Origin of the sequence: Microbispora sp. NBRC 16548 (assembly GCF_030268985.1) — a bacterium.
GTDB classification, from domain to species: Bacteria; Actinomycetota; Actinomycetes; order Streptosporangiales; family Streptosporangiaceae; genus Microbispora; species Microbispora catharanthi.
Genome location: NZ_BSSF01000003.1, coordinates 567,320 through 624,113 on the forward strand (window position 1 = coordinate 567,320; position 56,794 = coordinate 624,113).

Annotated in this window: 51 protein-coding genes (2 of these 51 cut by a window edge); 25 read left to right on the forward strand and 26 right to left on the reverse strand. The window is 73.1% G+C overall.

Annotated features, from left to right (window positions below):
• Window positions 1–665, forward strand: the 3' portion of a protein-coding gene (locus QSK36_RS10460) for an NAD-dependent epimerase/dehydratase family protein (protein ID WP_285782220.1). The gene continues 349 nt to the left of window position 1, outside the view; only the last 665 of its 1,014 coding nucleotides appear in the window; its start codon lies beyond the left edge, outside the window; it ends in the stop codon at window positions 663–665.
• A 12-nt stretch (window positions 666–677) separates the two neighbouring features.
• Here the strand turns inward: QSK36_RS10460 and QSK36_RS10465 are convergent, their stop codons facing one another.
• Entirely contained in the window at window positions 678–1,943 is a 1,266-nt protein-coding gene (locus QSK36_RS10465) for a hypothetical protein (protein ID WP_285782221.1), read from the reverse strand.
• A gap of 104 nt (window positions 1,944–2,047) precedes the next feature.
• On the opposite strand from QSK36_RS10465, the gene QSK36_RS10470 reads away from it, so the two are divergent.
• The 4 genes from QSK36_RS10470 (at window position 2,048) to QSK36_RS10485 (ending at window position 5,676) form a co-directional block, all read left to right on the forward strand.
• Entirely contained in the window at window positions 2,048–2,692 is a 645-nt protein-coding gene (locus QSK36_RS10470; RefSeq protein ID WP_285782222.1) for a glycosyltransferase family 2 protein, read from the forward strand.
• Window positions 2,689–3,351 carry a TIGR04282 family arsenosugar biosynthesis glycosyltransferase gene (locus QSK36_RS10475; RefSeq protein ID WP_285782223.1) on the forward strand — a complete coding sequence of 221 codons (663 nt, stop codon included), beginning with the start codon at window positions 2,689–2,691 and terminating at the stop codon, window positions 3,349–3,351. Before QSK36_RS10470 ends, QSK36_RS10475 begins: the two co-directional genes overlap by 4 nt.
• Window positions 3,348–3,968 (forward strand): methyltransferase domain-containing protein, encoded by a 621-nt coding sequence (locus tag QSK36_RS10480; RefSeq protein WP_285782224.1) that lies wholly within the window; start codon window positions 3,348–3,350, stop codon window positions 3,966–3,968. Before QSK36_RS10475 ends, QSK36_RS10480 begins: the two co-directional genes overlap by 4 nt.
• A gap of 154 nt (window positions 3,969–4,122) precedes the next feature.
• A complete protein-coding gene (locus QSK36_RS10485) occupies window positions 4,123–5,676 on the forward strand; it encodes a DUF2079 domain-containing protein (RefSeq protein ID WP_285782225.1) in 1,554 nt (517 codons plus the stop codon).
• A gap of 9 nt (window positions 5,677–5,685) precedes the next feature.
• Here the strand turns inward: QSK36_RS10485 and QSK36_RS10490 are convergent, their stop codons facing one another.
• The gene (locus QSK36_RS10490; protein ID WP_285782226.1) at window positions 5,686–6,429 is read right to left on the reverse strand and encodes an AraC family transcriptional regulator; all 744 of its coding nucleotides are present in this window, start codon (window positions 6,427–6,429) and stop codon (window positions 5,686–5,688) included.
• A 75-nt stretch (window positions 6,430–6,504) separates the two neighbouring features.
• On the opposite strand from QSK36_RS10490, the gene QSK36_RS10495 reads away from it, so the two are divergent.
• Window positions 6,505–7,662, forward strand: coding sequence for an MFS transporter (locus QSK36_RS10495; RefSeq protein WP_285782227.1), 1,158 nt, complete (start codon window positions 6,505–6,507; stop codon window positions 7,660–7,662).
• A gap of 38 nt (window positions 7,663–7,700) precedes the next feature.
• On the opposite strand, the gene QSK36_RS10500 is transcribed toward QSK36_RS10495, so the two are convergent.
• Window positions 7,701–8,705, reverse strand: a complete 1,005-nt coding sequence (locus QSK36_RS10500) for a UbiA family prenyltransferase (RefSeq protein WP_285782228.1) — start codon at window positions 8,703–8,705, stop codon at window positions 7,701–7,703.
• Between the two features lie 118 nt (window positions 8,706–8,823).
• On the opposite strand from QSK36_RS10500, the gene QSK36_RS10505 reads away from it, so the two are divergent.
• From QSK36_RS10505 to QSK36_RS10545, 9 genes are all read left to right on the forward strand, one after another.
• Window positions 8,824–9,891 (forward strand): type III polyketide synthase, encoded by a 1,068-nt coding sequence (locus QSK36_RS10505; RefSeq protein ID WP_183537408.1) that lies wholly within the window; start codon window positions 8,824–8,826, stop codon window positions 9,889–9,891.
• A 12-nt stretch (window positions 9,892–9,903) separates the two neighbouring features.
• Entirely contained in the window at window positions 9,904–10,479 is a 576-nt protein-coding gene (locus QSK36_RS10510) for an isoprenylcysteine carboxyl methyltransferase family protein (RefSeq protein WP_285782229.1), read from the forward strand.
• On the forward strand, window positions 10,476–11,570 hold the full coding sequence (locus tag QSK36_RS10515; RefSeq protein ID WP_285782230.1) for an NAD(P)/FAD-dependent oxidoreductase: 1,095 nt from the start codon (window positions 10,476–10,478) through the stop codon (window positions 11,568–11,570). The genes QSK36_RS10510 and QSK36_RS10515 overlap by 4 nt, the downstream gene beginning before the upstream one ends.
• Before the next feature lie 323 nt (window positions 11,571–11,893).
• On the forward strand, window positions 11,894–12,616 hold the full coding sequence (locus QSK36_RS10520; RefSeq protein ID WP_285782231.1) for a sensor histidine kinase: 723 nt from the start codon (window positions 11,894–11,896) through the stop codon (window positions 12,614–12,616).
• 376 nt (window positions 12,617–12,992) lie between these two features.
• Complete coding sequence (lanKC, locus tag QSK36_RS10525; protein ID WP_285782232.1) at window positions 12,993–15,620, forward strand: class III lanthionine synthetase LanKC; 2,628 nt, start codon at window positions 12,993–12,995, stop codon at window positions 15,618–15,620.
• Between the two features lie 7 nt (window positions 15,621–15,627).
• The gene (locus QSK36_RS10530) at window positions 15,628–15,756 is read left to right on the forward strand and encodes a SapB/AmfS family lanthipeptide (RefSeq protein WP_139573084.1); all 129 of its coding nucleotides are present in this window, start codon (window positions 15,628–15,630) and stop codon (window positions 15,754–15,756) included.
• A gap of 70 nt (window positions 15,757–15,826) precedes the next feature.
• Window positions 15,827–15,958, forward strand: a complete 132-nt coding sequence (locus tag QSK36_RS10535) for a SapB/AmfS family lanthipeptide (RefSeq protein WP_183537405.1) — start codon at window positions 15,827–15,829, stop codon at window positions 15,956–15,958.
• Window positions 15,959–16,084: 126 nt separating this feature from the next.
• Window positions 16,085–17,836, forward strand: coding sequence for an ABC transporter ATP-binding protein (locus tag QSK36_RS10540; RefSeq protein WP_285782233.1), 1,752 nt, complete (start codon window positions 16,085–16,087; stop codon window positions 17,834–17,836).
• Window positions 17,833–19,641: an ATP-binding cassette domain-containing protein gene (locus QSK36_RS10545; RefSeq protein ID WP_285782234.1), complete on the forward strand. Its 1,809-nt coding sequence runs from the start codon at window positions 17,833–17,835 to the stop codon at window positions 19,639–19,641. The genes QSK36_RS10540 and QSK36_RS10545 overlap by 4 nt, the downstream gene beginning before the upstream one ends.
• Here QSK36_RS10545 and QSK36_RS10550 read toward each other — a convergent pair.
• The 4 genes from QSK36_RS10550 to QSK36_RS10565 all read right to left on the reverse strand — a co-directional run bounded on the left by QSK36_RS10550 (window position 19,543) and on the right by QSK36_RS10565 (window position 24,326).
• On the reverse strand, window positions 19,543–20,199 hold the full coding sequence (locus QSK36_RS10550) for a response regulator transcription factor (RefSeq protein ID WP_142559420.1): 657 nt from the start codon (window positions 20,197–20,199) through the stop codon (window positions 19,543–19,545). The genes QSK36_RS10545 and QSK36_RS10550 overlap by 99 nt on opposite strands.
• Window positions 20,200–20,389: 190 nt before the next feature.
• Window positions 20,390–21,310, reverse strand: coding sequence for a hypothetical protein (locus QSK36_RS10555; protein ID WP_285782235.1), 921 nt, complete (start codon window positions 21,308–21,310; stop codon window positions 20,390–20,392).
• Between the two features lie 170 nt (window positions 21,311–21,480).
• Window positions 21,481–22,377 carry a hypothetical protein gene (locus tag QSK36_RS10560; RefSeq protein ID WP_285782236.1) on the reverse strand — a complete coding sequence of 299 codons (897 nt, stop codon included), beginning with the start codon at window positions 22,375–22,377 and terminating at the stop codon, window positions 21,481–21,483.
• Between the two features lie 107 nt (window positions 22,378–22,484).
• The gene (locus tag QSK36_RS10565) at window positions 22,485–24,326 is read right to left on the reverse strand and encodes an AMP-dependent synthetase/ligase (protein WP_183537399.1); all 1,842 of its coding nucleotides are present in this window, start codon (window positions 24,324–24,326) and stop codon (window positions 22,485–22,487) included.
• A gap of 371 nt (window positions 24,327–24,697) precedes the next feature.
• On the opposite strand from QSK36_RS10565, the gene QSK36_RS10570 reads away from it, so the two are divergent.
• Entirely contained in the window at window positions 24,698–26,203 is a 1,506-nt protein-coding gene (locus QSK36_RS10570; RefSeq protein WP_285782237.1) for a peptide MFS transporter, read from the forward strand.
• A gap of 57 nt (window positions 26,204–26,260) precedes the next feature.
• Here QSK36_RS10570 and yczR read toward each other — a convergent pair whose 3' ends face one another.
• Complete coding sequence (gene yczR, locus QSK36_RS10575; protein ID WP_285782238.1) at window positions 26,261–27,706, reverse strand: MocR-like transcription factor YczR; 1,446 nt, start codon at window positions 27,704–27,706, stop codon at window positions 26,261–26,263.
• A 64-nt stretch (window positions 27,707–27,770) separates the two neighbouring features.
• On the opposite strand from yczR, the gene yczE reads away from it, so the two are divergent.
• The 3 genes from yczE to QSK36_RS10590 are packed head-to-tail and all read left to right on the forward strand — an operon-like array spanning window position 27,771 to window position 32,061.
• Window positions 27,771–28,409 carry a membrane protein YczE gene (yczE, locus tag QSK36_RS10580; protein ID WP_183537396.1) on the forward strand — a complete coding sequence of 213 codons (639 nt, stop codon included), beginning with the start codon at window positions 27,771–27,773 and terminating at the stop codon, window positions 28,407–28,409.
• Between the two features lie 31 nt (window positions 28,410–28,440).
• Complete coding sequence (locus QSK36_RS10585; protein ID WP_285782239.1) at window positions 28,441–30,237, forward strand: glycoside hydrolase family 15 protein; 1,797 nt, start codon at window positions 28,441–28,443, stop codon at window positions 30,235–30,237.
• Between the two features lie 51 nt (window positions 30,238–30,288).
• Window positions 30,289–32,061 carry a glycoside hydrolase family 15 protein gene (locus tag QSK36_RS10590; RefSeq protein WP_285782240.1) on the forward strand — a complete coding sequence of 591 codons (1,773 nt, stop codon included), beginning with the start codon at window positions 30,289–30,291 and terminating at the stop codon, window positions 32,059–32,061.
• Between the two features lie 71 nt (window positions 32,062–32,132).
• Here QSK36_RS10590 and QSK36_RS10595 read toward each other — a convergent pair whose 3' ends face one another.
• Both QSK36_RS10595 and QSK36_RS10600 read right to left on the reverse strand, forming a co-directional pair.
• Entirely contained in the window at window positions 32,133–33,038 is a 906-nt protein-coding gene (locus tag QSK36_RS10595) for a hypothetical protein (protein ID WP_285782241.1), read from the reverse strand.
• A gap of 43 nt (window positions 33,039–33,081) precedes the next feature.
• Complete coding sequence (locus QSK36_RS10600) at window positions 33,082–34,044, reverse strand: S66 peptidase family protein (protein WP_285782242.1); 963 nt, start codon at window positions 34,042–34,044, stop codon at window positions 33,082–33,084.
• Between the two features lie 31 nt (window positions 34,045–34,075).
• Between QSK36_RS10600 and QSK36_RS10605 the strand changes: the two genes are divergently transcribed.
• Window positions 34,076–34,954, forward strand: coding sequence for a sulfotransferase family protein (locus QSK36_RS10605; protein WP_285782243.1), 879 nt, complete (start codon window positions 34,076–34,078; stop codon window positions 34,952–34,954).
• A gap of 26 nt (window positions 34,955–34,980) precedes the next feature.
• On the opposite strand, the gene QSK36_RS10610 is transcribed toward QSK36_RS10605, so the two are convergent.
• From QSK36_RS10610 to QSK36_RS10630, 5 genes are all read right to left on the reverse strand, one after another.
• Window positions 34,981–36,867 carry an ABC transporter ATP-binding protein gene (locus tag QSK36_RS10610; protein ID WP_139573102.1) on the reverse strand — a complete coding sequence of 629 codons (1,887 nt, stop codon included), beginning with the start codon at window positions 36,865–36,867 and terminating at the stop codon, window positions 34,981–34,983.
• A gap of 76 nt (window positions 36,868–36,943) precedes the next feature.
• Window positions 36,944–37,801 carry an enoyl-CoA hydratase/isomerase family protein gene (locus tag QSK36_RS10615; protein ID WP_285782244.1) on the reverse strand — a complete coding sequence of 286 codons (858 nt, stop codon included), beginning with the start codon at window positions 37,799–37,801 and terminating at the stop codon, window positions 36,944–36,946.
• A 194-nt stretch (window positions 37,802–37,995) separates the two neighbouring features.
• Window positions 37,996–38,211, reverse strand: coding sequence for a helix-turn-helix domain-containing protein (locus tag QSK36_RS10620; protein WP_030507271.1), 216 nt, complete (start codon window positions 38,209–38,211; stop codon window positions 37,996–37,998).
• Window positions 38,212–38,326: 115 nt separating this feature from the next.
• Window positions 38,327–39,925 (reverse strand): ABC-F family ATP-binding cassette domain-containing protein, encoded by a 1,599-nt coding sequence (locus QSK36_RS10625; protein ID WP_285782245.1) that lies wholly within the window; start codon window positions 39,923–39,925, stop codon window positions 38,327–38,329.
• A gap of 145 nt (window positions 39,926–40,070) precedes the next feature.
• The gene (locus tag QSK36_RS10630; RefSeq protein ID WP_285782246.1) at window positions 40,071–40,766 is read right to left on the reverse strand and encodes an acVLRF1 family peptidyl-tRNA hydrolase; all 696 of its coding nucleotides are present in this window, start codon (window positions 40,764–40,766) and stop codon (window positions 40,071–40,073) included.
• A 117-nt stretch (window positions 40,767–40,883) separates the two neighbouring features.
• Between QSK36_RS10630 and QSK36_RS10635 the strand changes: the two genes are divergently transcribed.
• Together QSK36_RS10635 and QSK36_RS10640 are read left to right on the forward strand one after the other, a co-directional pair.
• Window positions 40,884–42,227, forward strand: coding sequence for an EAL domain-containing protein (locus tag QSK36_RS10635; RefSeq protein ID WP_285782247.1), 1,344 nt, complete (start codon window positions 40,884–40,886; stop codon window positions 42,225–42,227).
• 167 nt (window positions 42,228–42,394) lie between these two features.
• Complete coding sequence (locus tag QSK36_RS10640; protein ID WP_285782248.1) at window positions 42,395–43,387, forward strand: aldo/keto reductase; 993 nt, start codon at window positions 42,395–42,397, stop codon at window positions 43,385–43,387.
• A 24-nt stretch (window positions 43,388–43,411) separates the two neighbouring features.
• Here QSK36_RS10640 and QSK36_RS10645 read toward each other — a convergent pair whose 3' ends face one another.
• From QSK36_RS10645 to QSK36_RS10680, 8 genes are all read right to left on the reverse strand, one after another.
• A complete protein-coding gene (locus tag QSK36_RS10645) occupies window positions 43,412–44,017 on the reverse strand; it encodes a response regulator transcription factor (protein WP_285782249.1) in 606 nt (201 codons plus the stop codon).
• Entirely contained in the window at window positions 44,014–45,183 is a 1,170-nt protein-coding gene (locus QSK36_RS10650) for a sensor histidine kinase (protein ID WP_285782250.1), read from the reverse strand. Before QSK36_RS10650 ends, QSK36_RS10645 begins: the two co-directional genes overlap by 4 nt.
• Before the next feature lie 56 nt (window positions 45,184–45,239).
• A complete protein-coding gene (locus QSK36_RS10655; protein ID WP_182902069.1) occupies window positions 45,240–45,977 on the reverse strand; it encodes an ABC transporter permease in 738 nt (245 codons plus the stop codon).
• Between the two features lie 2 nt (window positions 45,978–45,979).
• Window positions 45,980–46,864 (reverse strand): ABC transporter ATP-binding protein, encoded by an 885-nt coding sequence (locus QSK36_RS10660; protein WP_183537387.1) that lies wholly within the window; start codon window positions 46,862–46,864, stop codon window positions 45,980–45,982.
• Window positions 46,865–46,984: 120 nt separating this feature from the next.
• On the reverse strand, window positions 46,985–47,551 hold the full coding sequence (locus QSK36_RS10665; RefSeq protein ID WP_285782251.1) for a hypothetical protein: 567 nt from the start codon (window positions 47,549–47,551) through the stop codon (window positions 46,985–46,987).
• Window positions 47,552–47,606: 55 nt separating this feature from the next.
• Window positions 47,607–48,452, reverse strand: a complete 846-nt coding sequence (gene hisG / locus QSK36_RS10670) for an ATP phosphoribosyltransferase (protein ID WP_183537383.1) — start codon at window positions 48,450–48,452, stop codon at window positions 47,607–47,609.
• Window positions 48,453–48,513: 61 nt separating this feature from the next.
• The gene (locus QSK36_RS10675) at window positions 48,514–48,777 is read right to left on the reverse strand and encodes a phosphoribosyl-ATP diphosphatase (protein ID WP_030507281.1); all 264 of its coding nucleotides are present in this window, start codon (window positions 48,775–48,777) and stop codon (window positions 48,514–48,516) included.
• Between the two features lie 128 nt (window positions 48,778–48,905).
• The gene (locus tag QSK36_RS10680) at window positions 48,906–49,871 is read right to left on the reverse strand and encodes an acetylxylan esterase (RefSeq protein ID WP_183537380.1); all 966 of its coding nucleotides are present in this window, start codon (window positions 49,869–49,871) and stop codon (window positions 48,906–48,908) included.
• A gap of 331 nt (window positions 49,872–50,202) precedes the next feature.
• On the opposite strand from QSK36_RS10680, the gene QSK36_RS10685 reads away from it, so the two are divergent.
• The 3 genes from QSK36_RS10685 to QSK36_RS10695 all read left to right on the forward strand — a co-directional run bounded on the left by QSK36_RS10685 (window position 50,203) and on the right by QSK36_RS10695 (window position 53,472).
• Window positions 50,203–51,459 (forward strand): extracellular solute-binding protein, encoded by a 1,257-nt coding sequence (locus QSK36_RS10685; RefSeq protein ID WP_183537378.1) that lies wholly within the window; start codon window positions 50,203–50,205, stop codon window positions 51,457–51,459.
• Between the two features lie 139 nt (window positions 51,460–51,598).
• Entirely contained in the window at window positions 51,599–52,513 is a 915-nt protein-coding gene (locus QSK36_RS10690; RefSeq protein ID WP_182902075.1) for a carbohydrate ABC transporter permease, read from the forward strand.
• Window positions 52,513–53,472 (forward strand): carbohydrate ABC transporter permease, encoded by a 960-nt coding sequence (locus tag QSK36_RS10695; protein WP_285782252.1) that lies wholly within the window; start codon window positions 52,513–52,515, stop codon window positions 53,470–53,472. Before QSK36_RS10690 ends, QSK36_RS10695 begins: the two co-directional genes overlap by 1 nt.
• Here QSK36_RS10695 and QSK36_RS10700 read toward each other — a convergent pair.
• The 3 genes from QSK36_RS10700 to QSK36_RS10710 form a co-directional block, all read right to left on the reverse strand.
• Window positions 53,435–55,258, reverse strand: coding sequence for an alpha/beta fold hydrolase (locus QSK36_RS10700; protein ID WP_285782253.1), 1,824 nt, complete (start codon window positions 55,256–55,258; stop codon window positions 53,435–53,437). The genes QSK36_RS10695 and QSK36_RS10700 overlap by 38 nt on opposite strands.
• Window positions 55,255–55,470 carry a hypothetical protein gene (locus QSK36_RS10705; RefSeq protein WP_285782254.1) on the reverse strand — a complete coding sequence of 72 codons (216 nt, stop codon included), beginning with the start codon at window positions 55,468–55,470 and terminating at the stop codon, window positions 55,255–55,257. Before QSK36_RS10705 ends, QSK36_RS10700 begins: the two co-directional genes overlap by 4 nt.
• 334 nt (window positions 55,471–55,804) lie before the next feature.
• Window positions 55,805–56,794, reverse strand: partial view of a DEAD/DEAH box helicase gene (locus tag QSK36_RS10710; RefSeq protein ID WP_285782316.1) — the 3' portion only. It continues 573 nt past the right edge of the window; only the last 990 of its 1,563 coding nucleotides appear in the window; its start codon lies off the right edge, out of view — the gene reads right to left on this strand; its stop codon occupies window positions 55,805–55,807.

The following is a 56,794-nucleotide window of genomic DNA, read 5'->3' on the forward strand; positions in this document are numbered from 1 at the left end:
GCGCGGAGCACGGCCGCCTGCGCCCCGGCCCCCGGGACGAGAAGGACCTGGCCGCGGGGCGGTTCGAGCCGGCGTGCCCGCGCTGCGGGCGGGCGCTGACGCCGGGGACCGTGGACGAGGACGTCCCGGCCGATCCGCGCAACGCGTACGCCACGAGCAAGCTCGCCCAGGAGCACCTGGCGGCCGGCTGGGCGCGCGAGACCGGCGGCGCGGCGGTCGCCCTGCGCTACCACAACGTGTACGGCCCCGGCATGCCGCGCGACACCCCCTACTCGGGGGTGGCCGCGATCTTCAGGTCCGCGCTGGAGGCCGGGCGGGCGCCGCTGGTGTTCGAGGACGGCGGCCAGCGCAGGGACTTCGTCCACGTCGGTGACGTCGCGGCGGCCAACCTCGCCGCGCTTCACGCGCTGGAGTCCGCCCCGCCCGGGCGGCTTCGCGCGTACAACGTGGCCAGCGGCGAGCCCCGCACGATCGCCGACCTGGCGGGCGCGCTCAGCGCGGCCCGGGGCGGACCGGCCCCCCAGGTCACCGGCCGCTACCGGCTCGGCGACGTGCGGCACATCGTGGCCTCCCCGGACCGCGCCGCCGCCGGCCTCGGCTTCCGGGCCCGGGTCCGCTTCGCCGACGGCATGCGCGAGTTCGCCCACGCGCCGCTGGCCGGCTGACCTACGGCTCACCTACCAGGGCGACCGGACGAACCCCTGCAGCAGCAGGCCCGCCACCGCCTGCACGGCGAGCAGACGGCTGTCTCCCGCGCGCCCGGCTCCCGTACGCCCGGCCGCCGCGACGACCCACAGGGCGTACGGCAGCCAGATCCGCTCCACCTCGCCCCGGGTGACGCCGCTGACGTCGAGGGCGAGCACCGCGGCCAGCGCCGCCACGGGCAGGATCCGCTCCCCGGCCCGCCCCGGCACCACCAGTCCTACGGCGGCGGCCGGGCCGGTCACCAGGGCGAGCACGGCCAGGTCGGCGACCAGGAAGTACAGGTAAGGCCGGGCCGCGCCGGGGTCGGCCGCCCACTCGGCGTGGGTGGCGAGCACTCCGGCGGGCCACCAGAACCCCCCGGCGGCGAACAGGGCGCTCACCCCCGCCATCCCGGCCAGGCAGGCGGCCACGGTCGTCCGCGGCACCTCCGCCGTGACCGCCGCCACGAGGGGGACGACCAGGTAGGGCACCAGACCGTAGCTGAGGTAGGGCAGCGCGCCCAGGGCCAGCCCCGCGCCGAGACCGAGCGCCACCCGGCCCGCCCGGCTCCGCGCGCCGAGCACCAGCAGCGCCGTCCCCCACGCCCCCACACCCGCGAAGAACGCGTCCATGGTCGTCGCGATCCACACCGCCGCCGGGCACAGGGCGAGGTACGGCAGCGCCCGCCTGGCCGCCTCCTCCCCCGCGACGCGCCACACCGCCAGCCCGATCGCGACCGTGGCCGAGCATCCCGTCACGACCACGAGGACGGCGGCCCAGAACGGTCCCGGCAGCCCGGCGGCCGCCAGCGCCCACAGCACCAGCACCGGCAGCGGCGGATGGCCGCGCACGTGCGTGGGATAGGCCGGCAGGTCACGGGTGAACCCGGCGAGCCAGCCGAGGGGGTCGTCGCCGACGGCCCCGAGCCCGGCCAGGTATTCCTGCGGATGGGTGAACGGCCACGCCAGCCCCTCCCCCGACACGGCCAGCAGGACCGTCCACGCGAGCGACGCGCCGAAGGCCGCCGCCAGCGCCGCGCGCATCGGCAGGTGCGCGGTCAGCCGGGGCAGCGCGGGGACCGCGACCACGGCGAAGGCCGCGGCCGGAAGCAGCGCGAGCGTGGGCAGGCGCGCCAGCGCGTGCAGCGGCGGGAGGTGGTCGATGCGCAGCACCCCTCGGGCGTGCAGCAGACCGCCCACCGCGAACGCGACCGCCACCAGCGCCGCCCAGGCCGCCAGTGCCCGTCGTCGTGTGATCACGGGCCACACGCTAGGCGCGCCGGAGCCGCCGTCCCCGCCTCGTGGACCGCCCCGTAGTCACTTCGTAAGAACTCGGCGGCCCCTGCGGCCCTAGCTTCTGCGACATGCAGATCGATGTGGTGCTTCCCTGCCTCGACGAGGCGGCGGCGCTGCCCTGGGTGCTCGGCCGGATGCCGGACGGCTGCCGCGCCATCGTGGTGGACAACGGGTCCACCGACGGGTCGGCCGAGGTCGCCGCCCGGCACGGCGCGCTCGTGGTGACCGAGCCCAGGCCGGGCTTCGGCGCCGCCTGCCACGCGGGCCTGACGGCCGCGACCGCCCCCGTCGTGTGCTTCATGGACGCCGACGCCTCCCTCGACCCGAGGCAGGTGCCGTACGTCGCGGAGGGGGTGGTGAGCGGCGCGGCCGATCTGGTGCTGGGCCGCCGCAGGCCCGTCAGCGGATCGGCGTGGCCCGCGCACGCCCGGCTGGGCAACCGGGTGCTCGCCTGGCGGCTGCGCCGCCGCACCGGCGCCCCGCTGCACGACCTCGGCCCGATGCGCGCGGCCCGGCGTACGGCGCTGCTGGCCCTGGGCCTGCGGGACCGGCGGTTCGGCTACCCGCTGGAGATGGTGCTGCGGGCGAGCGAGGCGGGCTGGCGCATCGGCGAGGTCGAGGTCGACTACCTGCCGCGAGTGGGCCATTCGAAGGTGACGGGCACCGTACGCGGCACCGTGCGGACCGTCCGCGACATGTGGCGGGCGGCGTGACACCGGCCACGAGCGGGAACGCGACGCAGATCGTCGTCATCGCCAAGGCGCCCGTCCCGGGGGCGGTCAAGACGCGGCTCACGCCGCCCTACACCGCGCGGGAGGCCGCCGCGCTCGCGGAGGCGGCGCTGCGCGACACGCTGTCGGCCGTCGCCGCAGCCCCCGCCGCGCGCCGGGTGCTGGCCCTGCTCGGCGAGCCGGGGCCCTGGCTGCCCGCGGGGTACGACGTGGTCGCGCAGCGGGGCGACGACCTGGCCGCACGGCTGGCCGCCGCCTTCACCGACGCGTGGGCGGCCCTTCCCGTCCCGGTCGTGCTGATCGGCATGGACACCCCGCAGGTCACCCCCGCCCTGCTGGCCGAGGCCGGGCGGTTGCTGGGCGGGCACGAGATCGTGGTCGGCCCGGCCGCCGACGGCGGGTTCTGGCTGCTCGGGCAGCGCAGGCCCGATCCCGCCCTGCTGACCGGGCTGCCGATGTCCCGGCCCGACACCGGGGCGCTGCTGATGGAGCGGATCCGCGCCGCGGGCGTGCGGGCCGCCCTGCTGCCCGAGCTGACCGACGTGGACACCGCCGCCGACGCGCGCGCGGTGGCCGCGCGGGTGCCCTCCTCACGGTTCGCGGCGACGCTGGCGGCCCTCGGCGCGGACGCCCCCGCGTGATCGGCCCCCTCTACGCCGAGTCGCTGGACGGCGCACGGGTCGAGGTCGAGTCGGCCGACGGCGGGACGTGGCCGCTGGAGTCGTGGCGCTGGCTCCACGGCGCCGAGGGGGACGAGGCCATGCTCGCCCGCTGCGCCGACCCCACACTCGACGTCGGCTCGGGACCGGGGCGGCTGACCGTGGCGCTGACGAGGCGCGGGGTGCGGGCGCTCGGCATCGACGTCACCCCCCGGGCCGTCCGGCTCACCCGCCTGGCCGGCGGGCGGGCCCTGTGCCGTGACGTGTTCGGCCACGTGCCCGGCGCCGGCCGCTGGGGCACCGTGCTGCTGGCCGACGGCAACATCGGCATCGGCGGCGACCCCGACGCCCTGCTGCGGCGGGTCCGCGAGCTGCTCCGGCCCGGCGGCGAGGTCGTCGCCGAGCTCGATCCGCCCGGTGCCGCGACCCGCGCGGAACAGGTCCGGCTGCGCCGGGAGGGCAGGGTCACCGGGTGGTTCGCCTGGGCGCGGGTCAGCGTGTCCGACATCGGACCGCTCGCCGGGCGCACCGGCTTCCGCCCGGAGGAGGTGTGGACCGAGGCCGGCCGCTGGTTCTCCGTCCTGAGCCGGCCCCGGTGAGGCAGGCCGGAGTTTTGACCGCCGCTGACGGGAAACGGGGGCGACGGTACCGGTCCGTGCGGCGGCACCGCCGGTAGCCTGCGCGGGGAGCAGGCGGAAGCGGACGACACGGATGCCGGGGATCGCGCGGATTGCCGCAGGGATGGTCGCGTGGGTGCGGACACGGCCCTTGCGGGCGCGGCACGGAAACCTCATCGGCGGTGACCCCGCCCGCGGAAACCTCTCCGCCGGGAACCGTGCTGCCAAGACCCGTGCTGCCAAAAACCGGGCCGCCGAGAAGCTGGCCGGCAGGGACCTCGCATTCGTCTCGGTTCTCACCGTCGCGGCGGCGGCGCTCTACGCGTTCTACTCGTGCGTGACGCTCGCGCGGTTCCGGGCGGGCGCGTACGACCTGGTGATATTCGACCAGGCGATCCGCTCGTACGCGCGCTTCCAGTCACCGGTGTCGATGCTGAAGGGAGTGCACAACGGGTTCGGGCCGGGGTTCTGCGTGCTCGGCGACCACTGGTCGCCGGCGCTCGCGCTGCTGGCGCCGCTGTACTGGATCCACAACGGGCCCGCGACCCTGCTCGTCGCGCAGGCCGTGCTGCTCGCGCTGTCGATCCCGTTCGTATGGGCGTACGCCTTCCGCGCCTCCTCGGCGGTCACGGCCGGGCGGCGCGTCGCCTGTCCCGTCGCGGTCGCCTACGCCCTGTCGTGGCCGATCACCGAGGCCGTGGCCTTCGACTTTCACGAGGTGGCGTTCGCGCCGCTGCTCACGGCGGTCATGCTGGAGCGATACCAGGCCGGGCGCAGGCGGGCGGCGGTCCTCGCGGGGCTGGCGCTTCTGCTGGTCAAGGAGGACATGGGCCTGCTGCTGGCCGGGTTCGGGCTGTTCCTCCTCGCCCGCCGCCGCGATCGGAGGCTGGGCGCGCTGCTCGTCGTCGGTGGCATCGCCGCGACCCTGGTGGCGACGCGGGTCCTCATCCCGCACTTCGGCGGCAGGGCCGGCTACTACTGGGCGTACTGGACGCTGGGCCCGGACCTGCGCCGGGCCGTGGTGCACGCCGTGACGCGGCCCGGCGACGTCGTCGCGCTGCTCGCCGATCCGCCGCTGAAGCTGCGCACGCTCGTGCTGACGCTCGCTCCCGTGCTGTTCACCGCCGTGCTGTCCCCGCTGGGCATCGCTCTGCTGCCGCCGCTGCTGGAACGGATGCTCGCCAGCACCTACCCGAACTGGTGGACCCCGAGATACCACTACACGGCCTTCGTCGTCGCGGTCGTCTTCGCCGCCGGGATCGACGGGGCGCTGCGGGCGGCCGCCCGCTTTCCTGGACGGTCCGGAAGGCTCGTGCGCGGATGGGCGCTGCTCGTGCTCGCCACCGCGCTCGCGCTCGTGCCGTTCTTCTCGTTCGGGGCGCTGTTCACGCCCTCCTTCCACGCGGAGACGGCGCGGACGCGCGCGGCCGGGCGCGCCGTCGCGGCCGTGCCCGACGGCGTGCTGGTCGAGGCGGCCGGCTCCCTCGCCCCGGCCCTGTCGCCGCGTACGCGGACCCTGCTGTGGGACCGCACGCCGCGCGGGGCGCCGTGGGTCGCCGCCGACGTGGGGGCCAGGGACTTCCCGTTCGACTCGGTCCGCCAGCAGGTCGCCAGGGTCGAGACGCTGCTTCGGCAGGGCTACCGGGGGGTGTTCCGGGAGGCCGGCTACGTGGTGCTCACCCGGCCGTAGCCGGCCGCCTCACGAGCGTACGTACGCGTGCGGGGTAGTGCCGAAGGCGTGCTTGAACGCCTGGATGAACGCGCTGGGGCCGCTGTAGCCGCAGGCGGCGGCCGTCGAGGTCACCGATCGGCCGCCGGCCAGCAGGATGAGCGCGCGATGCAGCCGCAGCTGGGTGCGCCACTGCGGGAAGCTCATGCCGGTCTCCGCGCGGAACAGCCTGCTGAGCGTGCGTTCCGAGGCGCCCACCGCCGCGCCCAGCTCGGCGAGCGTCCGGCCGTCCGCCGGGTCCGCCTCCAGGATCGCGGCCACGTCGCGCAGCCGGGGGTCGGACGGCGCCGGCAGGCACAGCGGGAGCGCCTCGACCTTGCGGAGCTGGTCGAGCAGCACCCGTTCCAGGTTGGCCCGCTGCGTCGCGGTCGGCTCGTCGTCGCCGGTCAGGGCGACCACCACCTCCCGCAGCAGCGGCGTGATCGCCAGGACCGTGGGCCGGTCCAGCCGCAGCGGGTTGACCGGGGGGTCGAAGACCAGCGCCCGCATCTCCGTCGGCCCGTACGCCTCGTGCGCGTGCGCGACCCCTGCCGGTATCCACACGCCCCGATGCGGCGGCACCACCCAGTCTCCGATCGGGGTCGAGATCCGCAGCACCCCGCGGTGCGGGTGGATGAGCTGATGCGAGGCGTGGTCGTGCCAGTCGATGCGCTGGCGGTGGGCCAGCGGCACGCGGGACGGGCCGCCGCTCGCGGAATGGCGGGTTGGCGACATGACTCGGCAGAGTATCGCTAGTTCGCCGCCTCGGTCGTCCGGGATGCTCGACGGAGCCTCTCAAGGAGACGATCGGTGACAGAGACATCCGTGCAGGCGCCGGCGGCGCGGGCGACGTCCGCGTGGCGGCGCATGTGGTTATGGGCGGCCGCGCACGCCGTCGACGACCTCTACCAGGGACTGGTGCCGGCCTGCGTGCCCTACTTCGTGCTCGACCGGCACTACGGCTACGTGGCGGCCTCCGGGCTGACGCTGGCCGCGGCCCTGGGCAGTTCGATCCCGCAGCCGTTCATCGGCCTGGCGGTCGACCGTTTCCGCCTGGGCTGGCTGGCCGCCGCCGGTGTCGCGCTGGCCGGGCTCGGCCTCGGCCTGTCCGGGCTGATGGAGCCGTATCCCGCGGTCTGGGCCCTCGTCCTGCTGTCCGGGCTCGGCGTGGCCATGTTCCACCCGGCGGCGGGCAAGGGGGCCAGGGAGACGGCGGGAGACAGCGCCACGGCGATGAGCGTCTTCGCGGCGGGCGGCAGCGTCGGCTTCTTCCTCGCGCCGGTGCTGGCCACGCCCGCCCTTATCGCGATGGGCGTCGGCGCCACGGTCCTGTTCATCCCGCCGGCCCTGCTCGTCGCGTTCGCGCTGCTCAGGAACCGGCCATCGGCCCGGGCGGCCACGGCGGGCACGCGCGTCGGCACCGACAGGTGGGCACCGTTCATGGTCCTCACCGGCATCGAGGTCGTCAGGTCGGTGACGTTCTTCGGCGTGCTCACCTTCATCGAGCTGTTCTGGATCAGGCACCTGGACGCCGGGCGCGGCCTCGCGGGCGCGGCCCTGGCCTGCTTCCTGGTCGGCGGGGTCGCGGGCACGCTGATCGGGGGGCGCCTCGCCGACCGGATCGGGCTCGTGCGCACCGTGCAGATCGGCGGCCTGCTGGCCATACCCGCGCTCGCCGGGCTGCGCCTGCTGCCGGGGCCCTACCTGCCGCTGGTGTTCGCCGTACTGGCGGGCATCGCGATCAACATCCCGTTCGCCGTGCTGGTGAAGCTGGGCCAGGACTACCTGCCGAACCGGCCCGGCACCGCGGCCGGCGTCACGCTCGGGCTCGCCGTGAGCGTCGGCGGGCTCGCCGCGCCGGTGCTCGGCGTCGCGGCGGAGGCGTACGGCCCGCAGGGCGTCTTCACGATCCTCTGCCTGGTGCCGATCGCCGCCGTGGGACTGGGGCTCTTCCTTCCCCGCAGGTGACTTCCCGCGATGATCCTGAGCCTGGCCGCGGCGGGGAGTCAGCCGGCGGTGACGACGCCCGGCGTGGCCGCGAGCAGCAGGACGTCGATCCCGGCGGCGCCGATCGCGGCGGCGAAGGGCGCCACGGGCACACGTCGCCCGAGCACCAGGCCGGCCGCGGCGCACGCGGCCACCCCGGCGAGCGCGAGCCATCGGGCCGGGCCGGCCGGCCCCGGAGGCGCGACCACAAGCAGCGCGGACGCGGCCAGCAGCGGCAGCGGCAGGAGAACCCGCACCCGGGCGGAGCCGAGACGCTGCGGCCAGCCCCGCACCCCCGTCGCCACGTCCGTCTCGATGTCGGGCAGCACGTTGGCGAGGTGCGCCGCGCAGCCGAGCAGCGCCGCCGCCAGTACGGCCCACCACGCCGGCAGAGCGTGTCCCGACGTTCCGGCCGACACGAACACCGGCACCGCGCCGAACCCGGCCGCGTACGGCGCCCACGAGGCCGCCGTGCCCTTGAGCCACAGGTTGTAGACCCAGGCCGCGGCGACGGCCGACAGGTGCGTCGCCCCGGCCACCACGCCGCAGGCCAGCGAGAGCGGCACGCAGGCCACCAGCGCGGCGAACGCCGCGACGCGCACCGTACGCGCGGACACCAGGCCCGCGACGATCGGCTTGGAGGTCCTCCCGGCCGCGGCGTCCCTGGCGGCGTCCACGGCGTCGTTGCACCAGCCCACGGACAGCTGACCGGTCAGCACGGCGAGGGCCGTCAGCGTCATCCCCGCCGGGCCCCACCCGGCGACCGCCACGAGCGCCGCGACCAGGGTCGTCACCGCCGCGGCCGGACCCGGGTGGCACGCCCGGGCCAGCCCGGCCACCGTCCATGCCGCCGTCCGCGCCGCCGTCCATGCCGCCGTCCCGGCCGCCCGGCGGCGCCCATCCGCCGCCTCGCCCGCGAAGTCCGCCGAGGCGAGGCCCGCGCGACGCGCGCGGCGAACCGGCACGGCGGCACCCGCGCCGCCGACGGCCGCCGTTTCGTCGGGCAGTTCCGCTGAACCGGTCACGATCCCGAGCGTAACCGGGCACCCCAGGAACAGATCACGATCGGCCCCGGAAGGTATGCGACGGCCGCCAACGGGCAAGACAGACTTGTCACGGTTTTCGCCTGCACGGGGATGTGAGATGACGCGGATCGCGGCCGTCCATGGTGTCGTTCCCCCGCATCGCCACTCACAGGCGGAGATCGCGGACGCGCTGGCGAGGGTCTGCCTTCCGCCGGGCGCCGATCGGCGGCTTCTCGACCGGCTGCACGCCAGTGCCCGGGTGGAGCACCGCAACCTGGTGCTGCCGCTCGACCAGTACGGCAAGCTCGACGGCTTCGGCGCGGCCAACGACCTGTTCATCGAGGCCGCGCTCGACCTGGGTGCGCAGGCCGTCACCGGGGCGCTGGAGGCGGCCGGCCTCACCCCGGCGGACGTCGACATGATCATGTGCACCTCGGTCACCGGCGTCGCCGCGCCGTCGCTGGACGCCCGGTTGGCCAACCGGATCGGGCTGCGCCCGGACGTGAAGCGGGTGCCGGTGTTCGGTCTCGGATGCGTGGCGGGGGCGGCGGGAATCGCCCGGCTGCACGACTACCTGCGCGGCTGGCCCGGCCACGTGGCGGTGCTGCTCTCGGTCGAGCTGTGCTCCCTCACGTTGCAGCGCGACGACTCCTCCACGGCCAACCTCGTGGCGGGCGCCCTGTTCGGGGACGGCGCCGCCGCGGTGGTCGCGTACGGGGACGAGCGCGAGCCGCCCCCCGCGGACGCGGCGCGGCCCGTTGTGGTGGCGACGCGCAGCCGTCTTTATCCCGGATCGGAACGGGTGATGGGCTGGGACGTCCGCGACAGCGGCTTCCGGGTCGTGCTGGACGCCGGGGTGCCCGACGTGGTCCGCACCTATCTGGGCGACGACGTGCACGGGTTCCTCGCCGACCACGGCCTGACCGCGGGCGACGTCACCGCCTGGGTCTGCCACCCCGGCGGCCCCAAGGTGCTGGAGGCCGTCGCGGAGACGCTCACGCTCCCGGACGGCACACTCGACCTCACCTGGCGTTCGCTGGCCGCCAACGGAAACCTGTCGTCGGCCTCGGTGCTGCACGTGTTGCGCGACACCCTCGCCCTGCGGCCCCCGCCACCGGGCACGCCGGGCCTGTTGCTGGCGATGGGCCCGGGGTTCTGCTCCGAACTCGTCCTGCTGCGCTGGTAGGGAGGAGGAGCCGTGTCACCCTGGCCCGTGTCACTTTGGTACGTGCTGCTCGTCGCGCTCGTCGCGGTGGAGCGCCTCGCCGAACTGGTCGTCGCGCGCCGCAACGCCCGCTGGAGCCTCGGCCGGGGCGGCGTGGTGTACGGCAGGGGCCACTATCCCTGGATGGTCGCCCTGCACACCGGGCTGCTGGCCGGATGCCTGCTGGAGGTCTGGCTGGCGGACCGGCCGTTCGTCCCCGGCCTCGGCTGGCCGATGCTCGGGCTGGTCCTGGCCGCGCAGGCGCTGCGGTGGTGGTGCGTCACCACGCTCGGCCCCCAGTGGAACACCCAGGTCATCGTCGTGCCCGGCCTGCCGCTCGTGACGCGCGGGCCGTACCGGTTCGGCTGGCTGCGCCACCCCAACTACGTCGCGGTGGCGGTGGAGGGCGCGGCGCTGCCGCTCGTGCACTCCGCCTGGCTGACCGCGCTGGCCTTCACCCTGCTCAACGTGCCGCTCATGGTCGTGCGCCTGCGCTGCGAGAACGCCGCGCTCGCCACCGCGGCCCCCGGATCCGCCGCGCGTGACGCCGGAGCGGGGACCGCGGCGTGATCGACGTGCTGGTGGCCGGCGGCGGGCCCGCCGGGCTGGCCACGGCCATCCACGCGGCGCTGGCCGGCATGGAGGCGGTCGTGGTGGAGCCGCGGCCCGGCCCGGTCGACAAGGCGTGCGGGGAGGGCCTCATGCCCACCGGCGCCGCCGCCCTCGCGGACCTCGGGGTGGCGGTGCCGGACGGCAGGCCGTTCCGCGGCATCCGTTACGTGGACGGGCCGCACCGGGTGCAGGCGGAGTTCCGGGACGGCCCGGGGCTGGGCGTGCGCCGGACGGCCCTGCACACCGCGCTCGCCCACCGCGCCCGGGATCTCGGCGTCCGCGTGGTGGGCGGCCGGGTGGACGCGGTGCGCGCCACCGGCGAGGGCGTACGCGCCCACGTGACGGGCGGGCCGGAGCCGTGTGGCCCGGAACTGGGCGGGCCGGAACCGGGCGGGCCGGAGCCGTGGGGCCCAGAAGAACTGGGCGCGCGGTGGCTGGTCGCGGCCGACGGGCTGCACTCGCCGACCAGGGCGCGGCTCGGGCTCGACCTGCCTTCCGGCGGCCCCCGCAGGTACGGCCTGCGCCGCCACTACCGGGTCGCGCCGTGGACGGACTTCGTGGAGGTGCACTGGGCGCGAGGCGGCGAGGCGTACGTCACCCCGGTGGGCGACGACCTGGTCGGCGTGGCCGTGCTGAGCAGCGAGCGGCGGACCTACGACGAGCACCTGGCACGGTTCCCCGACCTGCTCGCCCGGTTGGACGGCCCGCCCGCCACCCCCGTGCGCGGAGCCGGGCCGCTGCGCCAGCGGGTGCGGCGGCGGGTGGCCGGGCCGGTCCTGCTCGTCGGTGACGCCGCGGGCTACGTGGACGCGCTCACCGGCGAGGGGATCTCGCTCGCGCTGCTGTCGGCCCGCGCCCTGGTCGGGTGCCTGCGGGCGGGCCGCCCCGAGGAGTACGAGACCGCCTGGCGGCGCCTGTCGTGGCGATCCCGCCTGCTGACGGCCGCGCTGGTGCGGGCCCGGCGGCATCCCCCCGCGGCCCGGATGATCGTGCCCGCCGCGCGGCGCCTGCCCGCGGTGTTCGGGGCGGCGGTGCGGTCGCTCGCCTGAGCGCCGCGCCTTCCGCGACCCCACGCCTTCCGCGCTCCCCGGGCCTTCCGCGCTCCCCGGGCCTTCCGCGCTCCCCGGGCCTTCCGCGCTCCCCGGGCCTTTCGCACGAAACAGGCACGGTGCCCGTGAATTGTTACAGCCGGATTCACAGTTCATGAACGCCCGTTTTTAGGACGCCCCCGGAGATCCCTATACGCGGCAGTAATAGAACCTACTTCGACATGAATGAAGTAGCCATATTTCGTGACCGGTATGCAAAGATCTAGCGTGTGTACCGAATGGCGAGGCCGATGTTACGGCGAGGATGACTGGAGGGTCGTCACTTGCCCTACTTGCCGCACATCGCCGTGCTCGCACCGCTAGCCCTGCTCGGTACGCTCCTGATCGCCGCGCTGGTCGTCCTCGCGGTGCGCCTGCGCCGGCTGCGCGTCATGCAGGCCGAGGCCGTGCGGCAGGCGGCGGCCGAAGCCCGCGAGCAGTTCGGCCGCGACGTGCACGACCTCGTGAGCAGCCGCCTGTGGCTGGCCACCCTGCGCAGCGAACTCGCCTACCGGCTCGCGGACGACGACAGCCCCCTGCGACCGGCGCTGGCCGACGTGGTGCAGTCGATCCGCCAGGCGTCCGCCGACATCCGCAACGTGACCCGCTCCTTCCGGGACGTCTCGCTCGCCTCGGAACTGGCCAACGCGCGGGCCGTGCTCCGCGCGTACGGAACCGACTGCAAGGTCGAGGCGACCGAGGCGGAGCTGGGCGACGAGGTGAGCGCGGTGCTCGCGATCATGGTGCGGGAGGCGGTGACCAACGTCCTGCGCCACAGCAGGGCGACCCTGTGCACGATCGAGATCGTCGTGCGTGGCGGCATGGCGACGCTCACCGTCGCCAACGACGGCGTCGACCCCTCCGTGCCACCCGGCGACGGCACCGGGCTTGACAACCTCCGCAACCGGGCGGCGGCGCTCGACGGCGTCGTGGGAACGGTCCTCGACCCGGACGGCTGGTTCCGCCTCATCGCCGAGATCCCCCGCAGGGCCGGGGACCGCCGCTGACGCCGGCCGTGCTCACCCGCCGGGCGGCCCGGCGTCCAAGGCGCGATGCACGGGCCTCCGCGCCCTCCGCATTTCTGAGCGACCGCCGGCCGGGCGTGTGCGCCTCGCGCACCGCCCGGGCCCCCGGGCCCCCGGCCCCCACCCGCTCGCCGCCCCACACAAGGCCCCGCACAGCGGCATGGCGCGTTTGACCAGCCCCTTGACCGAATAGTCCACGCGGCATCCCGGAGACGACCGTGAAAAGCATCACCGTCGACCCATGACTGCGTCACGGTTCGTTATGTGCAGATTTCACATAGCGCAGTTGACGGGCGTAACTTGGCCCTTCTCTTTATTTCCGGAATTCTTTGATGTGACCGGCCTAAGGGGACATCTGGTGATTAGTAAGTACGAGATTTACTGCCTCGCAGATCCCTTGTTCTACGACACCCTCGACACCAAGCGCGCGGAGCATCCCGACTTCGCCATCGCCGCCCGGCCCACGCCCGACGGGTGGGCGCACGCCGAGAGCGAGACCTGGCTGCACTACGCGCCGGCCGGCGCGACCCTGCCCACTCAGGGCTGGAAGATCCACATCTCCTCCTCCGTGCCGGAGGCGGAGCGGGTGATCGCGGCGGCCTGGGACTACTGCGTGCCCCGCGGGCTGGCGTTCAAGTTCCTTCGCGGCCGGCGCGTGATGACGATGCAGAACTCCAAGTACGCCTTCCGCGGGTCGAGCGGCAAGCTGGTCACCATCTATCCCGTGGACGAGGCTCAGCTGGAGCTGACGCTCAAGGAGCTCGCCGAGATCCTCGACGGCGTCGACGGCCCGTACATCCTCAGCGACCTGCGTTACGGCGAAGGACCCCTGTTCGTCCGGTACGGCGGGTTCGCCGAGCGCCACTGCCTCGACGACAACGGCGAGCGGGTGCTGGCGATCGAGGACGCCGACGGCAACCTCGTCCCCGATGTGCGCGGTCCGGCGTTCGCCCTGCCCTCCTGGGTGACCCTGCCGGCGTTCCTCGAACCACACCTGGCCGCGCGCAACGCGGTGACGTTCGAAGGCGTGCCGTACGCGGTGGACAGCGTCCTTCACTTCTCCAACGGCGGCGGCGTCTACCTGGGGCGCGACAGGCGCACCGGGGAGAAGGTGGTGCTCAAGGAGGCCCGCCCGCATGCCGGACTCGACGTCGAGGGACGCGACGCCGTCACCCGCCTGCGGCACGAGGCCGCGATCATGGAGCGCCTGGCCGGGCTCGACGTCGTGCCGGCGCTGCGCGACTACTTCACCGTCGGCGAGCACCACTTCCTGGTGCAGGAGTACGTCGACGGCACCTCGCTCAGCCAGCTCATCGCCCAGAAGCACCCCCTCACGCGGGCCGACCGCACTCCCGAGCTGGACGAGGACTACGCCGAGTGGGCCATCGGGATGCTCGCCAAGGTGCGGGCCGCGGTCTCGGCGCTGCACGAGCGCGGCGTGGTGTTCGGCGACCTGCACCCCTTCAACATCCTGGTGGAAGGCGGCGTGGACGGCGACCGCGTGGTCCTGATCGACTTCGAGGTCTCCTCGCCCGTCAAGGAGCGCAGACGGCCCACGCTCGCCAATCCCGGCTTCGTGCCGCCGCGCGAGCTGGCCGGCGTCGAGGCCGACGAATACGCGCTGGCCTGCCTGCACCTGGGTGTGTTCGCCCCGATGACCACCATGCTGCTGCAGCTCCACCGGCCCAAGGCCGCCCAGCTCGGCCGGCTGATCGTCGAGACGTTCCCCGTGCCCCCCGCGCTGATCGAGGGAGCCGTACGGACGATCCTCGGCCAGGATCCGCCCGCGCCGGAGCCGAGCCGGCTCCCCCGGCCGGGCCGGCTCACCGAGGGGTGGCCCGCCGTCCGCGAGGCCCTGGCGAAGGCGATCCTCGCCTCGGCGACACCGGACCGCGAGGACCGGCTGTTCCCCGGCGACATCGTCCAGTTCGAGCCCGGCGGCGGGGTGAGCCTCGCCAACGGCGCGGCCGGCGTCCTGTACGCGCTGGCGGCGACCGGGGCGGGGCGCTTCCCCGAGCACGAGGAGTGGCTGATCAGGCAGGCCGCCAGACCCGGCATCGGGCCCGGCTTCTACAACGGCCTCCACGGGGTGGCGTACGCTCTGGAGGCCCTCGGCCGCCGCGAGGAGGCGCTCGACGTGGCGCGGCGATGCGCGCGGGAGCTGCCTGAGGGGCTGGACCTGAGCCTCTACCGCGGCCTGTCCGGCATCGCCCTCGCCCTGATGCACCTGCACGATGCGACCGGCGAGCCGGAGTTCCGCGAGCGAGCCGCGCGTGTCGTGGCGGTGGTGGCCGACCGGCTCGGCGGCCCGGACGACGTGCCCGAGATCAGCGGCGGGAAGTACCCGCACGCGGGGCTGATGTACGGCTCGTCGGGACCCGCCCTGATGTTCCTGCACGCCTACGAGCGCACCGGCGACCCCGGGCTGCTCGACCTCGCGGCCACCGCGCTGCGGCAGGACCTGCGCCGGTGCGTCGGCCGCGAGGACGGTCAGCTCCAGGTGCAGCAGGGCTGGCGGACCAACCCCTACCTCGACGAGGGGTCGGCCGGCGTCGGCCTGGTGCTGGACCGCTACCTGACCCACCGGCACGACGAGACCTTCGCCGAGTCGCTGGCCGCCATCCGGCCGGTCGCGACCCTGCACTACTACGTCCAGTCGGGGCTGTTCGCGGGCCGGGCCGGCATGATCGCCTGCCTGTCGTCCGGCTCCCCCCCCGACCCGGAGGCCGCCGCGGCGCAGATCGCCCGGCTGGCCTGGCACGAGCTTCCCTACCAGGGCGGGCTGGCATTCCCCGGAGCCCAGTTGCTCCGCCTGTCCATGGATCTCTCCACCGGGAGCGCCGGCGTGCTGCTCGCGCTCGGCACCGCGCTGCACGACGAGCCGGTCCACCTCCCGTTCCTCGAGCCCCCCGGACGGTCCCAGGCGCAGGGGCCCCTGCGCACCGCCGCCGGGTCGAACGTCCCGACCAGCCCCGGAAGGAGGTGAACGCACAATGGCGCTTCTCGACCTGCAGACCCTCGAGGCCCCCGGTGGCCACGGCGGTGGCGACGGCGGCAGCAACCTGAGCCTGCTCGGGTGCACCCCGCACGAGAACAGCAGCCTCAGCATCGTCTGCGGCTGACGACCCTCCGGTGAACACGAACTTCGGCCGCATCCCCGGCTGATGGAACCCATACAAGGAGCTGATCCAGATGGCGCTTCTCGACCTGCAGAACCTCGAGCTTCCCGGCGGCCACGGCGGCGGCGGTGGCGGCGGCAGCAACCTGAGCCTGCTGGGCTGCACCCCGCACGAGAACAGCAGCCTCAGCCTGATCTGCGGCTGATAGCACGCTGAGGGAGTCCTGGGCGGTCGTCGCGGCCGCCCAGGCTTCCGCGTTTCCGGCCCCGGCCGGCCGCGGGAGCCGTCCCCGTCCCCCGTCCTGTCCGGCCTTTCACCTCTGGAGGACCCGGTGAGCTCTCGTCCGGCGGACCTGCTGATCGCGCGGGCCGTACGGCGCGGCGGCCCGTGGCTCGCGGCGCTGGCGGCGACGGCGCTGCTGGGCGCCGCGGCCGACCTGCTGCTCCCGGCGGCGCTCGGCCGCGCCGTCGACGCCGTGGTACGGACCCAGGCGCGGGCCGGGGCCGAGGCCGGGTTCGGGCTCACCGGCCCGCTCACGACCGCCGCGCTGCTGGTCGCGCTGGTCGTCGCGTGCGACGCGCTGGGCGTGCTCGCGGCCGGGGTGAGCGGGGCGCGGGCCGCGCGGTGGCTGCGCTCCCGGGTGGTGGCCCACACCCTGTCCGTCGGCGCCGGCATGACCCGCCACTTCACACCGGGCGAGATCGTCACCCGCGCCGGGGTGAACGTCGAGGAGGCCGGACGGACCCCCGAGGCGGTGGTCACCGCCGCCACGCTGATCGTTCCGGCGGCCGGCAGTGTCGTCGCCCTCGCGCTGATCGACCCATGGCTCGCGGTCACGCTCGTGGCCGGTCTGCTCCTGATCGTGGCCGTGCTGCGCGCGTTCATGCGCAGGACCACGGCGGCCTCCGGCGGCTACCAGCAGGCCCAGGGGGAGATCGCGGCCATGCTGGTGGGCGCGCTCGCCGGGGCCCGCACCATCACCGCGGCCGGAACCGAGGACCGCGAGGCCGCGCGCGTGCTCGCGCCGCTCCCCCGCCTGCGCGCCCACGGCCTGGCGCTGTGGCGCCTGCAGGCGCGGGCCGGCGTCCAGGCCGCCGTCGTCGTCCCGCTTCTGGAGATCGCCGTGCTCGCCGTCGGCGGGCTGCGCCTGTCGGCCGGCGGCCTCACCGTCGGGGAACTGCTCGCCGCCGCACGCTACGTCGTGCTCGGGGCGGGCCTGGGGTCGGCGCTCGGGTACGCGGCCCGCATCGCCCGCGCCCGGTCGGCCGCCCGGCGGCTGGAGCAGCTGTTCGCCGTGCCGCCCCCGGCGTACGGGGACCGGCCGCTGCCGCCGGGCTCGGGCACCCTGGAACTGCGCGACGTGACCGTGCGGGCCGACGGCGTGCGGCTGCTGAGCGGTGTCAGTCTGGTCGTGCCCGGCGGCACGTGCACGGCGGTGGTGGGCCGCTCGGGCGCGGGCAAGTCGTCGCTGGCCGCCGTCGCCGGCCGGCTCGTCGATCCCGAACGCGGGGCGGTCCTGCTGGACGGCGTGCCCCTGCGCGAGATCGGCCGGGAGCCGCTGCGCCGCGCGGTCGGATACGCGTTCGAGCGGCCCGCGCTGTTCGGCGAGACGCTGGGCGAGGCCGTCGCCTTCGGCCTCGCCACAGTGAACGGCGCAGGGGACGACGCCGGTGAGCGGAGCGGAGACGCGGCGCGGGCGGCCGCGACCGCCGCCCGCGCCGACGCCTTCATCCGGCGGCTGCCGCTCGGGTACGCCACCCCGGTCGGCGAGGCGCCGATGTCCGGGGGCGAGATCCAGCGGGTCGGCCTGGCCCGCGCGTTCGCCCAGGCCGGCCGGCTGCTGATCCTGGACGACGCCATGTCGAGCCTGGACACGGTGACCGAGCGGCAGGTCGGGCGGGCGCTCGCCGGGAGCCTGTCCGACCGCACCCGCCTGGTGGTGGCCCATCGCGTGACGACGGCGGCGCAGGCCGACCAGGTCGTGTGGCTGGAGAACGGGCGGGTCCGCGCGACCGGCACGCACGAGCGGCTGTGGGGCGATCCCGGTTACCGCGCGGTCTTCCGGGCCGAGGAGGCCTCATGAGGCGCCGCGCGCCCGCAGGAGGGCGGCCGGGAGCGGCCGCCGGGCAGGTGGTCGTGGGCGCCCTGCGGCGCGAACCCTCCCGGCTGCTGTGGCTGGCCTGCTGGTCGGTGGCGGAGGCCCTGCCCGCTCTGACCGGCGGGTACGCGATCGCGCGGGCCGTGGACGACGGCTTCGCCGCGGGGCGGCCCGGCGCCGGCCTGATGTGGCTGGGTGTGCTCGCCGCCGCGTGGGCGGTGGCCGCGGTGGCCGCCCGGCAGGTGCTGCTGCTCATCGCCGGGATCGTCGAGCCGTTCCGCGACGACCTGCTGGAGCGCGTGGTGACAGGGGCGCTGCGGGCCGGTCGGGGCGGCGACAGCGCGGCGGTCGCCCGGATGAACCACCAGGTCGAGCTGGCCAGGGACGCCTTCGGCGCGATCATCACGGTGGTCAGGACCTTCGTGTTCACGGTGGCGGGCGTGGCGGTGGGGCTCACGACCCTTGCCCCGGAGGTCGTCCCGCTCGTGCTGGCGCCGGTGGCCCTGGGGCTCGGCCTGTTCCTGGCATCCCTGCCCGCCCTGGCCCGGCGTCAGCGCGAGTTCATCGTCGCCGACGAGCGTACGGCGGCCGCGGTGGCGGCGATGGCGAGCGGCCTGCGGGACGTGACCGCCTGCGGCGGCGAGGCGCGCGTCGCGGCGAGCGTCGGGCGGGAGGTCTCCCGGCAGGCGAGGGCCGCGCGGGCGCTGGCCCGGGTGACGGCGTCGCGGACGCTGTCGCTGGCGGTGGGAGCGTGGCTGCCGGTCGTGCTCCTGCTCGCGGGCGCGCCCTGGTTGGTGCGCCAGGGGGTCACCGGCGGGGTGATCCTCGGTTCGCTGACCTACGTGATGCAGTCGCTCTCCCCCGCGCTCGGCGGCCTGGTCCAGGGCCTCGGCGTCAGCGGCGTCCGCCTGGCCGTCACGCTGGAGCGCATCCTGCACGCGCCCGGCCCGCCCATGCCGCACGGTGACAGGGAGCCCGGCGGGGTACGCCTGGAGCTGCGCGGGGTGCGCTTCGCCTACGGCGCCTCCGGGCAGAAGGCCCCCGAGCCGGTGATCGACGGCCTGGACCTCGACGTGCCCGAGGGCGACCACCTGGCCGTCGTCGGCCCGAGCGGAATCGGCAAGTCCACGCTGGCCGCGCTCGTCGCCGGCCTGCTGACCCCGGACGAGGGCGAGGTCCTCGTCGGCGGCGTCCCGGCCGCGCGGGTCCACCCGGCCGCCCGCGCGCTGATCCCCCAGGAGGCGTACGTCTTCCCCGGCACCCTGGCGGAGAACCTGACGTACCTCGCGCCGGGGACGCCTCCCGAGCGGGTGGACGAGGCGGTGGCGGCGTTCGGGCTGGCGGAGCTCGCGCAGCGCACCGCGGGCGGCCCGCTCGACCCGGCCGAGTTGTCCGCGGGCGAGCGGCAGCTCGTCGCGCTGGCCAGGACCTACCTGTCCCCCGCCCGGCTGGTCGTGCTCGACGAGGCGACCTGCCATCTCGACCCCGCGGCGGAGGCGCGGGCGGAGGCGGCCTTCGCGGCGCGCGGGGGCACGGTGATCGTCGTGGCGCACCGGATCTCCTCGGCCCTGCGGGCCCGGCGGGTGCTGGTCATGGACGGCACCCGCGTCCTGCTCGGCACGCACGAGGAGATGGTGACCTCCTCACCGCTGTACGCCGACCTGGTGGGTCACTGGGAGGGCCCGGGGAGGCTAGCGGCGGGAGCGGTAGCGCAGGATGCCGATGTCGCGGCCGGCCGCGGGCCACAGCCAGCCGCACTCGGAGGCGATCTGGATCGCCTCGACGCGTGAGCGGGCGCCGACCTTGGTGAGGATGCGGGACAGGTAGTTGCGGACCGTGCCCCGCGACAGCGACAGGCGGTCGGCGATCTCGCCGACGGTGGCGCCGCCGGCCGCGGTCTCCAGGACGTCGAGCTCGCGGGCGGTCAGCGGGTTGCTGTCGGCGTCGAGCGCGGCCACCGCGAGCTCGGGGTCGATGACCCGCTCCCCCTTCGCCACCCGGCGGATGCAGTCCACGAGGTGGCCCGGCGAGGCGTCCTTCACGACGAAGCCGCGCACGTTGGCGTCCAGCGCCTTGCGCAGCGCCATGGGCGTTCCGAGCCCGGTGAGGACGACGGTCCTGCAGGAGGGTAATCGGCGGTGCAGCTCGGCCGCCGCGGTGAGGCCGTCGACACCGGGCATCCCGATGTCGAGCACCGCGACGTCGGGGCGCCGCAGGCAGCCGAGCCGGACGATGTCCTCGCCCTTGTCCGCCTCGGCCACCACCTCGAGGTCGTCCTCGCTCGACAACAGAGCGACCAGCGCCTTGCGGATGAGGTGCATGTCCTCGGCGAGCATCAGTCGGATCAAACCAGACCCCCCTACACGCGGTGCGAGCGGATGCTCGCCGTTGGTGACCGCGGCGCTTCACTCACTATGAAGGTTCCGCGCGCATGCCGTGACCTCTCTACCCGAACTGTCACCTTTAATCAGGAACCGCGTCAGAGAAAAGCCGGACGCCCGACCCCTTCACGGGAGCCGGGCGTCGCGGTCGGGTCTTCTAGTGGCGCCAGACCTTCACGTAGTCGGTCGCCTCGGAACCCTTGAGCCGGCGGTTGCCGTCGAACCGCACGGCCCAGGTGCCGGACCGCCAGGCCCGGACGCTGGTGGCGAAGTCGCCGTCGCCGTCGGTCTCGATCGTGTCCACGTACTGCCACCTCGGGGAGCCCGAGGGCTGGAAGTAGACCTCCACGTCCTGCGAGCCCAGCCAGTGCCAGTCGTTCCAGTAGTCGCGGCTGTCGAAGCAGTAGCGGTCGCCGCCGCGACGGCCGGAGAAGTTGTCCCAGTCGTCGTAGTACCAGTCACCCCAGCACTGGGCGACCTGCAGCGTGCCCTTGAGGGTCAGCGAGCGGCCCTTGCGGACCGGCTCGGGCGTGGCGTCGAAGCCGGCGATGCGGGTCGCCTTCGGGCCCGACGGGCGCGGCGCGTGCCACTCCCTGCGCTTCACCGTGAAGGAGCGGTCCTCGGTGTACTTCTTGCCGTCGAGCCCGATGGCCTCGACGTGCACCCGATAGGTGCCCGCCCGGTCGCTCCAGTCGAAGCTCCACGAGCGCGAGGCGCGGTCGAACTTCGGACCGTCGTCGTGGCCGCCCCGCCGCTTGCCGAACCAGTGGTCGCCGCCGTGGTCGCCGTGGTCCCTCGGACCCCACAGGTCGATGTCCACGCTCTGGACGTCCTTGGTGGTGACCCGGGCGGTGACCTGGGCGGACCGGCCCCTGCTCACCACGACCACGTCGGGGTCGACGTCGACCGACACGATGCGCGGGTCGGGCGTGTACGGCTTGTGGAAGTTCTCCCCAGCGGTGGGGCTCGGCGTGGGCGACGACGTAGGCGCGACGGTGTCCGCGTACGCGGGCGCAGTCGCGAGCGCCGAGGCGCCCATGGCGACCGCTACCAGGGTGGTAGCAGCTCGTTTCACCATGAGGGTGTTCCTCTCCCCGTTCAGGAAAGCGCCCCCGGTTTGGGACGCACCTACGTCATAGACGTCACAAGGGAGAGAAAAGTTGCCTCACTCATTCATTAAAGAGATAACAAAATGATAACTGTCCCTTTATGTCTATTTTATGCCTTTTTGAGGCACTGACGGCCTTTTTATGCTTCTCGTTGCGGGCTGGCATCGGCGGCGTACCGGGACGTACCTGCATATTCGGCACGCCACGCGCCCTCGCCGTCCGCACGGACCCGGGCGGTGAACCAGCCGTCCCTGCGGGTGACCGCCTCCCCGACGGTCTTCCAGCGGGACGACCCCGCGGGGCGGAAGCAGATCCTGACCCGCTGCCCGGCGAAGGGCCGGTAGTCGACCTTCCCGACCGGGTCCACCCGCAGCAGCGTCCCGGTGACGCGCACGCCGTCTCCGTCGCGCACCACCTTGAGCCCCTCGATCTCGGTCGCCCGGCGCAGGTTGAACCCCACCCGGGCGACGGCCCGCTCGCCCCGCGCGTTCACCGCGGTCGCGGTGACCGTCCACGGACCGCTCGGGTACCACCGCGACAGCGGCTTGTCCGGGAGGAACCGCCAGGTCTCCCACTCCCCCGACGAGATCCGGCGGACCGGCCGGCCGGTCCGCGACGCGCCCACCATGCCGGGCATCGCGGCGGACGCCAGCCCGCCCAGGCCCGGCAGGGGCACAGCCGGGGGTACGGCGGTGCCCGGCGAGACCACGGGGTCCGGGGAGCCGGGCGGCACCGGCACGGCGTCGCCGGACGGCGGCGAGGGGGTCGCGGCCGGCTCGGGCTCCTTCCCGGGCTCCCCTCCGGGCTCGTCGCCTCCCGAGGGGGCGCGGCCGGGTTCCAGGACGACGGAGACGCGGTCCGCGCCGCGCGCCACCACGTCGACGACCAGCCGCACCGACCCGCTCGGGCCGACCACGGGGTCGGACGGGCGCACCTCGACCGAGCGGATGGCCAGGTCACCGGAGGCGGGGGCCGGCGCGGCCGCCGCCGTCGTCGCGGTCGCGAGGACCAGCGTCGCGAGCAGAGGTCTCATCATGCCCCGTGACCGTACGCACGCCCGCGGGCCGCCCCGCCCCCGACACACTCCCGGCCCGGTAAAGATTCGGCTCGTAAAAATTCGGCCGGGGAGAACCCGCCTCGTGATCAGCCGGTCGTGTACAGCTCCTCGATCACCTCGGCGTACCTGGCGTGGACGACCCGGCGCTTGAGCTTCAGGCTGGGGGTGAGCTCGGCGGTCTCGGCCGTCCACTCGACGGGCAGCAGCCGCCACCGTTTGACCTGCTGCACCCGGGCGAGCTTGCGGTTGGCGGACTCGACCGCCGCCCCGACCTCCTTCAGCACGTCCGGATGCGCGGCCAGGTCGGCAAGGGAGCCGAAGGCGATGCCGCGCGCCCGCGCCCACTCGGGCGCCACCTCGGCGTCCAGAGTGAGGATCGCCACCGGGTAGGGCCGGCGGTCGCCGTACGCGAGGGCCTGCCCGATGAGCGGATGCTCCTTCAGGTGACCCTCGATGGCGGCCGGGGAGACGTTCTCCCCGCCGGAGGTGATGAACAGCTCCTTCTTGCGGTCGACGATGCGGACGAAGCCGTCCTCGTCGATCGACCCCACGTCGCCGGTGTGCAGCCAGCCGTCGTCGTCGAGGAGCTCGGCGGTCGCCTCGGGCAGGCCGAGGTAGCCGCGGGTGTTGAGCGGGCTGCGGGTGAGGATCTCGCCGTCCTCGGCGATCCGCACCTCCACGCCCGGCTCGGCCCGGCCCACCGTGCCCAGCTTGAAGACGTCCGGCGAGTTGACGGTGAAGGCGCCGGTCGTCTCGGTCATGCCGTACACGTCGATGACCTTCAGGCCGAGGCCGGCGAAGAACCGCTGCACCTCGACCGGCATCGGCGCGGCGGCTGTCGCGCACCAGCGGGCCTGGTCGAGCCCGATCAGGCCGCGGACGACCGACAGCAGCGCGGCGTCGGCCCGCTCGTACGCCTCGCGCACCTCGGGCGTCACCGTGTGGCCGTGCTGCAGCCCCTCGACGTACGCGAGCCCGGCGGCCATCGCGGCGCGCACGCTCTCCTGCTGCTCGGGCGGCTGGGTGGCCAGCAGCGCCTGCAGCCGGGCCGTCATCTTCTCCCAGACGCGGGGGACGCCGAAGAACAGCACGGGGCGCACCTGGCCGAGCGTGGCGCCGAGGTTCGCCATGTCCGTGCAGAAGTAGACGTGGTTGACCTTGACCAGCGGCAGGTACAGGCTGAGCACCCGCTCGGCGATGTGGGCGTAGGTGAGGTAGGAGATCTGCGTGCCGTGCGTGGGCAGGCGGATCATCCGCTGGGTCGTGACGATCTCGAACAGCACGTTCGCGTGCGTCAGCGGGACGCCCTTGGGGTTGCCCGTCGTGCCCGAGGTGTAGAGGACGGCCAGCGTGTCCTGCGGGGTCACCGCGCGCCAGCGCGCGTCCACCGCGGCGGGGTCGGCGGCCAGCGCGTCGGCGCCGAGCTTCAGGAACGCCTCCCAGCTCAGGAAGCGCTCGTCGCCTTCTGGGGCGCCCTCCAGCATGACGATCCTCGTGAGCGCGGGCAGCTCGCCGAGGACCGGCTCCCAGCGGGCCAGGTCGGCCGGGCCGCCGAGCACCGCGATCCGCGCCCCGACGTCGCGGGCGACGTACGCGACCTGCTCGGGGGCGAAGGTCGCGTAGATCGAGCAGGGGACGGCGCCCGCGTGGACGGCCCCGAGGTCGGCCAGCACGTGCTCGCTGCGGTTCACCAGCATCAGCGCGACGGCGTCGCCCGGCCGCAGGCCGAGCGCGGCGTAGCCCGCGGCGATCTGCAGCACCCTCCTCCGCGCCTCGGCGTAGGTCAGGGTCGTCCAGCCGTCGCCGGCCGGGTCGGAGTAGGCCGGCGAGTCCGGATGCTCCTGCGCGGCCCACCTGAGCTGCTCGCACACCGTCCTGCCCGCGATCTCCCGCTCGATCGCGGCCCGTTCCTCAAGTACGCCGGTCATCGCGCCTCCCAACGGGCATATCGCACGCGTGGCATGCATCGCACCACACGAGATCGCCACGGACAAGACCCCGGCGGTGAGCGGACGCGGGCGAGCGGGTGAGAACCCCGCCGCCCGAGCGGTTCCAGGGCGACGAGTGCGGTCCCTGGTCTGTCCCCGGGCCGAATCGGCGCCGGTACTCCACAGGAGTGAGCCCGGTCTTTCGGCGCATCAGCGCACGCAGATCGGCAGCGGTGCCCAGCCCACTGTGCCACGCGACCGCTTCCAGTCGCGACTCGCCCCGCTCGATCTTCGCGCCGCCAACATATTCGGACAAAGGGGATATAAAGCCAGGTAAGGTACACGGGATGGTGCGTGATCGGGGGGATCGCATGGCATCCGGAAGATCGGGTCCGCCGATGGGCGAGCGGACGTTCTTCGGCCATCCACGGGGACTGGCCACGCTGTTCGGCACGGAGATGTGGGAGCGCTTCAGCTACTACGGCATGCGCGCCGTCCTCGTGCTGTTCCTGACCGCGCCCGCCACGCGCGGCGGCATGGGCCTGCCCGAGACGACCGCGGTCGGCATCTACGGCGTCTACATCGCCTCGGTCTACCTGCTCGCCCTCGCGGGCGGCTGGCTCGCCGACCGGCTGCTCGGGGCGCGCAGGACCGTGCTGTGCGGCGCCCTGGTCATCATGGGCGGCCATGTCAGCATGGCGATGCCCATGGGCGGCGGGTTCGTCTGGCTCGGCCTCGTGCTGATCGCGCTGGGCAGCGGGCTGCTCAAGCCGAACATGTCGGCGCTGGTGGGCGAGCTGTACCGGCACGAGGACGACGCCCGGCGCGACTCCGGCTACACGATCTTCTACATGGGGATCAACCTGGGCGCCTTCCTCGGCATCATGATCGTGCCCTGGCTCCAGACGGGCGGCCGCTGGCACCTCGCCTTCGGCGCGGCGGCGCTCGGCATGGCCATCGGCCTGACGCAGTACGTCCGGGGCCGGGCCACCCTGTGCGGCGCCGGCGAGGAGCCGGACCACCGCCTGACGCCGGACGAGGAGAGGCGCTTCAAGGTCGTCGCGGGCGTCTCGCTCGCCGTCGGCGCGGGCGCGCTGGCCCTGTGGGCGCTCAGCGGCACGCTCACCGTGGACCGCTTCGCCCTCGTGCTCACGGTCGTGACGGCGGCCGTGCCGGTCGCGTACTTCGCCTTCCTGTTCTCCTCGCGCGAGGTCACCGAGGAGGAGCGGACCGGGCTGTTCGCGTACGTGTGGCTGTTCCTGGCCGCCGCGATCTTCTGGCTCGTCTACGACCAGGCCGGCAGCGCCCTGCTGCTGTTCGCGAAGAACGACACCGACCTGAACGTGCTCGGTTTCACGATCCCCCCGGGCTGGGTGGGCAACGTCAACTCGCTCGCGATCATCATCGTCGCCCCCCTCTTCGCGGAGATGTTCCTCAAGGCGGGCACCCGGATCAGCACGCCTCTCAAGTTCGCGATCGGCCTGGTGATCGTCGGGCTGAGCTTCGTCGTCATGTCGGTCGCGGCCGGCGTCGCCTCCGGCGGAGTGAAGGTCTCGATCATGTGGCTGCTGTCGGTCTACCTGATCCAGACCGTCGGCGAGCTGTTCCTCAGCCCGGCCGGGCTGTCGGTCACCAACAAGCTCGCTCCCCGGGCGTTCGAGAACCAGCTCATGGGCCTGTGGTTCCTCTCCATGGCCCTCGGCGACTCCGTCGGCGGCCAGGCCTACCGGCTGACCAAGGTCGTGCCGATGCCCCTGTACTACCTCGCCCTCGCGCTCGCCGCGATCGCGGCGGGGCTCGTCATGCTGCTGTTCGTCCGCAGGCTCCGCACGCTGATGGCCGAGCACCACATGCCGCCCGTGCCCACGCCCAGCTGAACGGAGACAGGGCCGAACGGAGACAGGGCCGAACGGAGACAGGGCCGAACCCAGCGCTCACAGGGTCGGCGTGAGCGGCTCGCACGGGCGATAACGGGCGGGGTCGCGGGCGATGCGGCGCACCGCCTCCTCCATCACGGCCGGCGGCTGGGTGAACGGCAGCCGCAGGTAGCGCTCCAGCGTGCCGTCCACGCCGAACCACGGGCCCGGAGCCAGCCTTACGCCACGGGCGGCGGCGGCCTCGGCGACCGAGCTCGCCACCGGCCCGTCGAGCCGCACCCACAGCGAGCCGCCGCCGCGCGGCGCCGTGAACGCCCAGCCGGGCAGCTCCTCGCGCAGGACCGCGGCGAGCGCCGCGCAGGACGCGCCGAGCGCACGGCGGCGCTCGGCGCGCACCTCCTCGATCCGCTCGAACAGGCGCGCGACCACGAGCTGCTCGAAGACGGCGCCCGCGATGTCCACGGCGGCCCGCAGCACGGCCAGGCGGCGGACGGTCGCGGCGCTCGCCCGGATCCAGCCGACCCGCAGGCCGCCCCACCACAGCTTCGAGGCCGAGCCCACGCTGATCACCCGGCCGTCGGTGTCGAACGCGGCCAGCGGCGCCGCACGCGCCGTCTCGTCCAGCACGATCTCCGCCCAGCTCTCGTCGGCGATCAGCGTGACGCCGTACCGGCGGGCCGCCTCCACCAGTTCGGCGCGGGCGGCGTCGGCCATCAGGTGGCCGGTCGGGTTGTGGAAGTCGGGGATGACGTAGGCGAGACGGGCCGCCGACTGGCGCATCGCACAGCTCACCAGGTCGAGGTGCCAGCCGTCCTCCTGCACGCCGACCGGCACCAGACGGGCTTCCCGCATCCGGACCGCGTCGATCGCGTGCGGGTAGGTCGGCGACTCGACCAGCACCGGGTCGCCCCGCCCGGCGAACGCCGCCATCAGCAGGTGGACGGCGTGCTGGGCCCCGGCCGTGACGAGGATCTGCTCGGGACGCGTGGGCAGCCCCCGCTCGCCGTACCTGCGGGCGATCGCCTCGCGCAGCGGCGCGAGCCCGGCCGGGTGGTAGCCCATGCCCAGCGCGTACCTGTGGTAGGCCCGGCCCACCTCCTCGATGGCCTCGCCGAGCAGGGCGCTCGCCGGAGGCGCGGCCGCGTGCAGCGGCAGCAGCCCGTCGTCGTCGGACGCCAGCCACGGGTTGTCGGTGCCGAGCGCGCCCGGGTCGGGCAGGGCCACGCGGCTGCCGGATCCCTGCCTGCTCTCCAGGTAGCCCTGCTCGCGCAGCCGGTCGTACGCGGCGGTCACGGTGGTGCGGCTCACACCGAGGGCCTCCGCCAGGTGCCGCTCGGCCGGCAGGCGCACCCCGACCGCGAGCCTCCCGTCCAGAACGAGGCCGCGTACGGCCTCCGCGAGCGCCCGGTAGTAGGGCCGGACGTCCGGCGTGTCTCCCGTGCCTTTTCGTGTGCCGCTCCGGACGAGCCTGGCGAGCTGGGGAGCGCTGAGGTACCGGTCCATAAAGGCCAATTTCTCTGATTGGCCCTTTTCCTGCAACCCCGCCTGCCTGCACGATGGGCCGACTATGACCGAACTCTCCCTCCCCCGCCCCCGTTCGCTCCCGCTGCGGCTCATCCGCCTCTACACCGGCCTGGCGCTGTACGGCACCGGGATCGCCCTGCTCGTCAGGTCCGGGCTGGGCCTCGATCCGTGGGAGGTCTTCCACCAGGGGATGTCGGTGCGCACCGGGTGGTCGATCGGCCTGTGCATCAACCTGGTGGGCGCGCTGGTGCTGCTCCTGTGGATCCCGCTGCGGCAACGGCCCGGCCTCGGCACGATCAGCAACGTCCTGGTGGTCGGCACCAGCGCCGACGGGGTGATGGCGCTGGTCCCCGCGCCCGCGGCCTGGCCGGTCCAGTGGGCCTTCCTCCTGGGCGGCATCGTCGCCATCGCCGCCGCCTCGGGGCTCTACATCCACGCGGGCTTCGGTCCGGGGCCGCGCGACGGCCTGATGACGGGCCTCAACCGGCTCGGGCTGTCCATCCGGCTCGCCCGCACGGTCGTCGAGATCACCGTGCTCGCCGTGGGCTGGCTGCTCGGCGGCACGGTCGGGATCGGCACGGTGGTGTTCGCCCTGACGATCGGCCCGGTGACGCAGGTCTTCATGAAGCTGTGGGCTCCCACGGGGGACACCGCCCGGCCACCGGGCACGAAGCCGGCATGATGAGGCGAGCGCTCGCGGGTAGGTGAGCAGCATGCGGATCGAGGACTACGCCCTGATCGGGGACACGCAGTCGGCCGCCCTCGTCGGCCGGGACGGCTCGATCGACTGGCTGTGCCTGCCGCGGTTCGACTCCCCCTCCTGCTTCACCCGGCTGCTCGGCGACGAGTCCAACGGCTTCTGGCGGCTGGCCGCCGCGGGACGCGAGCAGGCCACGCGCCGCGCGTACGTCGAGGACTCGCTGGTGCTCGCGACCGATTGGGAGACCTCCACCGGGACGGCCAGGGTGGTCGACTTCATGCCGGTTCGCTCCGGTAACCCGGACCTGGTCCGGGTGGTGGAGGGCCTGTCCGGGGTCGTCGAGATGACGACGGAGATCCGCATCCGCTTCGACTACGGCCGGATCGTGCCGTGGGCACGCCGGGCGGGCGGCCATCTGCACGCCGTCGGCGGCCCCGACTCGGTCTGGATCCACTCGCCCGTCCCGCTGCGGGGCGGCGACTACCGGCACGAGGCGACGTTCACGGTCGCCGCCGGGCAGCGGCTGCCGTTCGTGTTCACCTGGCACCCCTCCCACCAGCCGCAGCCCCAGGCCATCGACCCCCTCGCCGAGCTCGGCCTGACCGTTCAGGCGTGGCGGGACTGGGCCGCCCGTTGCGGCTACCGGGGCCCCTGGCGGGACGCGGTCGTCCGCTCGCTGATCACGCTCAAGGCGCTGACCTACAGCCCCACCGGCGGGATCGTCGCGGCGCCGACCACGTCGCTGCCCGAGCACCTGGGCGGGGTGCGCAACTGGGACTACCGCTACTGCTGGCTGCGCGACGCCGCGATGACGCTCGACGCGCTCCTGCGGGCGGGGTACGTCGAGGAGGCGGAGGCCTGGCGCGTGTGGCTGCTGCGCGCCATCGCGGGCCGCCCCGAGGACCACCAGATCATGTACGGCGTGGCCGGCGAACGCCGCCTGCCGGAGATGACCCTCGACTGGCTGTCCGGGTACGAGGGCTCACGCCCCGTCCGCATCGGCAACGGCGCCGCCGGCCAGTTCCAGCTCGACGTCTACGGTCAGGTGGTCAACGCCCTCTACAAGGCACGCAAAAAGGGCATGCCGCCCGACGACTACACCTGGTCGCTGCTGATGAAAGGGGCCGAGTTCCTCGAACACAACTGGGACCGGCCCGACGAGGGACTGTGGGAGGTGCGCGGCCCCCGCCGTCACTTCGTCCACTCCAAGATCATGTCGTGGCTCGCCATGGACCGCATGACCCGGGGGGCCGCGGAGCTGGGCCGTACCGGGCCGTTCGACCGGTGGTGCGCCCTGCGCGACCGCATCCACGCGGAGGTCTGCGACAAGGGCTACGACCCAGAACGCAACACCTTCACCCAGTCCTACGGCTCCCGCGAGCTGGACGCCGCCCTCCTGCAGATCCCCATCGTCGGCTTCCTGCCCCCCGACGACCCCCGCGTCACCGGCACCATCGAAGCCATCGAACGCGAACTCATGACCGACGGCTTCGTCCTGCGCTACCCCGTGGCGGAAGACAACCCCGTCGACGGCCTCCCCGGCGGCGAAGGCGCCTTCCTCGCCTGCAGCTTCTGGCTCGCCGAAGCCAGAGCGATGACCGGCCGCCACGACGACGCCGTCGAACTGTTCGAACGCCTCGTCGCCCTATCAAACGACGTCGGCCTCCTCGCCGAGGAATACGACCCCAAAACAGGCCGCCAACTCGGCAACTTCCCCCAGGCCTTCAGCCACATCCACCTGATCCACACGGCCCAGGCGCTGAGCCGAGAGGTACGCGGCGCCGGCACGGCGAAGGCGATGAGCATCTGACAGCCACGCTCGCGGGTGAGAGGACGGTCTGCGCCCGGTAGCGTGACGGGCATGCGGATCGAGGACTACGCCCTGGTGGGCGACATGCAGTCGGCCGCCCTCGTCGGCCGGGACGGCTCGATCGACTGGCTGTGCCTGCCGCGGTTCGACTCCCCCTCCTGCTTCACCCGGCTGCTCGGCGACGAGTCCAACGGCTTCTGGCGCCTGGCCCCCACGGGACACGAGCAGGCCACGCGCCGCGCGTACGTCGAGGACACGCTCATCCTCGAGACCGTCTGGGAGACGCCCACGGGCGCGGTCAAGGTCATCGACTTCATGCCGCCCCGGCACGCCAACCCCGATCTCGTACGGATCGTCGAGGGCCTGTCCGGCACCGTGGAGATGACGACGGAGATCCGCATCCGCTTCGACTACGGCCGCATCGTCCCCTGGGTGCGCCGAAGGAACGGGCACCTGCACGCCATCGGCGGCCCCGACTCGGTCTGGATCCACTCCGCCGTCCCGCTGCGGGGCGGCGACTACCGGCACGAGGCGACGTTCACGGTCGCCGCCGGGCAGCGGGTGCCGTTCGTGTTCACCTGGCACCCGTCCCACCAGCCGGAGCCGGAGCGGATCGACCCGCTGGAGCAGCTGGCCGAGACCCGGCTCCTGTGGGAGGAGTGGGTCTCGCGATGCGGTCACCGGGGTCCCTGGCGCGAGGCCGTGGTCCGCTCGCTGATCACGCTCAAGGCGCTGACCTACAGCCCGACCGGCGGCATCGTGGCCGCGCCGACCACGTCGCTGCCCGAGCACCTGGGCGGGGTGCGCAACTGGGACTACCGCTACTGCTGGCTGCGCGACGCCTCCATGACGCTCGACGCGCTGACCGGTGCCGGTTACGTCGAGGAGGCCGCCGCCTGGCGTTCCTGGCTGCTGCGCGCCATCGCGGGGCGCCCCGAGGACGTCCAGGTCCTTTACGGCGTGGCCGGCGAACGCCGCCTGCCGGAGATGACCCTCGACTGGTTGTCGGGCTACGAGAACTCGGCGCCCGTGCGGATCGGCAACGGCGCGGCCTCCCAGCTCCAGCTCGACATCTACGGGGAGTTCGTCGACGCCCTCTACCAGGCGCGCAAGCAGGGCATGGCGCCGGACGACCACGCCTGGGCCCTGGTCACGAAGGTCATGGAGTTCTTCGAGCACAACTGGGACCAGCCCGACGAGGGACTGTGGGAGGTGCGCGGCCCCCGCCGCCACTTCGTCCACTCCAAGGTCATGGCCTGGGTCGCGGCCGACCGCATGGTCCGCGTCATCGAGGAGCTGGGCCGGCGCGGCGACGTGGAGCGCTGGCGTGCCCTGCGCGACCGCATCCACGCCGAGGTCTGCGACAAGGGCTACGACCCCGAACGCAACACCTTCACCCAGTCCTACGGCTCCCGCGAGCTGGACGCCGCCCTCCTGCAGATCCCCATCGTCGGCTTCCTGCCCCCCGACGACCCCCGCGTCACCGGCACCATCGAAGCCATCGAACGCGAACTCATGACCGACGGCTTCGTCCTGCGCTACCCCGTGGCGGAAGACAACCCCGTCGACGGCCTCCCCGGCGGCGAAGGCGCCTTCCTCGCCTGCAGCTTCTGGCTCGCCGAAGCCAGAGCGATGACCGGCCGCCACGACGACGCCGTCGAACTGTTCGAACGCCTCGTCGCCCTATCAAACGACGTCGGCCTCCTCGCCGAGGAATACGACCCCAAAACAGGCCGCCAACTCGGCAACTTCCCCCAGGCGTTCACCCACATCCACCTGATCCGCACGGCCCAGGCCCTGGCCCGCCACGCCGAGCGGCGGTAGCCGGGGCTCCTGGCGCACTCGCGGAATCCGGGCGACCGTTAGTTGCCCCCGCCCCGTGCCCGGGGCGGGGGTTACGACTGGCCGGCGATGCGGGCGAGGAGCCGCGCGAACTCCGGCGGCGGCGCGACGACCAGCCGGGTCTGCCCGTCGTGGCTGATGAGGTCGGCCTGGATGCGGGTCAGCTTGCCCCGGCGCCACCAGTACACGTGGGGGCTGAGCCCGTCGGCCCGGCCGGCGTGCTCCCGGTGAGCGAAGATGCGCAGGCGCTCGATCGCGCGGACCACGCCGATGCCGGCCACCGGGTGCACCGCGACCATGCCCCGGTGCGGCAGCACGGCGAGCATGCCGTCCTCGGGCACGTCCATGTACGCCGTCAGGCGGCGCAGGTGGGCCGCCGCGCTGGGCGCGGTCAGCAGCGAGACCTCGGTCCCGGCGAGGTCGAGCCGCGACACGGTGGGCCGCTCGTCGGTCAGGGCGTTGCCGATCGCCACGTCGAGCGCCTCGGCCGGCGGGATGGGCCAGCAGAACGCCTCCTCCGGGCGCACCGGACGGGCGCCGACGGTCAGCACCTCGATCAGGTCGGCGCTGAGGTGGCGGCCGATGATCCGGGAGGGATCGGGGAAGGCCGGGTCGTCGGCGGCGTGGACCCGCGTGCGCAGCAGCGGCTTGATGGGCGTGAGGTTGCAGGCGTCGAACGGCTCGCCCGACACCGCGTGGGCCAGATGCTCGGAGACCAGCATCGGCCAGTCCTCGCGGGCGCGGCGACCGGCCTCCCGGCGCAGGCCGACGAGGTTCACCACCCGCTCACGCTCGGGCGAGGTCAGCGTCAGCGACGTGCCGTCGGCCGCGAACGCGCAGGTGTAGCCCATGGTCTCGGCGACCAGGGCCAGCAGGGAGTCGAGATCGACGTCCTCGACGGCTCTCGGGGCGGGATGATCCGGCCGCGTCCGGCTGAGCAGTCGCCGCAAGAGTCCCAACGCACCATCCCTTCGCCACGGCCCGGGCGCATCCGGGCGCGTCTCAGGTTGCCGCGTCAGAGTCGCGGAAGGTGCCCGCGACAGAGCACGATTCGGTCACAATAGCCACATTCGTCTCCAACCACATCGACATCTGTGGTGCGCCGTGGCCGACGGGCAGGCCCGCGACGGCCGGGACGCCCAGCGGGGCCAGGAGTTCCGTCAGCACGGGCAGCGGGTCGCCGCAGTCCACCCACGATCCCAGCACGATGCCCGCCGCGCCGTCGAGACACCCGGCCTGCAGCAGTTGCGTCACCATGCGGTCGATCCGGTACGGCTCCTCGGTGACGTCCTCAAGCAGCACGATACGGCCCCGCGCGCGCAGCGCGTACGGCGTGCCGCAGAGGGCGGCCAGCAGGGCGAGGTTGCCCCCGGTGAGCCGGCCCTCGGCCCGGCCCGGCACGATCACCCGGTCGCCCGTGACCGGCGCGGGCGTGCCGCCCTCGAACAGGGCCTCGCGCAGGTGGGCGAAGGTGGCCGGCTCGGGCCCCTCCGGGTCGCTGATCGTCGCGCACGCCGGCATCGGCCCGAACAGCGTCGCCAGGCCCAGCCGGTCGGCGAAGGCCCGGTGCAGCGCGGTGATGTCGCTCGATCCGAGCAGGATCTTCGGACCGGCCGCCGCCATGGCGTCCCAGTCGAGCAGCCCGAGCAGCCGGGTGGTGCCGTAGCCGCCCCTGGCGCAGATGACCGCCGCCACTTCGGGATCGCACCACGCGTCCTGGAGGTCGGCCGCCCGTGCGGCGTCCGGCCCGGCCAGGTAGCCCTCCCGTGCGAGGATCGACGCCCCGTGCACGACCCGCAGCCCGAGCCCGGCCAGGACCTCGGTGCCGCGCTCGAGCCGTACGGGATCGACGGGGCCGGCCGGCGCGACCAGCGCGACGGTGTCGCCGGGCCGCAGCCGCCGGGGCAGGCTCGGGACCGTTACAGAGGCGTCACCGCCCGCCCCGCCGCGGAAGCGCTCGCTCACCCTTCAAAGGGTGTCAGACTTAGCGGTATCTATGCGACCTCCGACGCACATCCTCGTGGTCAACGGTGTCAAGGTCCGTCGTCCGGTGTTCGTTGTCGCGGCGCCGCACTCCGGCGCGGACCTGCTGGGCCGCGCCCTCAAGCGCTCGCCCGGTTTCCACGTGACCATGGGCAGGGGCCCGGTGGCCCGGGTCGTCTACGCCTTCGCCAGGAGACCGTCGATCGCCCGCAGCGGCGGCGCCCCGCAGGTGCTGCGCGACGTGCTGGCGGAGGCGTGGCAGGTGGTCCCGGCGGCGTGCGCGGAGTGCACGACCACCTGCCGGGAGGCGGGCGGCATCGTCGGCGCGGGGCCGTGCGTCGGGCCGGGCACGCTGTCCCGGTTCGGCGACGCCAGCCCCGACCTGCTCTACAGCGCGCCGGTGCTGCTGCGGGCGTTCCCCGACGCCCGGCTCATCCAGATCATCCGCGACGGCCGCGACGTCGTCGCCGACATGCTCGCCGACCCCGCCTGCATGACCTGGGTCAAGCCCCACATGCTGAGCGAGGACGCGGAGTTTCCCAACCCGTTCCTCGGCGTGCGCTCGGCCGAGCACCGCGAGCGCTGGGCCGGGATGCCGCCCGCGGGCAAGTGCGCCCTGCGCTGGCGCGGCGCCGTACGGCTGAGCGCCGCCCTGCGCCGCGAACTGCCCGGCGAGCACCTGCTCACCCTGCGGTACGAGGACATGGTGGCCTCGCCCGGAGAGGCGATCGACGCGGTGTCGTCCTTCCTGGAGGCCAAGATCTCCACGATCGCGTTGTACGGCACGACGATCCCCCGGCCGGGAGGCTGGCGCAGGCGGCTGTCGGCCGAGGACGCCGAACTGGTGGAGAAGGTGGCCAGGGAGGAGCTCGCCCGCCTCGGCTACCGCTGAACCGTGTCTCAGGGGTCTCGGGCGCCTCAGGAACCGCCCGGGCCCGAGCCGGTGAACTGCGTGCGGTACAGCTCGGCATAGGCGCCGCCCCGCTCCAGCAGCTCCTCGTGCCGGCCGCGTTCGGCGACCCGGCCGTCCTCGACCACCAGGATCGTGTCGGCCTCGCGGATGGTCGACAACCGGTGGGCGATCACCAGCGACGTCCTCCCCCGCAGGGCGGTCTTCAGCGCCTGCTGCACCGCGGCCTCGGACTCCGAGTCCAGATGAGCGGTCGCCTCGTCCAGCACCACCACCCGCGGCGCCTTCAGCAGGAGCCGGGCCAGGGCGATGCGCTGCTTCTCCCCTCCCGACAGCCGGTAGCCGCGGTCGCCGACGACCGTCTCCAGCTCCTCCGGCAGGTTCTTGACCAGGTCGGCGATCTGGGCCGCGCGCAGGGCGTCCCAGATCTCCTCGTCGGTCGCCTCAGGACGGGCGTAGCGGAGGTTGTTGCCGATCGTGTCGTGGAACAGGTGGGCGTCCTGCATGACCACTCCCACCGTGTCCCTGATGCCGTCCAGGGTGACGTCGCGGACGTCCACGCCGTTGATCCGGACGGTCCCCTCGTCCACGTCGTACAGCCGGGACACCAGTTGGGTGATGGTCGTCTTGCCCGCGCCCGAGTGGCCGACGAGCGCCACCAGCTCGCCCGGGTGCGCGGTGAACGACACGCCCTTGAGCACTTCCTGCGAGGGCCCGGTGTCCGGGCGGGCCACCGACTCGAGCGACGCCAGCGACACCTCGGAGGCGGCCGGGTAACGGAAGCGGACGTCGTCGAACTCGATCGTGACCGGCCCTTCGGGGATCGGCCCCGCGTCCGGCTTCTCGGCCACCATCGGCTTGAGGTCGAGCACCTCGAAGACCCGGTCGAAGCTCACCAGCGCGGTCATCACGTCCACGTGGACGTTCGACAGGCTGGTCAGCGGGCCGTACAGGCGCATGAGCAGGGACGACTGGGCGACCAGGGTGCCGAGCGCGAAAGCCCCGGAGATCGCGAGCACGCCGCCGAGACCGTAGACGAGCGCGGTCGCCAGCGCGGCGACCAGGCCGAGCGCGATGCGGAACACCGTGCCGTACATGGCGACGATCACGCCCACGTCGCGGACCCGGCCCGCGCGCTCCGCGAAGTGGGCCGCCTCGTCGTCCGGCCTGCCGTACAGCTTGGCGACCATGGCCCCGGCCACGTTGAACCGCTCGGTCATCACCGAGCTCATCTCGGCGTCGAGCTGCATCTGCTCGCGGGTCAGCGCGGACATCCGGCGGCCGACCCACTTGGCCGGGAAGATGAAGATCGGCAACAGGACCAGCGCGACCAGCGTGACCTGCCACGACAGCACGAGCATGGTGCCGAGCACCATGACCAGGCTGATGACGTTGGACACCACCGACGACAGCGTGCTGGTGAGGGCCCGCTGCGCCCCGATGACGTCGGTGTTCAGCCGGGAGACGAGCGCGCCGGTCTGGGCGCGCATGAAGAACGCGACCGGCATGCGCTGCACGTGGTCGAAGACCTCGGTGCGCAGGTTGTAGATCAGGCCCTCGCCGATGCGGGCGGAGAACCACCGCTGCACCAGGCCGAGCCCGGCGTCCAGCACCGCGAGCGCTCCGATCGCCGCGGCGAGCCACACCACCACGTCGACCCGCCCGGGGGTGATGCCGTAATCGATGATCGCCTTCATCAGCAGCGGGTTGGCGACCACGATGACCGCGTCGACCACGACCAGCGCGAGGAAACCGGCGATCTGGGCGCGGAACGGCCGGGCGTAGCCGGCGATACGCCTGACGGTCCCCGGCGTGAGCCGCTCCTTCGTCACGGAGCTGTCACGCCGTAAGGACCGCATCACCTGAAGGCCGTAGCCCCCGTTCATCATCGACATATGTCGTACATCCTCCCAGCCGTGCAGCGGTGGGAGGACTCCCCCGATTCCCCCGTCAGCTCGAAGCGAACAGCACTTATCCGTTCGACCCGAACAGTGCCCGGATGCGCGCCACCTGCTCGGCCCGCTCGGCGGCGGCCTGCTCCTCCAGCGTGCGTCCCGGCGCGGCCTGCAGCAGCCGCTTCGTGGCGGCCGCGGCGGCGCGGTCGGTCGCCAGCAGCGCGGCGGCCAGGTCCTGTACGGCCTGGGCCAGCTCGGACGCGGGCACCGCGATCTCGGCCAGGCCGAGCCGTACGGCCTCGGCGGCCCCAACGGTACGTGCGGTCAGGCACATCTCGATGGCCCGGGGAACCCCCACGATGTCGGCCAGGGGCTTGGTCCCGGTCAGGTCGGGAACCAGCCCCAGCGCGGGCTCCTTCATGCAGAACTTCACGTCGTCCGCGACGACACGCAGGTCGCACGCGAGTGCGAGCTGGAAGCCCGCCCCGATCGCGTGGCCCTGCACGGCCGCGATCGACACGATCTCCGGCCTGCGCAGCCACAGGAAGCCCTTCTGGGCCTCAGCGATCCGCTGCTCGAACTCGGTGTCGCCGAGCGCCGCGGCGCTCGCGAACGATCCCTGTCCGGGCACCCCCTCGGGCCTGAACATACGCAGGTCGATCCCGGCTGAGAAGGACGGCCCCTCGCCTTCGACCACGACCACTCTCACCTGCTCCGGAAGGGTCTCCCCGATCCGGGCCAGAGCCGACCATGTCGCGAACGTCTGAGCGTTGCGCTTGTCCGGCCGGTCCAAAGTGACGGTCGCGATCTCGCCGTCCACCTCGAAGCGCACTCCGACCTCGGCCGGCGCGGCCGCCGAGATCGTCGACACATCGGAGCCGTCGCCCGTCTCACGGGCGTGCTCCAGATTCCCCCCCATTGCCGCTTCCGCCATGCCCTGCTCCTGCTCCGGTGCGGCGTCGCCTCGCACGGCCGGTCCGGTGCGGCGCACCGTCCGTGCCGGGCGTCCGCCCTCCTGTTCATCTCGCGGTCGCGCCCGAGCTTACCGAATATCGTTCTGGCGAGTCGGACGCGACCGCTCCTCCTGCAGGAACGAGCGGCTGCGGTCGCGCGTCTTGAGGTGGATCTCTAGCGCTTGGACTTGCCCCGGGTCGCGCCGCCGCGCCCGCGCAGAGTCACTCCGGACTCGCTCAGGATGCGGTGGATGAACCCGTACGAGCGGCCGGTGGAAGCAGCCAGAGCGCGGATGCTCTCACCCGCGGAATAGCGCTTCTTGAGATCGGCGGCCAGCTTTTCCCGGTCGGCCCCGGTCACCCGGGTGCCCTTCTTCAGAGTCTCGGCCACGAGTACCTCCTGTAGTGCCAGACTTCCGCAGCGTTACTTCAGCCCATGATCAGTCATTTCGACGGGATCGGCTACCTACTCCGCGGGAAAAGATCCCTACCCGCTCAAATTAAGATCAGGCGAGCGCCACAAGATCGGAAAATTCGTCGCTCCATGCGTCTTCTACTCCGTCTGGCAACAGAATCACCCTATCGGGCTGCAGCGCCTCCACGGCCCCCTCGTCGTGCGTGACCAGCACAATCGCGCCCGTGTAGGAGCCGAGGGCGGTCAGCACCTGATCGCGGGAGGCCGGATCGAGGTTGTTGGTGGGCTCGTCGAGCAGCAGCACGTTGGCGCTCGACAACACCAGCGTCGCGAGGGCGAGACGGGTCTTCTCCCCGCCGGACAGGACCCCCGCGGGCTTGTCCACGTCGTCGCCGGTGAACAGGAACGACCCCAGCACCTTGCGCAGGTCGACGTCGGCCAGGTCGGGCCCGGCCGAGCGCATGTTCTCCAGGACCGTGCGCCCGGCGTCGAGCGTCTCGTGCTCCTGCGCGTAGTAGCCGAGCTTGAGCCCGTGGCCGGGCAGGACCTCGCCGGTGTCGGGCTTCTCGATGCCCGCGAACAGACGCAGCAGGGTGGTCTTGCCCGCGCCGTTCAGGCCCAGGATGACGATCCGCGAGCCCCGGTCCACCGCGGCGTCGACGTCGGTGAACACCTCCAGCGAGCCGTACGACTTGGACAGGCCGCGGGCCGTCAGAGGGGTCTTCCCGCAGGGCGCGGGGTCGGGGAAGCGCAGCTTGGCGACGCGGTCGGAGCGCCGCTCGCCCTCGACGCCGGAGAGCAGCCGCCGGGCGCGCCGCTCCATGTCCTGGGCCGCCTTGGCCTTGGTGGCCTTCGCCCGCATGCGGTCGGCCTGGGACAGCAGGGCTGACGCCTGCCGCTCGGCGTTGACCCGCTCACGCTTGCGCCGCTTCTCGTCGGTCTCCCTCTGGGCGAGGTACGCCTTCCAGCCGACGTTGTAGGTGTCGATCACGCAGCGGTTCGCGTCGAGGTGGAGCACCCGGTTTACCGTCGCATCAAGAAGGTTCACATCATGGCTGATGATCACCAAGCCGCCCTGGTGCGAGCGCAAAAAATCACGAAGCCAGCCGATCGAGTCCGCATCGAGGTGGTTTGTCGGCTCGTCAAGCAGGAGAGTCTCCGCTCCGGAGAACAGGATGCGGGCCAGTTCCACCCGGCGTCGCTGGCCGCCGGAGAGGGTCTCCAGCGGCTGGCCGAGGACACGGTCGGGCAGCCCCAGGCTGGAGGCGATCGAGGCCGCCTCCGACTCCGCCGCGTAGCCGCCGAGGACGTGCAGGCGGTCCTCCAGGCGGCCGTAGGCGCGCACCGCCCGATCGCGTACGCGCTGGTCGTCGGCCGCCATCCCGGCCTCCGCCTCGCGCAGTTCGCGGAGCACGTCGTCGAGGCCGCGGGCCGACAGGATCCGGTCGCGCGCCAGCACGCTCAGGTCGCCGGTGCGGGGGTCCTGCGGCAGGTAGCCGACGCTGCCGGAGATCGTGACCGTGCCCGCGGCGGGCAGGCCCTCTCCCGCCAGGACCTTGGTGAGGGTGGTCTTGCCGGCCCCGTTGCGGCCGACCAGACCGATCTTGTCGCCCGGGTTCACCCGGAACGAGGCGCCCTCGATGAGCAGGCGCGAGCCGGCGCGAAGTTCGATGTCGGTAGCGATGATCATGGTTAAGGGGACACTCCCGTAGGTGATGGGGTCAGGATCGGCACCGGGAGCGATCAATCGGGAGTGCGCATGGGCTCAAGTGTAGTGCCGCCGTGTCCACCACCGCCTGCGGTGAAACCCCGCCCTCGCCCCGCCGCACGGCCGGTCAGGGGTCGATCACGCGGATCCGTACGGCGCGGAACAGCGCGGGGGCGCCCTCCAGGACCGCCAGCCGGGGGTCGGGGACGGTGAGGAAGGGGCCGGTCTCCAGCGCGAACAGCGGCGCGAGGCGCCGGTCGCGCCTGATCTCGTCGATCGAGCGCCGGTCCCCGCCGAGCACCACGGCCTCCAGGTCCGCGAGCCTCGGCAGGAGCACCCGGACGGCCACGTCGGCGGCGGCCCCCAGCGCCTCGGCCGACTGCTTGTCCCTGCGCCGGGCGAAGCGCTGCTGCGACCACCCGCCCGCCGCGCTGCGCCCGTGGACCTGACGCGAGCCGACCTTGCCCGTCACGAGGCGGGCCCCGGCGAAGACGCCGGCGGCGTGCCCGCCGAGCCGGGCCAGCAGCACGCCGACGGTCCGCTCACGGCACACGTGGGCCACCAGCGCCGCCGCAGGCGGGGGAAGGCGGAACTCGCCCTCGTGCCCGCCGCCACCTTCACCCTCGCGGGAGGGGCGCAGCGGCGGGAACGGCACGTGGCACTCCGCGACCGCGCCGTCGGCGGCGTCGAGACGGACCAGGTCGGGCAGGACGACGGCCTCGATCGCGCCGTGCCGCTCGGCGAAGCGCGCGATCCATCCGGCGAGCCGCTCGGGGGCGACCGAGATCCATCTGCCGCCTCCCGCGGCGGGCCCTGCCGTCATGGCTGATCAGCCTACTCGTGCACCGTCTGTCGGATTCCGTCCAACTGACGGGGAAATATAGGTGAATTTCCTTCTGTGGACGGCAAGTCCGGGGGCCCGGCGTCCCACAATTCAATCGTGTCGCTCCCCTCCCCCTCGGCGGCGCCGCTCGCCGCGACCTCGCAACTCGCCCCGGCGTCCGGCCCGGCCCCGGCGACCCCGTTCCCCCCGGACAGCGCGCGGGAACACGCCCCGGCGGACGCCGTGTGGGAACACGGCCCGGCCACCATGGTGCGGAGGTACACCCCGGCGGCCGCCGCCCAGCCGTACGACCAGCGCGCGTACGCGCCCGCGGGTCCCGCGCCCGGCTTCCCCGGCCCGGCCGCCCCGCTCTTCCTCCCGGTGGTCGACCTCGACACCGGCGGCGCCGTGGCCATCGAGGTGATCGCCGAGGGCGCCTCCTCCGGCGGCCCGGGCGTGGCGGGCCCGGTGAACGGCCTGCTGGCCGCCGCCCGAGAGGAGGCCCTGCTGCCGCTGGTCCTGCCGATCTCCGCCGCCGCCGTGGCCGGGGGTACGGCCGGCCTCGCAGCGCTGCACGAGGCGATGCGCGTGTGCAACCGGCGTCCCCGCGAGGTCATCCTCGTGATCGAGGGCGATCCCGCGCCCGTGGAGCGCACGGCCCTGCTGTCCGGGATCGACGGGCTGCGCGCGGTGGGCTACCTCATCGCCTTCGGCGGGGTCGGCACCGCCGCGCTGCCGCTCGACCTGCTCGCCGACGCCTCGCCGTACGTGATCGCGCTGTCCCCCGACCTGGTGGCGCGGGGACCGCGCGATCCCCGGCGCGGCGCGCTCGCGGAGTCGCTGGTCCGGCTCGCGCGCGGCGTCGGCGCGCACGTGCTCGCCCCGGGCGTGCGGGACGAGACGGAGCTGGCGGCCGTACGCGGCTGGGGCATCCGGCTCGCGCAAGGTTCCCTGCTCGCGCCGTCGGACTGGCGCCCCTCCCACGGGTACAACCGCGTCCACGTGCCGCTGCCGGTGCCCGAGGCGGCCGCGGTCACCGCGTCGCTGGGCCCCCGGGTGCAGGAGCTCCTGCTTCCCGCGGTGACGCTGCCGGCCGGGTCGACGGCCGAGGAGGTGGTCGCCGTGCTGAGCGCCGAGCCCTCGATCACGAGCGTGATCCTGGTGGACGAATACCAGCGGCCGCAGGGCAGCATCGACCGCAGCCGGTTCCTGCTCTTCATGGCCGGGGCGTACGGCCACGCGCTGCACGCGAAGAAGTCGGCCGGCCGCCTGGCGGACACCGCGAAGATCGTGGCGAAGACGACCCCGGTGATCGCGGCCATGCAGGTGGCGGGGCGGGACAACGCCCGCGTGTACGACGACCTCGTGGTGGTCGACGAAGTCGGCAGGTGCATGGGCGTGGTGCGGGTCGGCGACCTGCTGCGGCACGCCGCCGACCTCCAGGCGCAGCCGGCCCGCTGAGGCCACCGCGGACCGCGGCCGAGGGCGCGTCCGGCCTTCTCCCCTTCACGGGCGATACTACGGCGGCGTCGCCGCTCGCCTCAGACTTGCAACATGACTGTCGCAAGTTGTAGCTTCACTGCGTCCCGTTTGATGCGACCAGTGACGCCCCTGAGAGGGAGAAACACGTGGAGTACACCCGCCTCGGCCGCAGCGGCCTTTCGGTGTCCCGGCTCGTCCTCGGCACCATGAACTTCGGGTCGCGTACGTCCGAAGAGGACAGTCACGCGATCATGGACCGTGCGCACGAGCACGGCCTCAACTTCTTCGACACGGCCGACGCGTACGGCGCGCAGCAGGGCGAAGGCGTCACCGAGCAGATCATCGGCCGTTGGTTCGCCAAGGGCGGCGGCCGGCGCGACAGGACCGTGCTGGCCACCAAGGTCTATCAGCCGATGGGGAACTGGCCCAACGAGCAGTTCCTCTCCGCCCTGCACATCCGGCGCGCGTGCGAGGCGTCGCTCAGGCGACTGCGGACCGACCACATCGACCTGTACCAGATGCACCACATCGACCGGAGCACGCCGTGGGAGGAGATCTGGGAGGCGTTCAGCGTCCTTCGCCGGCAGGGAAAAGTGCTCTACTTCGGCTCGTCCAACTTCGCCGGCTGGCACATCGCCCAGGCGCAGGAGGCGGCGCGGTCCCGGCACTTCCTCGGGCTCGTCAGCGAACAGTCCATCTACAACCTGATGTCGCGCTGGGCCGAGCTGGAGGTGCTGCCCGCCGCGCGGCACTACGGGCTGGGGGTGATCCCATGGTCGCCGCTGCACGGCGGCGTGCTCAGCGGCGTCCTGCGCAAGCAGCGTGAGGGGGTCGCCGCCCGCAGCGGCTCGGGGCTCTGGGCCGCCGCGCTGGCCGAGCACCGGGACTCCGTCGAGGCGTACGAGAAGTTGTGCGCCGACATCGGCGAGGACCCGGCGCACGTCGGACTGGCGTGGCTGCTCGCCCAGGACGGCGTGACCGGACCGATCGTCGGGCCGCGCACGATCGAGCAGCTCGACGGCTCATTGCGCGCACTGACGATCACGCTCGACGACGGCACGCTCGCCACGCTGGACGCGCTCTTTCCGCCCCCCGGCCCCAACGGAGCCAGGCCGGCGCCCGAGGCGTACGCCTGGTGATCATGCCCCGCCCTGCCTCGCCGGTCAGAGCCAGCCCTGCGCCTGAGCCTTCTGGACGGCCTCGATCCGGTTGCGCGCGCCGGTCTTGTGGATGGCCGCCGAGAGGTAGTTGCGCACCGTGCCCTCCGACAGGCGCAGCCGCAGCGAGATGTCGTTGATCGTCGAGCCGTCCGCGGCGGCGGACAGCACGTCGCGCTCGCGCGGCGACAGGGGGTTCGGCCCGGCGCTGAGCGCGGCGGCGGCCAGACCCGGGTCGATCACGCGCTCGCCCCGCAGCACCCTCCTGATCGCGGCGGCCAGTTCGCTCGCGGGACTGTCCTTCACCAGGAAGGCCACCGCCCCGGCCTCCATCGCGCGGCGCAGATATCCGGGCCTGCCGAAGGTCGTGAGGATCACCACCCGGCACCCGGGGACCCGGCGGCCCAGCTCCTCGGCGGCGGAGATCCCGTCCCTGCCGGGCATCTCGATGTCGAGCAGCGCGATGTCCGGTGTGGTCGCCTCGGCGACGGTGATCACCTCGTCCCCGTTCGCCGCCTCTCCGACCACCTCGATGTCGGGCTCCAGGCCGAGCAGGGAGGCGAGCGCTCCCCGCACCATGCTCTGGTCCTCAGCCAGCACGACCCTGATCACTCGCCCAACCTATCCGCGATCATCTCCGCCGTACGGCCCAGGGGCGGCGGAACCGCGACCCGCACCCTGAACCCCCGCTTGCCGGCCTCGACCTCCAGGTTCCCGCCCGCCGCGCGCACCCGCTCGCCGAGCCCGGTGAGGCCGTTGCCCGGCTCGTACGCCCCGCCGCCGCCATTGTCGGCGATTTCCAGCACCGCGCCCCCCTCCCCGTACGACACGTCGATCTCGCAGCGGGTGGCCCCGGAGTGCCGTACGACGTTGGTGGTGGCCTCGCGTACGGCCCAGGCGAAGAGGCCGTCGAGGTCCTCGGGCAGCGGGGTGCCGCGGGTGCGCACGGTAAGGGCGACGTCGGCGGCGCCCAGCGCCGACCTGGCGCCGTCGATCTCCTCCGACATGCGGCGCCGGCGGTATCCGCCGACGGCCTCGCGCACCTGGGCCAGCGACTGCCGCGCCACCGACTCGATGTCGGCCACCTCCCCGGCGGCCTTCGGCGAGCCCTGCTCGCCCAGGCGGCGGGCCAGCTCGCTCTTGAGCACGATGAGCGAGAGGCTGTGTCCCAGCAGGTCGTGCAGGTCGCGGGCGATCCGCAGCCGCTCCTCGGTCGCGGCCAGCCTGGCGACCTCGCTCTGCGCCTGCCTGAGCTGGACGACGAGGACGCGGGTGTTGCGGACGCTCATGAACAGCACGCCGAGTGTGACGATCTGCAGCACGAGCGCCCACACCGTGCCGTCGTCGGCGCCCATGACCTTGCCGTCGGCGACGACGAGCGCGGCCATGGCCGCGAGACCCAGCAGGGCGCGGCGGGGCGGCAGGCCCATCGCGTAGACGACCACCAGGTAGACCGGCAGGGTCAGCCAGGAAGGGCTCCGGAAGATCAACGGGAAGACGGCCCCCATCCCCGTCGCGACGCCGAGCAGGGGGAACATCCACCGGGGGTGATCGTGGAGGTCGCGCGGCCCCAGCACGATCGTCAGGTAGACGGCTATGAAGACCGCGAGCGCGGCCATCCACCAGGCCGCCCGCGCGCCGCGCACCGTGCCGTCGACCACCTCGGACACCGGGTAGAAGAGGTAGATCAGGCCCAGCGACATGCCCATCAGGCGCCTCAGGCGGGAGGGACGGTCGTCCATCCCGCCGAAGGTGAACACTCTGGCCAGCCGGCTCATCCCGCTGTCCCTCCGAACGTGGTGGATATCAGGCGCGCACCGTCGCGCTGTGTCGATCAGGCGCGCACCGTCGCACGACGGTAGGCGACGAGCGCCAGTGCCACCAGGGCCACCCCCCAGGCGAGGATGCCGGCCGCGTCGGCCGCGTGCGGGGTCTCGCCCGCCGCGATCCGCCATCCGATGCGCGCGTAGTCGTACGACGGGGTCACGTGGGCGATGCTCTTCATGGCCGCGGGCATGATGCTCTCGGGGAACCAGAGCCCGCCGAGCAGGGCCAGCCCGAACATGCCGATCATCGCGACGGGCTGCGCGGTGTCGGGCGGCAGCAGGGATCCGATCGCCAGGCCCAGCGCCGCGAAGGGGATCGTGCCGGCCCACATCGCCAGGATCAGTTCCACCCACCGCACCGGCGACAGCGACACGTGCTGGGTCAGCACCGCGGCCAGGCCGACCAGCAGCAGCGACGGCAGCACCAGCAGCAGCGAGGAGATCAGCTTCGTCAGGATGATCGCCCGGCCCGGCAGCGGGGTGATCTGGAGCTGCCGCAGCCAGCCACTGTGCCGCTCCTGCGACCAGGGCACGGCCGTCGACATCATCGCGGCGGCCAGCGCGCCGTACGCGGCCATCGAGACCATCAGCAGGACGCTGCCGCGCAGCCCGGTCGCCTGGTCGGACTCCGAGCCCCAGAGGTTGGAGTAGAGGAGGTAGAAGCCGACGGGGAAGGCGACCACGAAGATGACGTAGCGCTTGTTGCGCAGCATCCGCAGCAGTTCGACCTTGATGTAGTGCCGCATCGTCAGGCCTCCTTGGTGAGGGCGAGGAAGGCGTCCTCCAGGTCGGCCCCGTGGAGCTGGAGGTCGCGGATGTCGAGGGTGGTCTTGCGGTACAACGCGGCGACGGTGGCGTCGAGGTCGCTGGTGCGCAGCGTGACCCGGCCGCCCTGGAGTTCCACGCCGGTCGTCCCCGGCAGGGCGTCGAGCCCGGCGACCGGCTGCTCGCCCAGCAGGAAGCTCACCGCCTGACCGGCGACCCCGGCCTTGATCTCAGCGGCGGTGCCGTCGGCGACGACCCGGCCGCGGGCGATCACGACGACCCGGTCGGCGTTCTCGTCGGCCTCCTCCAGATAGTGGGTGGCGAACAGGATCGTCCGGCCCCGCGCGGCGTACGCCCGCATGTTGTCCCAGAACGTACGGCGGGACTCGACGTCCATGGCCGCGGTCGGCTCGTCGAGCAGCAGCAGCCTCGGCCCGCCGGCGATCGCCAGCGCGAACCGGACCCGCTGGGTCTGGCCGCCGGACAGCCGGTCGGCCCGCCGCCGGGCGAGCTCGGTGAGGTCGGCGAGCCGGAGGATCTCCTCCAGCGGCAGCGGACGCGGGTAGAGCCGCCGGACGAAGTCCACGGTCTCGGCGACCGTCAGCTCGGGGATCAGCGCGCCCTCCTGGAGCATCGCGCCGATCTCCCCGTTGGCGACCGCCGTCTCCGGCGGCTCGCCGAAGACCCGGATCTCGCCGGAGCTGGGCCGCAGCAGGCCCAGCAGCATGTTGATCGAGGTGGACTTCCCGGCCCCGTTCGGCCCGAGGAGGGCGACCGTGGCGCCGCCCGGGACCTCCAGGTCGAGGCCGTCGACCGCGAGCACGTCCCCGTACCTCTTGGTGACGTCGGTGAAGGCGATGGCGTTCATGCCCTCACGGTAGGGATCGGGCGGGTCCGATCATCAGTGCCGCGTCTCCGGCCTTCGCGGTGACATTTGTCATCCGCCTCCCTCCCCGTACGAGAGGGGAGGGAGGAGGCACAGGGGTCGTCAGGCCACTCGTCTCAGGTCCATCTGGAAGTTCTGCCGCCAGGTGACGCCGCCGTCGAGGGTGTACTCACCGACCTCGTGCCACGTTCTGCCGGTGAAGCGCAGGGTGTACCGGATGGTGGGCCCCCCGGTGTGAAGGCTCCATTGGAAGAAGTGGTCGTCGACCACGGGCACGGACTCGGTGACGTGCCCCTGGGAGAACGCCTCCCACCGGTACTGTCCGGTCTCGTCGCTGTAGCCGACGACCGCGAGCGCGGTGTCCACGATCCTGCTCGGATCGGTCTTGTCCCGCCCCTGGCCCTCCACCGTGAGCACCTGGCCGCCCGCCTTGTAGGCCACCTTTTCGGTCTGGAGGAACTCCTGCCGGCCGGAGGCGGTGTCGACCCATCCCGAACCGGCCCATCGCCCGACCATGAAATCGAGCCTGCGGATCGCGTCGAGTTGCGTCGCAGGGACGTCCGCCGTCCCCGCACTGGTCGCCGAGTGCTCCGCCGCGACGGCGGGCGCGCCCGCCGCGAGGGTGAGCGCGCAGATCAACGGCACCAGCAGACGATGTAATCGCATCATGACGCGATCTTGGCACACGGCGCGCCACGGTGACAGCGGGTCGAAAAAGCCTGATTCAGAGGCGGCAGGCGAAGATGGCGGTGACGAGGATCGCCTTGGCGCCGATCTCCCAGAGCTGGTCCATCACCTGCTGGTGGCCCTTGCGCGGGACCATCGCCCGCACGGCCACCCAGCCCTCGCGGTGGAGCGGGGAGACGGTCGGCCCCTCCATGCCGGGGGTGATGGCGATGGCCTCGTCGATGCGCTCGGCTCGGATGTCGTAGTCGATCATCACGAAGTCGCGGGCCACGAGCACGCCCTGCAGGCGGCGGATGAGCTGCTGGAAGCCGTTGGCCTCGGGGGCGCCGGCCCGCTTGATCAAGATGGCCTCGGAGTGCGCGATCGGCTCGCCGAACACCTCCAGGCCGACGTTGCGCAGCGTCGTGCCGGTCTCCACCACGTCGGCGACCGCGTCGGCGACGCCGAGCCTGATCGCCGTCTCGACCGCGCCGTCGAGCTTGATGACCCGGGCGTCCACGCCCTGGTCGGCGAGGTGCTTGCCGAGCAGCCCGGCGTACGAGGTGGCGATGCGCAGGCCGGACAGGTCGGCGACGCCGGAGTAGGCGCCCGCCGTGGAGGCGAAGCGGAACGTCGACCGGCCGAACCCGAGCGGCATGACCTCCTCGGCCGGGGCGCCGGAGTCGAACAGCATGTCGCGCCCGGTGATGCCGGCGTCGAGAGTGCCCTCGCCGACGTAGACGGCGATGTCGCGCGGGCGGAGGAAGAACAGCTCGCAGGAGTTCTCGGAGTCGACGACCACGAGCTCCTTGCTGTCCCTGCGCTGGCGGTAGCCCGCCTCCTTCAGCATGGTCTGGGCCGCCTCGGAGAGCGCGCCCTTGTTCGGTACGGCGATGCGCAGCATGAGTGGGAGATCCTTTCGGGCAAGAACGAGGTCGATGGACGATCTGTGGCCGCCGCGGCGGCTACAGATGCTTGTAGACCTCGTCCAGCCCGATTCCGCGCGCCAGCATCAGGACCTGGACGTGGTAGAGCAGCTGCGAGATCTCCTCGGCCGCCCGGTCCGCCGACTCGTGCTCGGCCGCCATCCAGCTCTCCGCGGCCTCCTCGACGACCTTCTTGCCGATGGCATGGACGCCGGCGTCCAGGGCGGCCACGGTGCCGGACCCCGCGGGCCGGGTGCGCGCCTTCTCTGCCAGCTCGGCGTACAGCTCTTCGAAGGTCTTCATGGTCTCTCTCGGGTCGTGTGCCTGCGCGTTCAGGGTATCGGCCCCAGGGTAGTCGCGGGGGCGGGCCACCGCGCCCCGCGTCCACCCTGCGAGATCGGGCCCCTGCTCGGGCCCCTGCGAGACCGGGTTCAGCCGAGGATCTTCCTGGCCAGCCTGAGCTGCTCGAGCGCCTGCTGCGACTCCCCGCCCTCGTGGCCGTTGAACGGCCAGACCGTGATGTCCTTGGGGCCGGCGTAGTGGTTGTAGGCCCCGAAAACGGTCGAGGCCGGGGTGACCCCGTCGCGCAGGGCGACGGAGAACCGGGCGGGCGTGCGGGCCCGCGCCGCGAAGTGCAGTCCGTCGAAGTAGCCGAGGGTCGCGAAGATGTCCTCGACCCGCGTCCTGTGGATCCCGCAGAACCGGCCCAGCTCGCCGTACGGGTCCTCGTCGGTGATCTCGACGGCGCGCCGGATGTCGCACATGAACGGCACGTTGACGAACGCGTAGGCGAGGTCCGGCACGAGCGCGGCGGCGGCCAGCGCCATGCCGCCGCCCTGGCTGCCGCCGGCCACGACGACCCGCCCGGCGTCCACCAGGGGGTGCGATCTGGCCGCCTCGACCGCGCGCACGACATCGGTGTAGAGCCGCCGGTAGTAGTAGTCGTCCCGGTCGAACACACCCTGGGTGAGCTTGCCGGGGATCTGCGCGCCGTTGCCGCCCACCGGATCGGGGGTGTCGCCCGAGCGCCAGGTGCCGCCCTGCCCACGGGTGTCCATCACGAACGTCGCGTATCCGGCGGCCGGCCACAGCAGCCAGTCGTGCGGCCGGCCGCGGCCGCCGCCGTACCCGATGAACTCCACCACGCACGGCAACGGTCCCGACGCGCCCGCGGGCGCGATGAACCACCCCTTGATCGGATGCCCGCCGAATCCCGCGAACGTCACATCGGCCACGTCGACCAGCGCGAGGTCGGCCTCGTACGGCTCGAAGACCGGGTTCAGGTCGTGCACGCGGGCTTCGGCGAGCGTGCGGTCCCAGAAGGCGTCGAAGTCGGCGGGCTCCCGGCGCTCGGGCAGGTACGCGCGCAACTGGTCAAGGGGCATGTCGACGAACATGGGGGCTCCCGTGGGGTGGTCGGCCTGGCTCGTGTACGCCGCAAGGTTACACAAGTGCCCTGTTTCAGACTTCTGACCCGGTTAAGAGTCGTCGACGGGAATCCGCCTCACCGCCCTTCACCCATCTGAACTGGGATATCGCGCCTTGAACGGCGTGACGTCCGGATTGACGGGATGAAACGCCCTCTTGAAACTAATCCGGTTTAGTGCTGGACTCTGCACGAATTCGAAGCGTGGGAGGTGCGCCGCGCGGGCAGGGCCTCGCGGCCGGCCGCCTCTCGGGGGGCACGACATGTCAGTCGATCACTTTCCGTAGAGATCGGAGACGTCCATGCGACGAACGACGGCGGCCACCTGCGCCGCCCTGATCGCCGCCTTCGGCGCGGGCTGCGCGACCAGCGGCACCTCGGAGACCAAGCAGGCCGACGCGAACGCCCCCGCCGCGATCACATGGTGGTCCACCGGGGGCGACGACGAGAGCGCGGCCTTCCAGAAGGCGGCCGACCTGTACACGAAGTCGCACCCCAACGTGACGATCAAGGTGCAGACGCTGGCCTGGGACGACGCGTACGCCAAGCTGCTGGCGGCCTCGACCAGCCGCAGCGGGCCCGACATCATCTCCGGCGGCATGACCTGGACCATCCAGTTCGGCCTGCGCGGCGGCATGGTCGACCTGCGCAAGTACGGAATCGAGCAGCTCCAGGCCCAGGCGCAGCCCGCCCAATGGAAGTCGGCCGTCTCCCCCGACGGCACCGTCTACGGCATCCCGCTCGACATGTCCACCGAGGCGCTCTATTACCGGACCGACCTGTTCGACAAGGCCGGGCTCAAGGAGCCGCCCAAGACCTGGGAGGAACTGACCGCCGACATCGAGAAACTCAAGAAGTCCGGGGTGAAGACGCCGTTCAGCATCGACTGGGGCAACCTCGACTGGATCGGCTACTTCAACTTCCTCTACCAGGCCGGCGGCAGCTTCTACACGCCGGACTGCAAGCCCTCGCTCGACACCCCGCAGGCCGAGCAGGCGCTGTCGTACTGGATCGACCTGCACCGCAAGTACGGCGCGCCGACCGACACGGTGACGACCTCGGACGCGCTCGACCAGGGCATCGCGATGGTCTACGGCGGCAACTGGAACGCCTTGGGCATCGACACCAGCAAGCCCAAGATGAAGGGCAAGTGGGCGATCGCCCCGCTGCCGGCCGGTCCGGCGGCGCCCACGACCTTCATCGGCGGGCGGGCCGTCGGGGTCACCTCGTACAGCAAGCACATCCAGCAGGCGGCGGACTTCGTGAAGTTCCTCTACACCGACGAGGCCGTCGACGCGGTGACGGCGGAGTCGAAGGCCCGCAACATCGCCTACATCCCGCCCCGCCCGGACAAAATCGCCGACTCCCCGTTCACGCCGGAGCACTCGGCGGTGTTCGCGGAGATCATCAAGACCGGCGCCGCGGCGCCCGGATGCCCCGGCTGGGACGAGAGCGCGTCCGACGTCGCCAAGCAGTTCCAGGCCGCGATCCTGGGCAAGGCCGACGTGAAGACGGCCCTGGCCGAGGCCGCCAAGGTCATGGAGCGCAACGCCGGATAGCCGGGACGGCCGTGGCTCGCCGGTGACGCCTGACCCCTCACCGGCCCCGGCCTCCGTCCTCCGCACCTGCCCGGGCCGGTGCCGCCCGACCCCGCACCGGCCCGGGTCCGCCCACGGTTTCCTCCGGATGGAGAACGACATGGCAACCCACGCCGCCGCGCCCCGGCAACGATGGCGCCGCTACGGCACCTCCTATCTGATGCTGCTGCCGTTCCTCGGCCTGTTCGCCGGGTTCCTGGTCTGGCCTTTGGCCAACTCGCTCTACCTCAGCTTCACGAAGTTCGACGGGGTGAACGCCCCCGAGTTCCAGGGCCTGGAGAACTTCCGGCGCCTGCTGTTCGACGACGACCGGTTCCGGCACGCCCTCGGCAACACGTTCGTCTACGTCGTGGCGTCCGTCGGGATCGGCACGCTGCTGTCGCTCGGCCTCGCGCTGGCCTTCAGCGGGTCGAGCTGGCCGCACCGCATCATGCGGACGATCTTCTTCCTGCCCTCGGTGACCTCGTCGATCGCGCTCATGCTGCTCTGGAAGTGGATCTTCAACCCCGGCGACTTCGGCCTGGCCAACACCGCCGTGACCTGGTTCGGCGGCAGGGCCGTCGAATGGCTCGCCACCCCCGGGCTCACGATCCCCATCCTCGTGCTCATGTCGGTGTGGGGCGGGATGGGCTACGGGATGGTCCTGTACGTCGCCGGGCTCAACACGATCCCGCAGGAGTACTACGAGGCGGCCCGCATCGACGGCGCCGGCACCTGGCAGCAGTTCCGCCGGGTGACGCTGCCGCTGCTGCGCCCGGTCACCACGTACGTGGTCGTGACCGGCCTGATCGGAGCCTTCCAGGTCTTCGAAGCCGTCTACATCGTGTTCCGGGGCACCAACAACATCGGCGGCGTGCTCGACTCGGGCCTGATGATCGTTCCCTACCTCTACGACCAGGGCTTCACGCACTTCAAGCTCGGCTACGCCTCGGCCGTCGCCTGGGTGCTCTTCCTGATCATCTTCGCCCTCAGCATGGTCAACCTCCGCATCGGCCGCGCCCTGAAGGAGCTGTGATGGCCGTCGCCCCCACGACCACACCGATCGTCGCCGACCCGGGCGCCGCGCCCCGGCAGGCGCCCGCCGCCGGGGCGGGCACCACCTGGCGCGGCCACCTGCTGCGCCTGCCGTTCTACCTGCTGTCACTCACCATGATCGCGCCGTTCTACTGGATGCTGATCACGGTGTTCAAGCCGGTGACGGAGCTGAACCGGCAGCCGCCGTCGTTCGTGCCTGAGCATCCCACGCTGAACAACTTCTACGACCCCGGCTACTCCCCCACCCAGGTCAACCCCGGCCATCTCCAGGGCATCTTCCAGCGGTTCCAGGTGGACTTCGGGTTCGGCCGCTTCATGTTCAACAGCCTGGTGATCACCGTCGCGGTCACGGTCGGGTCGCTGCTGGTCGCCTCGCTGGCGGCGTACGTGATCACCAAGCATCGGGTGCCGGGGCGGCGGCTGATCTTCCTGCTGATCGTCGCCTCGATGATGGTGCCCTGGCAGACCACCCTGGTGCCGAACTACGTCATCATGCGGAACCTGGGCTGGCTGGACACCTACCAGGGCTACATCGTCCCGGCGCTGGCCAAGGCGTTCGTGCTATTCTTCCTGGTGCAGTTCCTCCACTCGATCCCGGACGAGCTCATCCAGGCCGCCCGGGTCGACGGCGCCGGGGAGTGGCGCATCTGGTGGCAGATCGTGCTGCCGCTGCTGCGGCCGGCCCTCGCCGCGATGTCGATCTTCATCGTGCTCGCGGAGTGGAACAACTTCCTCTGGCCGCTGATCATCGTGCAGAGCGACGAGATGGCGAACATCCCGGTCGCGCTGGCCCGCCTCAACTCCTACTTCACGGGCGCGCAGAACCAGGGCGCGATCATGGCGGGCGGCCTGCTCGCCTCCCTGCCGTCGATCGCCTTCTTCCTCGCCTTCCAGCGCTACTTCACCCGCGGGATCGTGCTGAGCGGCCTGAAGGGCTGAACGGCTCGCGCCCCCGGGGACGGGTTCCGAGCGCGACGGCTCGGGCGACCTCCTCGGGGTGCGTCAGCTGGGGGTGATGGCCCGCGCCCGCAATCACCGTCACGGTGGCCCGCGGGAGCGTGTCCAGAAGGGCCCGCCCTTCCGTACCGAGAGGGTCGCGGGAGCCCACGACGACGTGCACGTGTCCCGGGTAACGCGTCAGCTCGGCCCGGAGGTCCGCCCTCCACCGGGGCGACGCCGTGGCGGCCAGGAGCCGGGCGGCGGTGGCGGCGGCGCCGCGGCGCAGATCCGCCACGCTCGAGTGGAGGGCGGCCGCGTGCGCCGGGTCTCCGGTGAGCCGCTCGGCCAGCGCCCGGGGTGAGACCCGGTCGAGGTACCGACGGGCCAGGAGCCGGGCGGCGCGAGCGGGGCGCGCCAGGAGGAAGAACGGCGCCACGAGCGTGAGCCGGTCCACCTCGTCCGGATGGGCGGCCGCGGCCTCGACGGCGGCTGCGGCGCCGATGGAGTGACCGACCAGGTGGCGTGCGCCGGTCTGGGTGACGAGGGCGGTCAGCCAGGACGGCCAGTCGTCGCGGCCTCCCGCGCTCATCCCCAGCCCCGGCAGGTCGGCGGCGCGGGCCTGGCCCAGCGCCGCGACGACCGGCGCCCAGGTGTCGGCGTTGACCGGCAGGCCCGGCAGCACCACCGTGGGCGCGCCCGGCTCGCCGAGCTCGAACGTCCGCACCCCTGCCGGGCCGGTGAACCGTCTGCCGCCGGCGGGGGCGTCCCCGAACCGGCTCGCCGCCAGGTGGTCGGCCCAGCGGCGGATCGTCGTCGCGGTGTCCGGCATGGTCAGCCCGTGACGGGCGGCGAAGGCCCGCGCCGAGCCGGTGGGATAGCGGTCGCTCGACAGGAACGTCAGCGTCTCCGGGTCGGCCTTCGTGAGCCGGCGGGGCAGGCGCTTCAGCACGGCTACCGGAACCCGCGCCCGGGGCGCCTTGACCCGGTAGTGCTCCGCGACGAGCGCGAGCAGGCCGGGCAGGGCGGGCGTGTCGTCGTCCAGCAGCCAGTAGGAGGCGCGCTCGGCCGTCTCGTCCACCGGCAGCAGGGTCATGAACCGGGCGAGGTAGTCGACCGCGACCACGGGGACGAACGTCCGCGCGTTCCCCGGAACCGCCGCGAGGCCGCCCCGCCAGAGGTCGCGCAGGGTCGACGCGAGCCCAAGGTACTGGCCGGACTCACCGGTGACGCTGTCGCCGATCACGCTGGCCGGATTGACGACCGACCAGGGAACGCCCAGCCGCTCCGCCTCGGACTGGAAGACGGCGTCCGCCTCCACCTTGGACGCCTCGTACGCGCCCAGGGCCCGGTAGGTCTCCCGCCGCTGCTCCTCGCTCCAGGGGCGGGGGTCCTGCCCGCCCACGCGATACCCGGAGACGTGGACGAGGCGGCGCAGCCGCGGCAGTCGCGCCGCGAAGGCGACGACCGCGCGGACGCTGCCGACGTTGGCACGGCGGGCCTCGTCCGCCGGCATGCCGAACCGGTAGGCGCCGGCGCAGTTGTAGACCTCCGTGACGTCGTCGAGCTCCCCCTCGATCAGCGACGGCGTCGTGAAGTCGACCCGGAGGTCGGCCGGGGCCTCGTCATGCCCGTGCTCGGCCAGCCAGCGGGCGAGCCGCCGGTAGGACTCGTGGCTCCGGCCGGCCGTGCTCACCCGGACGCCGGCCTGACCCAGCGCGAGCACCAGGTGGCGTCCGACGAAGCCGGTCGCGCCCAGGACCAGCGCGTGCCGGTCCCCGGCGCTCACGACGACACCTCCGTACGCTCACCCAGGGACGCCTCGTTGTCGTGGAAGGCGCCGTCGAGCGGTACGGCGTGCGCCCGGGCCGCGCAGTGCGGCGTCACCCCCGGCATGAATGCCGGAGCACCGCGGACCAAGCGACAGCCCTGCCGCTGGATCAGCTCGGGCATCGACTCCACCAGCCGAGCACTGGTCTCGGCTCCTTCGGTTCCAGCCATGCGAGGAGAATAGACCGGTCTACATATTTTCTTCAAGCGAGCGTCCGCCGCCTGGGCAGGCTGTAGCGTCCGGCTGTGACGGAGGATGAGTTCTGGACTCTGGTTGAGAGCGCCCGCCGGGATGGCGGGGGCGTGCTGGCTGATCAGGTCCAGCTGCTGCGGGAGTTCTTCCTGCAACGTGGTTCGACCGGGTCTGGCGGAGTTCGTGGGTTCGGCAGGAGTGCCGAGGTAGCCGCCCCGGGCCCCGGTTGAGGGACGGCCCGCACATGCCACCGGGCCGCCCGTACGGACGGCCCGGTGGAGGTGGTGCTCAAGGCAGCGTGGTGAGGAGGATTCAGCGGCCGGTGAAGCGGCTTCCGCGGCCGCGGCGCCCGCCCTGGCCACCGTATCCGCCCTGACCGCTGTATCCGGCCTGGCTCCCATACCCGGCCTGACCACCGTGCCCGGCCTGGCCGCCGTGTCCGCCCGTGCGGCCACGGCGGTGGCCGCCGCCGGTCTCGGCGCGGCCGTCGGCCCGGCCGTCGCCGGTCCAGGGACCGCGAGGCCGCTCGCCCTGCTCGGACCGCCTGCGCCGGCCGTCGCCGTCACCCGGACGGTCGGCGCCGCGATGACGGTCTCCGCCGTGCCGTCGGCGGCCGGGCGCCCGGTCGTCCCGCGCGGGCCGCAGCGGCCTGCGCACGTCGGGCTCCCACACGGGAACGGCCGCGCCGTTCGGCCGCCGGGCCCCGGCGATCTCGGCCAGGATCGGATCGCCCGGCGCCACCCGGTGACGGGACGGGCTCACCCCCGCCTTGCGGGTCATCGACTCGGTGGCGCGGCGCTCGCTCGGCAGGACCAGCGTCAGCACCACGCCGCGCTCGCCCGCGCGGGCCGTACGGCCGCCCCGGTGCAGGTAGCTCTTGTGGTCGGCCGGCGGGTCCACGTGCAGCACGAGGCTCACGTCGTCCACGTGGATGCCGCGGGCGGCGACGTCGGTGCAGACGAGCACCCCGATGGTGCCCTCGCGGAACCCGTCGAGGATGCGGGTGCGCTGGTTCTGCCGCTTGCCGCCGTGCAGACCGCCCGCACGGACCCCCGACCGGGCGAGTTGCTTCACGACGCGGTCGACGCCGTGCTGGGTGCGGACGAACAGGATCGTACGGCCGTCCCGGTTGGCGATCTCCGCCGTCACGTCCGCCTTGTCGTCGCGGTGCACCTGGAGCAGGTGGTGCTCCATCGTCTCCACCGAGGAGGTGGCCGGGTCCAGGGAGTGGATCACCGGGTCGGTCAGGAAGCGCTTGACCAGCGTGTCCACGTCACCGTCGAGCGTCGCGGAGAACAGCAG

Excerpts from the sequence above, each read along its gene's own strand:
- QSK36_RS10470 (WP_285782222.1), top strand. The coding sequence starts at position 2,048 with ATGCAGATCGATGTGGTGCTTCCCTGCCTCGACGAGGCGGCGGCGCTG.
- QSK36_RS10490 (WP_285782226.1), bottom strand. The coding sequence starts at position 6,429 with ATGTCGCCAACCCGCCATTCCGCGAGCGGCGGCCCGTCCCGCGTGCCG.
- QSK36_RS10505 (WP_183537408.1), top strand. The coding sequence starts at position 8,824 with ATGACGCGGATCGCGGCCGTCCATGGTGTCGTTCCCCCGCATCGCCAC.
- QSK36_RS10530 (WP_139573084.1), top strand. The coding sequence starts at position 15,628 with ATGGCGCTTCTCGACCTGCAGACCCTCGAGGCCCCCGGTGGCCACGGC.
- QSK36_RS10535 (WP_183537405.1), top strand. The coding sequence starts at position 15,827 with ATGGCGCTTCTCGACCTGCAGAACCTCGAGCTTCCCGGCGGCCACGGC.
- QSK36_RS10545 (WP_285782234.1), top strand. The coding sequence starts at position 17,833 with ATGAGGCGCCGCGCGCCCGCAGGAGGGCGGCCGGGAGCGGCCGCCGGG.
- QSK36_RS10555 (WP_285782235.1), bottom strand. The coding sequence starts at position 21,310 with ATGGTGAAACGAGCTGCTACCACCCTGGTAGCGGTCGCCATGGGCGCC.
- QSK36_RS10560 (WP_285782236.1), bottom strand. The coding sequence starts at position 22,377 with ATGATGAGACCTCTGCTCGCGACGCTGGTCCTCGCGACCGCGACGACG.
- QSK36_RS10565 (WP_183537399.1), bottom strand. The coding sequence starts at position 24,326 with ATGACCGGCGTACTTGAGGAACGGGCCGCGATCGAGCGGGAGATCGCG.
- QSK36_RS10570 (WP_285782237.1), top strand. The coding sequence starts at position 24,698 with ATGGCATCCGGAAGATCGGGTCCGCCGATGGGCGAGCGGACGTTCTTC.
- yczR (WP_285782238.1), bottom strand. The coding sequence starts at position 27,706 with ATGGACCGGTACCTCAGCGCTCCCCAGCTCGCCAGGCTCGTCCGGAGC.
- yczE (WP_183537396.1), top strand. The coding sequence starts at position 27,771 with ATGACCGAACTCTCCCTCCCCCGCCCCCGTTCGCTCCCGCTGCGGCTC.
- QSK36_RS10585 (WP_285782239.1), top strand. The coding sequence starts at position 28,441 with ATGCGGATCGAGGACTACGCCCTGATCGGGGACACGCAGTCGGCCGCC.
- QSK36_RS10590 (WP_285782240.1), top strand. The coding sequence starts at position 30,289 with ATGCGGATCGAGGACTACGCCCTGGTGGGCGACATGCAGTCGGCCGCC.
- QSK36_RS10605 (WP_285782243.1), top strand. The coding sequence starts at position 34,076 with ATGCGACCTCCGACGCACATCCTCGTGGTCAACGGTGTCAAGGTCCGT.
- QSK36_RS10610 (WP_139573102.1), bottom strand. The coding sequence starts at position 36,867 with ATGTCGATGATGAACGGGGGCTACGGCCTTCAGGTGATGCGGTCCTTA.
- QSK36_RS10615 (WP_285782244.1), bottom strand. The coding sequence starts at position 37,801 with ATGGCGGAAGCGGCAATGGGGGGGAATCTGGAGCACGCCCGTGAGACG.
- QSK36_RS10625 (WP_285782245.1), bottom strand. The coding sequence starts at position 39,925 with ATGATCATCGCTACCGACATCGAACTTCGCGCCGGCTCGCGCCTGCTC.
- QSK36_RS10630 (WP_285782246.1), bottom strand. The coding sequence starts at position 40,766 with ATGACGGCAGGGCCCGCCGCGGGAGGCGGCAGATGGATCTCGGTCGCC.
- QSK36_RS10650 (WP_285782250.1), bottom strand. The coding sequence starts at position 45,183 with ATGAGCCGGCTGGCCAGAGTGTTCACCTTCGGCGGGATGGACGACCGT.
- QSK36_RS10655 (WP_182902069.1), bottom strand. The coding sequence starts at position 45,977 with ATGCGGCACTACATCAAGGTCGAACTGCTGCGGATGCTGCGCAACAAG.
- QSK36_RS10660 (WP_183537387.1), bottom strand. The coding sequence starts at position 46,864 with ATGAACGCCATCGCCTTCACCGACGTCACCAAGAGGTACGGGGACGTG.
- QSK36_RS10665 (WP_285782251.1), bottom strand. The coding sequence starts at position 47,551 with ATGATGCGATTACATCGTCTGCTGGTGCCGTTGATCTGCGCGCTCACC.
- hisG (WP_183537383.1), bottom strand. The coding sequence starts at position 48,452 with ATGCTGCGCATCGCCGTACCGAACAAGGGCGCGCTCTCCGAGGCGGCC.
- QSK36_RS10675 (WP_030507281.1), bottom strand. The coding sequence starts at position 48,777 with ATGAAGACCTTCGAAGAGCTGTACGCCGAGCTGGCAGAGAAGGCGCGC.
- QSK36_RS10680 (WP_183537380.1), bottom strand. The coding sequence starts at position 49,871 with ATGTTCGTCGACATGCCCCTTGACCAGTTGCGCGCGTACCTGCCCGAG.
- QSK36_RS10685 (WP_183537378.1), top strand. The coding sequence starts at position 50,203 with ATGCGACGAACGACGGCGGCCACCTGCGCCGCCCTGATCGCCGCCTTC.
- QSK36_RS10690 (WP_182902075.1), top strand. The coding sequence starts at position 51,599 with ATGGCAACCCACGCCGCCGCGCCCCGGCAACGATGGCGCCGCTACGGC.
- QSK36_RS10695 (WP_285782252.1), top strand. The coding sequence starts at position 52,513 with ATGGCCGTCGCCCCCACGACCACACCGATCGTCGCCGACCCGGGCGCC.
- QSK36_RS10705 (WP_285782254.1), bottom strand. The coding sequence starts at position 55,470 with ATGGCTGGAACCGAAGGAGCCGAGACCAGTGCTCGGCTGGTGGAGTCG.